Source organism: Okeania sp. SIO2F4 (assembly GCF_010672385.1).
Lineage (GTDB): Bacteria > Cyanobacteriota > Cyanobacteriia > Cyanobacteriales > Microcoleaceae > Trichodesmium.
Genome location: NZ_JAAHGT010000023.1, coordinates 1 through 56,015, shown reverse-complemented (window position 1 = coordinate 56,015; position 56,015 = coordinate 1). Strand labels below are relative to the sequence as shown.

Genomic DNA, 56,015 nt, shown 5'->3' with positions numbered 1-56,015 from the left:
TAGTTTTTCGTACCTCATGCGTAAGTCCTGATAAATTTTTTCACTCCTGCTTTTGGCGTCCTTATGAACTCTCAAGAACCTTTCAAATAGTCGATATTAGACATCTCCAATAATAAAAAAGAAAATCAATTATCGTACAGAAATCATCAATTATTTCTCCCTACTCCCTCTTTTATGGAGATGCGTTACATTTCATTAACACACCCTACTGGACTGACACTTTTGCACTGCAAACTAGATTTAATAGTTTAGCTTGAGCTGATTCTAATATAAAATCTCGCATATATGTGCTAGCATTAATAATTTATACTCCGATTAATTCTCCGGCAGCATTTAATTCAGCCGTGACGTTTGGACTAATTTCTACACTTCCTGCTTCTGCTTCTTCAGAGATTAGGAGGTGCAGAATATCTTGTTCTTTAAAATAGTTCATTTGTGGGAATTGCTGTTTGATATTAGACATTTGTGATAAACCGTCCAGTTTTTAAACGAAGAAGATAAGATGTCCAAATAATTTCCGGTATTGGTTCATCATTTGCGATCAACATTAAAATGGTAAGTTGGGTAGAACAAAAATGAAACCTAACATCAAATGAATTAATTTTCCCATAATTGAGTTGAACAGGCAGAGGGTAGTTTTTTTTTGTTGTTGGGTTGAAGAATGAAACCAAACCTACAAGATCGTGATCGCACTAATCACAAACCTTGGGCTTTTTACCTTCATAATACTCATCAATAGTAGGTTGTCCTACGCAATCAGTTTTCATCAATGAATATTGTTCTAAATTATCGATGTATTTTTTCCATGACTTTTTCCATTTTTGAATCTCTCGTTTGAAAGTCCTTACTTTCATCCCTGTATGTCCATGAAATTCAGGAATAGGATTATCTCTGAAATATTCAATATAATCTAAACCGTGGCTTCCTTCATGAAATCCTAAACTCCTGTTTTTTCCAGTAGTGCCTTTTCCATAACCGGATGGGGTAGCCTCAGTCAATAAGTTCCCTTGATTATCTTTTCCATATAGCGTTTGAATAGTGAATTTTGGAAGCTTAGGCTTGTCAAAAGAGACAATTTTTCCACCTCTATAATTGTATTTTTTTATACCGAATTTGCTCATATCTATTTTCGTGTGAGCACCTCTTCCACTTTTTCGACCATCGGGCAAAATGGTTATGCTGATGCCATTGACAACAAACTTAACTTTCCCGTTCAGAGGATCAGTATTTTCCCCAAGAGGGATTGGTGTTGAAATACCCATATTTTTAATCTGAGGCATCGCCCAAACTGGTATAAGATCCGAACAAGTTAAATACAAATCCTGTGCTGTTTCTTTCATAAATTTGCTGGCACGTTTAACAAACTTTCTTAGAGAACTTTTATACGCTTGATTCAATTCTTTCATCAAAGATGTATCTTGCGGAATTTCCTCTTGAATTATCTTTGTTCCCTCCATTAACCGTCTTCTCCACCATGAGAGAACATACTTTACTAACTTAAGATCAAACTTTTTAACAGATTCATAGTATTGGGAGCGACTTTTCAGATACTCAATTTTCTTCAAAACCTTATCTTGGCTAGTTGATTCTTTTACAGGTTGAAGGCGAATATCTGTACTTTGCTGAATCGTATGAGTCAACTCATGCGCCGTCAACGCATCTTTCCCAGGAGCTTTCCCCTTACTATAATAAATATCATTCCCATGAGTAAACGCCTGCGCCCCTAGCTGCTGATTCATTTGAACCGCAGCACTTCCCGTATGCACCCGCACATCAGAAAAATCTGCTCCAAACCGAGGTTCCATGAAGCCTCTCACCTCATCAGAGAGAGGATGACCACCGCCTTTTTCTCCTGCTAACTGACTTTCTAAACTTTGACTCCCGCCGTCTTGCTTTTGCGTTTCACTGATTTGACGTTGAACCACAGGAGTAATACCATCAACCAGCGACTTTTCCTGTAGGGTTTCTTCTTTTTCCCCTATTTCCTGCCGTTGAACGTTCTCAGCTGTAGGGTCAGGCATGGACATTACTTTAGTGGCCATATTGTCCGCTTCCTGCTCGTATTTATCCCCTGGTTGTCCAATAGTCAGTTTAGTCTGTATTCCTGCTTGCTCCTGCTCAGAGTCCTGAGATTTCAGTTGAACAGTTGCCTCTGATTGCATTTGCAGGGTTTTATCTTCTTCTTCCTCTGACAGCTCTTCCCTTTGTAGAGTAGGTTCAGACTGCATCTGAAGATTTTCTTCCTCCTCCTCTGGCATCATTTCCCGTTGAACAATCAGTTCAGACTTAGTTTGAAGCTTTTCATCTTCTTGCTGCTTGAACCTCTGAGCTTCAGCCATTTGAACTTTCATCATCCGTTGTAGCGGTGTATCGACTCGTGCAGCTCTTTGTCTAATCAATGTTTCGAGGTCAGGCTGTTCTGGCTTTCGTTGAACAGACTCATTGGCCTTCATCTGGAGGCTTTCTTCTTCTGTCTCTGAGGCTTGTCTTTGAACAGTTTGAGGTTGAGCTGAAGTGCCATACAGATGAGGATTTGCAGCTTGGTATCGTGCCGCCCGTTCTCGCATTGTTTGTATGTCTTGGGGCTGTGGCTGACTTCTAGGAGTTGCTAAAAAAGGACGGCTAGCAAATGGACTTCTTTGTCCAGCATTGGTGTTGGTATCAAGTCCACCTATTTTCTTAGGCTTGACAAAATCATGACTCATGGTTGTTTCAGTTATCAGTTAGCAGTTATCAGTTATCAGTACCTCTTGTAATAGGGAGGCTTGAAACCTTGGTGGATACGTTGCGATGAGGCTGCAATAATTACTGAAAATATACCATAATTCAACCCAATTGCCACATAATCTTTACAAAAGTTTGCTAAATTTACTGCTGAAGTTTGGGTTCTGTTGTCAACTTGATGGACTAAATGATGTAATATGTACCCATTATCGGATAGATAATTCCTTTCTCTAGGCATTGCTTGTAATGCCAAAAAACTCTAGTCAATAGTGTGGCCAAATATTGCCATACAAAAGTTCCATGATTTATTTTTCCCAGGATGGCAGAACAGAGGTAATTCAAAGAAAATTCTGCACTTCAAGCCTCCCTATTACAGGAGGGACAGATAACTTATAACTTAAATGACAGAACAATCTTTTCCTAAACCTTCACCTAATCCCTTAGATCGTCTTCATGTTACAGACGGTTTAATGATCAATGCTCAAAGGTGGCGTTTAGCTCATCACTATTCTCGCAGACGGCAAAATTTACATTATCAATCCCTAAATCAACCTGGAATTGTTTGTGGGTTAGGGGTACATCCAACTCAAGCACCTCCTGGCGTACAGTCAAAATTTCAAACGGGGTGGTTGATGATTAAACCAGGAATTGCAATTGATGGTGAGGGAAATCCAATTATTATCGATCGCCCGATGGAATTTAGGATTAACGATCCTAAACCTTCCAAACTTGAACCCATTTTTGTCTATTTAGTAGTTAGTTATGTCGATCCAGAAGAACTTAGCTTGAGAAATGATAATGATGTTGTTCGAGAAACATTTCGGATCGATCAGAAAACTGACCCCCCTAGTCATCTAGAAGTGGAAGTTTGTCGCATAAACTTGCAACCAGGGAATGTTCAAATTAAGCAACCCAACGATGTTTTATTTCCTCAAGTTAACGATATAGATTTACGCTATCGAATTCTAGCACGATCGCGTCCTCAAATTGCGATTGAAACAGCAATGTTATCCCCTAAAGCTTCTGGAGGAATGATGTCAGAAGCGGAAGGAAAATATTGTCAAGATAATCTGGCTTTTCTGATGCGTTCGGTAGAGTCACTTGACCCCAGAATGCAAGGGATTTCAGAAATTCAACAAATACGCCTTAATCCCAATGAAACTATTGATTTCGATCTACTATATTTAACTGAACAACAAACTTTTGAGTTGGGGAACGAGCAGATAGAAATATTAGAAAATTATCTAAAAAGTGGGGGAACTGTATTAATTGAAATTCCAATAGATAACGATATTAATCAAAATTATAAAGATTTGACAGATTGGGCAACAGAAGAATTTAATCTTAATTTTATTAATTGGGAACAACTCCTTCCCGAGCATTTACTAAAAATTCATCCATTTCTCTTTGCAATACCTCCTAATATTAACAATGAATCCATTCAACTTTTTGTAGGAGGCGGAATGATTATAATTATTGGCCATTTATCACAAGCCTGGGGAATCAACGAACATATACTACCCCGCAATGAAATTAGAACTGCGCAAGAATTTGGAATTAACTTACTTTATTTTGCTTGGTATAGACGACATCAAACTCAATTGTTAGAGAAATTATCCGGCGAATAACCTGTTAGTATATTCACCTAAAATTCCCTTACAATGTTTAATTCATAGGTGCAAAAAGCAGGTTTATATTCTTCAATAATTTCTCGCACTAATGACTCATCAATTTGATTGGGAAACTCAACTTTTAGACGAACAATAAAGTGATAAGCACGTCCTCCACCAAGCATTGAATCTTGATTAACACAAGCTTCTCCCAAAACAAATCCTTTCTGAAAATCTTCCCACAAACTAATATGTTTTTCCGCTTCAGGGAGGTCTTCATCAAGGGGTAAACCTGTAAGCAGATGTAGATAGAATCGTAAACCTTTACGAGTTCCATGCCAACGGTAAAGGGTGACTGCATTGCGAATCAAACGACGCTGAATTTGAATTGGCCAGTGAGAATCCATTTTCCAGCCTACCCACTGGGCCAGAAAGGGAAGCAGTGCTTCAGGTGTGGTTAGAGGGTCAAGATAAGCCCATAAATTATCAGTGGTTTGGACAGCCGGATCGTAAGTTTCTTCTAGGATTTTCAAGAAACGACTTAGGAAATCCGCTTCACGATAAATAACAGGTAAAAACTCAAGATATTCAATGCGGGGACGAATTTTTAAGTCAAAAACTTGATAGCCAATTAATTTTTCATTTGGATTGTTTTTGTAGGCTAAAATTTGAGCTGAATAATTAATTTCTAGTTTGTCATTTTCTGAGTTTATAGCTTGTTGATTTTCAAAGAAGTTTGGCGGAAAATTAAACTCTATTTCAATATCTTGTCGCTGTTGAGGGTTAATTGTTAATTGATGACTAAATCCTTGAACTACTTCTGATTGAGTTGAACCATTATTAATAGTTTCTTGATAAAATTGACACCAATCAGGAGAAATTGCTGGTTGAAATTCAAGTTGCAAATAAAGGGTTAGATGTTCTTCAGACTGATTTTCTAACCGCAGCAGAATTTCACTTGGTTCTCCTGGGGAAACTTGTAGTTCTATTTTGCTTGCATCTACACTTTTACCGCGAGATATAGCAAACTTTCCCATACTTCTATTATCGGTAAGCTGCATCGCAGTCAATTGCAGGTTAAGAGTTGGAGGAGAGTTTGCTTGAGTCATTTCAGTTATCAGTTATCAATTACCAGTACCTCCTGGAATAGGGAGACTTAAAATACTTAATTTTCTTTTTTTATCCCTTTTAAAGGCTATGCTTTATCAACATCTTTCTTAACATAAAACGTGACAAAATAGACAAGTTGTGTATTTGCGATTAAATGGATATTTCGAGAGAGTAAACGTATTTAATTAGAGGCTTTTCTCCTCCCCCCCATCTCCCTATCAGAAAAGGTTTCTAGAAGCTTTTTGTAAACTCATAAAAACCTCTCTCCAAACCTCTCTCCTACGAGGAGAGAGGCTTATTAACCCCCATTCCCTTGCAGGGAAGGGGGGCAGGGGGGTTAGGTTTTTAAGATTCATCGGTTCCATGCAGTACTTCTCAAACAGCTTCTTAGGAGTTCCCGATCAGGGATAGCTTTAAAAGGGAGGTTTGAGACCTGATTTTCTGGTCATCCAAATAAATCTATAGGACTTACGCAAAATATCAAATCACACACCATCTGTAGGGGCGATGTCCTACGGAATGCTCCGCAAACGCGAATCACCCCTACTAGATATGGCGGTTCTGCGTAAGTCCTGATCTATTTATTATCCTCTATTAATTCTATCTCATGAGCGGTTCTCCGTTCCTCATTTTCGTCTTGATTATCCCAAGAACAGACAACTCCAAATTCACTCGGATAAATCACTGGTTCAGGAATAGGTGCAACACTCCAGTTCTCTCGATCTTGTTGACGAATTCCCCTCAGCTCTACCGCTTTTAAATAAAGAACATGGGGAATTTGTTGATAAAATTTTTGACAATAGGCAATTACATCAGATGGATAAACCGGATGTCCTAATGGCCAGCCTTGACCTTCAGTTCCCCCTGTAATGGGGTTGAGAAACCGATACAGTCGTTTGAGAAATTGAGAGCTAACATATCCTCGATCCGCATCTTGACCCACAATAATAATTACTTTCACTTTAACCCCAATATATTTCGGTTCCCGTAGCAGAATTTGTACTCCTAAAGGTTTGCGCTCGTTCAAATAATCTTTAATTTTTGTAGCTACTTCATCATTCAGCTTTAATTCCTGGGGAGATAAACCCCGACTCAAATCCTGAATATCTGCCTGTGGTATTGTTAAAATACACACCTGACCAGGCTTAATGGCATCTGGTTCTGTCCACTGTTTATCCATTTCCATGTTCGCATCCAAACAATGAGCGCGAGCCACATCTACATCGGGAACTCGCATCGCATGGTATTCAAAATCATCGCGAGTAATGGCCCGTTGACTAGAGCGCAATAGTCCCGGAACTCGCAAAATTGCCTTTTCCAGAGACTCCGGTTCCGTACCTCCCGTCGCTGCTTCGTAATTGATTACCTGCTTAACGTAGGGAATTGCTGAACGCAATACTGTCAGCATTTCTGCCTCAACATTACCTTTAGTTCCTCCTCCAGTGCGGTAAGCTTTTAGATAAATTTCTGCTCCTGGTGGTGGTACTTGACCATATTGACGCTCTTGAGGATTGGTTTCCGTTTCAATATCCATTGGAGGAAGCGCATTCAAAGCAGTTTCTGTCCCTCTAAACTGAGTCTGGAGGCGATCGCTAGTTTGGAAACGAGTTCGTACCTCAGTTTGTCGCCGGAGTTGAGTTGGTTCGCGGATTAGGGGACCAAATTGAACAATACCTGTTTGAGAATCAATAATATAATGGCGATCGCTTGCTCTAGAATCTGCGAAATCTGATACTTCTGTCCAAGGTTCGCGGGGTTGGCGATCGCCGGGGGGCTGAATTTCGATATACTCTGTACTGGAGCGTTCGAGAACGGGCGTTCCTTGCAATTCAAAAACTTGACCTGGTTTACCGTTACTCACCCCTAGTAGTTCATCTTTAACCCAAACACATTGAGTAGCTGGAACTGCCCCACCAATAGCTCGGATCGACAAGCCAAAAATCAAAGGAGAACTACTGTAACCGTATTCTTGGGGGTCATTATCCTGCAATTGTCGATAAATACAACGAATCCAATGACCTTGATATGGGGTGCCTAAATTATCCTCTGGCCAATCGCTAGGAAGATGCAAAATCACATCTGCTCCTTGTTCTGGGTTAGGACCTTGTTGAGCAATTTCTGTAAAACTAAATCCATGGGTGCGATCGTCATTTTCCTGTCGCAAAACGGAAACCCATTCTTGACCATTCCAAGCTTCCCAACATCGGGGTGGATTTTTCGGATCGATGCCAGTAGCAGCAGCAGCTTGTCCTTTAAAGGTGATGGCGAGAATATTACCTTCAATGGAATTTTCTTCTCCTGTTGCTTTCGGTTTAATTACAAGATAAAAACAATTACCCCGTTGGGGTTGTTGCTCGAAAACTGGGGTGCGAATTGTACTTAGCCATTCTCCATCTTCTTGTTGGCTCCAAAGCGATCGTGTCCGAGGAAAAATTGCTTCTAAACTATCGTTACTGAGATTTCCATGATTATGATATTCTCTGGCTTTCAAAAAACATTCGATTCGAGGAATTCCGATTAATAAATTCCGATCTGTGCTAAAAATAATAGATTCTTCAGTTTCTGTGCGTTCTGTTGAAACTTCTGTACCAGCAGGAATGGAAAAGGGGATATTCTGTGCTTTTGTTAGTTCAAAGGTAATCAGCGTTCGTGCTGCTGCTGGAGGTTGTAAACGAATTCCCAACATTTCCAGAAATACAATATAATTGCGTAGCGGAACTTGATTAAACCGATACAACATCTGGTCTGTTAACCAGGAAAACAGTTCAATCATTGTAATGCCAGGATCGCTTGGATTATGGTTTGTCCACTCTGGACAATAGCGAGGAATGCGCAGCAAACATTCCTGTACTAAGTCCTCAAATTTGCGATCGTCAAGATTTGGTTTGGGTAAATTAGGTAAGAAATCGAAGTTCACCATAATTGTTAATATAAAATGTTAATGCCGAGTAGATTGAAAAAATCTGCAACTCAGAAAAAATCACTCTCTTGATTGCATTCATTTTAGGAGAAATAATTACTTTCATTAAACTGAAATTTATTTAAGTTTAAAAAAAATGCCAATCTTCAAATTGATTATGGCTTTTGATTGACTGTAAACATCACTTTTAAGTAAAATATATTATTTGTTAATTAAACGTAAATTAAATGAAAATTGTAATTATAGATATTTTTTTGATATACAAAACTAAATTTATTAGTAGTGCTATTCTGCACTTAATGTGTTGTACTTCATATTCAAATTACTCGAAATATTTCAAATTACTTCGGATTATTAACTACTTGATTCTAGGTAAAATGGATAAACAAAACTACGACTTTCAAAACTATTTTTAGGTTGATAGATAATTTCTAATTCCACCATTCCTCTGATCGGATCTGGGTTCGTTCGGACTTCTTTGAGGATAATACGCGGTTCCCACATTTCTAAAGCTTCTTCGACATAAAGACGCAGAATTAAAAGGGTTTCACGGTTCAGGGGTGCAAACACTAATTCTGACAGGCGAGAACCAAAATCAGGACGATAAACTCGTTCTCCAATATCGGTAGTGAGAATAATCCAAATAGACTCTTCAATATTGCGAGTGGATGAACTTAACAATAATCCTCCAGTAACACTGGTTTGACCGGGAAAGGCGATGCCCGATCCGATATAATCTTGGGGTTGATTGTTGTTTGCCAGGGGCATTTTGGTCTTTAATTGCTAATTTAATTACCAATGCTTACTATATTAATCTAAAGCCAGGTTGACATCCTCCCCGGCCTGAAGGCACGGGGATTCCTACCGAGCCTAAGCTCCTCGGCGGGTTGACGTTTCATTGGCTGCTGCTGCCTTGGCGGTAGTCTTACGCTTGCCTCCACGTCCGTTTAATGTCTCGGACTGCCCGCCCGCGACTAATATATTTATCGCTGCATTCTGGTCTCTATCATGTTTTGCACCACAGTTGAGACACTCCCATTCTCGCACCTGAAGGTCTAGCTTCCCACCTTTAAAGCCACAATTTGAGCAAACTTGGGATGTTGGCTCCCAACGACTAATTACTCTGAAATCGCGACCATATTTTTCTGCTTTTCCTTCTAAAAAAGTCCTGAATGTTCTCCAACCTAAATCATAAATTGCTCTAGATAATTTACGGTTTTTAACCATACCAGAAACGTTTAAATCTTCTAAAACAACTGTTTGGTTTTCACGAATTATTTCAGTAGATAATTTATGTAGAAAATCTGTCCTTGTATCTTTCAGCTTGCCATGGAATTTAGCTACTCTAACCCTGGCTTTTTCATACCTTTTAGAGCCTTTAGTTTTATGAGATAATGACTTACTTAACTTTTGATACTTCTTAATTCGTTTCTTTAGTGGCTTAGGAGCATCAACCTTTGTACCGTCACTAAATGTAGCAAAGGTAGAAATTCCTAAATCTATACCTACTGAATTATAAGTTTTAGGTAATACTTCTGGTTGTATTTCTACTACAAAACTCAAGAAATATCTATGAGCTGAATCTTTGATTAGTGTTACTGATGATGGAGCAGTAGGTAATTCTCTTGACCATACAATTTTCAGCTTTCCAATTTTAGCTAAATAGACTTTATCCTGACCAATTTTAAACCCTCCTTTTGTAAATCTCGCAGTTTGCTTTGACTTTCTACTTTTAAATTTAGGAGGTCTAACAGGTCTACCTTTTCTCTTGCCTTGAGTTGATTTAAAAAAGTTTTGATAAGCCTGGTTTAAATCATTCAATGATTGCTGCAATGGTATGTTAGAAACCTCTGACAACCATTCTCTTTCTTCAGTCTTTTTAGCTTGAGTAATAAAAAGCTTTTGTAGTTCTGAATTAGTAGATTTCTTTTCTCCTGATTTATACCTATGTTGGCAGTAAGCTAGACTATCATTCCAAACCACACGGACACAGCCAAAGAGCTTGGATAATCGGTATTTTTGTCCTGGTGTTGGATATATACGGTACTTAAATCTAGCTTTCATAACTTGACTTTCAAACTAACGAAATTATAACATATTTTTTATTGAAAAAAATCAATCCGTAAGTAAAAAGTCCTCCTAGAAGGGCGAGGCTTGAGACCCATTTTTTCGGTCAGCAAAAGTCTTTTTGTTAACTCAAGCTAAAAATTTGGGGAGTGGCCATGAATCCAATTGACAAATCACAGCACTTTCACGCAATTTATAAGCAAACCGAAGAACTAACTGAACTAGGTGATAGTCGTTTGTCCCAAGAGACAGTTGAGGCGATTTTATCAATTGCTCAAGTAATGACAGAAATTGGGCAAAACTGCAATGGTTTCCAAGTAGAAATTCAACAACAGTTAGAACCCCGTGCTACAGAAGTTAATCAAATTGATACATTAAAGAAAGTTCAAGAACAATTAAGCCGAATTATTGAAGTTACTCAAGGCAGTGCTAGACCGTCAAAAACGATTCAAGATTTAATCTCATCCTTGAATAAATGGCGAGAAAATTTTCTAGCTATGCTGCATAAAATTGAAATAGCCGAACAAGAAGTGCGAGTTAAACAAAAAAGATTAAATCTTGATTTAGAGTTAAAGGATATGCAAAATAAAGTTCTTAATAGCTCTTATAATAACACTCAAAAACTAGAACTATTAAAAGAGTTATTGAACTTTGAACAAAAATTACAATCTTTCCCAAATTCATTTCAGGGAGCTGTAAATTGGAAAGATTTAGAACAAGAGATTGACCAGTTAACAGAACAAGTACAGGCTGTAAAAATTGAATTAGAATAAATATATAGAAGCTCTGAGTGGTATCTTGCCAAAGGAGTCAGGAGAGCGAAAAATAGAATCGGAGAAAAAGGTAGAAAAATACCCCGTTTACTATCTTTCTATATAAATAGACAGATATCTCCAATAATCAAAAATCAAATCAATTTTGTATTCTGATTCATCAATTATTTCCCCCTACTCCCTACTCCCTACTCCCTACTCCCTAATTTATAAAAATTATAAATTTTAAACTGATTAATGAAACAGAATCTTGACAAAATTTGCAAAATAATGGCTGTGATTATAATAATTCCGTGGCTGGTATTTGGTTTAGCAATACCTGTCTCCTCCCAACTTCCTAAAGTAGTAAAGAAATTACAGCAAAAAAGAGAATGTCGTGGTTGTGATTTGAAAGACACGGATCTTCAGGGTCTATTTCTTCAGAATGTTGATTTAAGGAAAGCAAAACTCAGAGGAGCAAATCTTAGAGGGGCAAATTTGATGAATGCTGACCTCCGAAAAGCTGATTTACGAGATGTCGATCTGCGAGACACAAATTTACAAAATACTGACTTACGCCAAGCAAAATTAGCAGGAGCTAACCTGAGAAATACTCAATTAGATGAAGAATTAGTCGATCCAAAATGGTATCTAGTTTGGCAAATTGTCAATCATTCAAAAGCTTGGACACAGGAGTTGAGCGGTCAAGATTTAGCAGGTGCTAATTTAGAGAATGTTAACTTCAGCAAAACTCAACTGGTAAAAACCAATTTAGAAGGTGCAAACCTTAAAGGAGCAAAACTAGATAGTGCAAATTTGACCTATGCTAAACTGCGACGAGCCAATTTATTTGTTGCGAATTTAAGTCATGCAGAATTGAGTTATGCCGATTTAGGATATACTGACCTTGGTTATGCAAATTTAAGCCATGCGAATTTAAGTTATGTAGATTTGAGCCATGCAAATGTTAACTATGCCAACTTCAGTCATGCAAACCTAAAAGGAATTAACTTAAATAAAGTTGTTATAGAGAATGTTAATCTAACAGATGCTAAGGGACTTCCTAGAATTTACAATAGACATCTCCAAAAACGAAGGATTAGGGAGTAAGAGTAGGGGAAAATAATTGATGATTTCTTTGGGATAATTGATTTTATTTTTGATTATTGGATATGTCTATTATGGCGGTTTTCACAAAGGTAGACTACAAAATTTATTATTATTAATTTAGAATTTAGAATTCAGAATTATTAAATTAACGGATAGTATAAAAAATTTCTGCTTTCTCCCTTTAAGTAAAATATCTGTACTCTATATTAATGAAAACTGCTATAAATATCTCCAAAAATCAGTAAATACTTACAATAATTAGGACAGGTTAACTAGCTTTTCTTTTTGTCCAAAGCCTAAGATTTTTAGTTTTATTGAGGCTATTCATTTGACTAATATCAACTACAAATTTGGATTAATTTTTTTAATTTCTCTAACCCACTCTCGACGACTGGAATGTTCTAAATTCAAAATATGTTCTAAAGACCAATGAAAATGAAAGGCAATATAAGCTACCTCCTCACGGAGTTGTTCTGAGGGGTAGCTTATGACTCCCCCGACAGTGCTAAATCAACTCTAAAATCATGATTACATTGAGGACATTGAACTCCAAAATAGGCGTGATTTTGTTGATTAATCCGATTATAAAACTCCCGCAAGTAAGCCAGATCTACTGTAAATAAATTTTCTAATATTTCTGGTGTTACTGAGGATAAAGTCCCTAATATAGTAATTACTCTTGATAAGCGAACTAAAACACTATATATAGGTTCAGTTTGAGCGCGAGTATTTTTCTGAAGAACGATTTCGTCTTTTGCCGTAGCTAACCGCATTATGCCTTGACGATGAATATTTCCTTCCTCATCAATTAATCCTTTTGGAAGTGTAAAGTTGAATTCTGTTGGGGGTATGTTTGAAGATATCATTCTTCTTTTTCAGCACTTAAATTATTTTCTTCTAAATCGTTAATTTTACGATAAAAATTAATTAAATAGTCTAAATCACAAGCATATAAATTTTCAATAATAACAGGATTAATCTCATCTAATGCACCAAGACGAATCACAACCCTTGATAAAATTATTACTGTTGCATAAGCAGGGTTTAACTTCACACGGGGATCGCGCAGAGGCACAATTTCATCAATTGCTTTTGCTAAACGCATGATTCCAATCCGATGAACGTTGCCATCAGAATCTAAATATCCCTTGGGTAAAGTAAATTCAAACTCGGTTTGCCACATTAGAAATTATTGGGTTCGCCTCAAGATTTCAACTGCTAATTCTAGTTCTTCAATTTCAATCTCGCTACTGTTTGCACTAACATCCATTGCACTATAACGAGTTGGCCATGCACCTCTAAATTCAAACCGAGCTTGTTCATTACCTGCTTGATCGTATATGACGAGAGAACCATCCCGCAATTGTTGGCCCCAGTTCCCCTCTTCCACTGCATTAAACCACTTCCAAAGGGTTAGTGAATTAGTCATACCTCGTCGCAAAACAATGTTCTCCGTCTTGGCGTGACCGGGAATTTTTGTCCGAACAATACGGCCTACTTTAGCAGGTTTACTGCCCCATTGTTGGGGCGTAACCTCAGAAAATTCAACGACTTCCTGAGAACGTTTAAATCCTTTACATTCCAGAAATATCCCATCTACAGGTTCTTCACTGTCATCTAATTTGAGTTCTAAATAAAAACGGGAAGCTGTTAGCATTTCCGGAAGTTTACCCACAGCCCCGTTTAATCCTTGAGTGTTGTTTTTCGGCATTCTACTGAACTCGCTTGACTCCCTCGTGAACTATTTCCAAGCTTTCATTTGCCATGTTCGTATCTCCAGCAGAAAAACTGGGGCCTTCATATTTGCACGGATAGGCATTAACAATTTCCCAGCGGGCTTGAATATTCCCCCCCTGGTCATAAGCACTAACAGAAGCTGCTTTTCGATTGCTATCCCAGGATGAAGTTCCTCCATCATTTGTGTTGCAGTCTTTGTACCAGGTATAGAGGTCTTTGTCAGTGGTTGCCACTAACTTCACTGTGACATTGCTAAATTTTTCGTTAGTCGGTGTAGCTTGACGGGTTTTTTTACCTTGTTTGGTAGAACCCAACACACCCCCGTCTCCAGCGACAGGAGACTCAACCGACAAACCTGCAACTTCTAGAATTTGCTTTTCTGTAATGCCATCAGCTTCAAAGTAAAATTTACAGGCAGTTAGCAACTCAGCCATAATGCTTCAACTCCTTTTGACGTAGAAAAAATGATTGAATTATCTATATGAATCAATTTTTGCCTCACAAAAAAATCTGATTGAATCTTTGGAAATATATTTATTCCAGTTAAGATTGAGAGACTTAACCTTGATATAATAGTTTTAAATCAGGGATTTAGCCGTCTCATTTTTATTTGAAACGACTATAATTAGCAACCTGTTTGTTATTGGTTCGGAGCCCATTGACTAATGCGAATTACAACAAACTCTGCTGGACGCACTGGCCTTACACCCACCTCAATATAAAGCATACCCATACGCATGGTATCTTCTGAGTTCAGTTCGCCATCACACTTGACGTAAAATGCCTCTTCCGGTGAACCACCAAATAAGGCCCCTTCTCGCCAAATGCGTTCTAGGAAGTTGCTAACAGTACGCCGAACTCGTGCCCACAGGTCTTCATCGTTGGGTTCAAACACAACCCATTGGGTTCCCAGTTCAATTGACTTCTCAATATAGCTCATCAGTCGTCGTACACTGATGTAGCGCCAGAGAATATTATCGGGTTCTACCAATGTCCGTGCCCCCCATACCCGAATTCCACGGTTAGGCATGCGACGAATACAGTTAATTCCCAAGGGGTTCAACATTTCCTGTTCCCGGAAATTGGTGTCGTAGGCCATATCAATTACGCCTTTGGGAACCACGTTGGCCGGTGCTTTATAAACCCCACGACTTTCATCGGTTTGACACCAAATCCCCATCATGTGACCAGAGGGTGGCACATAAATGCCTTTTCCATTATCTCTAGGATTAGGAACCCGAATCCAAGGATAATAGAGAGCAGCAAATTGAGAATGACGGCCAAATTGATCTAACCAATCTTTCACATCTTGGGGCTTATTCTGTTCTGGCAAAACTGGATCGTCTCCCCGTCTGACCTTAACTGGAGGAGCATCTAATACTGCCATACGATAGGGTGGACTTGGAGCAGCATTTTCACAGCCTATGAGCATCATTTCCATGATACCGTGAACTTGTTCTAGGTTAAGCATCCCCCGTTGATAGGCTAACATCATATCTGGGCAGGCCACCATTGCCACTTCATCAATTTCATACAAGCCTTGAATTCCGGTTCGACCTTTACGCGCCCCATACGTCTTGCGGTAAAGCTGGTCAACAGGATAAACTTCTGGGGGAGGACTAACTTCGTAGGAACCATTAGCAGGGCGGCGAGACAAGGCCATACCTTCAGAAGAAAGCACTTCAACATTGATGTATTGTGATTCTTGTAAAGCCGTTTCTACAAAAACTCCTGCTTCTGGTTCGGCACTCATGGAGAGATGACGATAAACCGCATCAACTTCCTGTTCTTCTCCCTCAACAGTTCTCACTTCTTTTAATATATTGTCACCCTGCATCAGGGTCACCTTGAAGTATTCTCCCGTATCGAAGGGTTCCTCATCTGGGTCATCGTTTGGTAACGGCTCATCAGGTTGCACAAGAACGTTAATCCGGCCATTTTCCTGTTCCTCGGGCTTAATACTAAAGGATAATGACGGCTTCTGACTTACTGTTTTTACTTCAGTTAGAGCTGGCCTTTCCTCTGTTGCAGTTTTTTTACTAGCAGGTAAAGGCAACTGAGTGCCAAGACTCACCACCCAGCAACGACCCCCCCCATTTTCAAACCATCCCCTAACAGCAAATGGTAGATAAGCTCCAAAGTCAGTAAATCCATCTGAACCAGGCTTGGCAAAACACTCTAAATACTGACTCCAGTCGGTAATTAGTTGTGGTTCAAATAGTTGTGCATCCCCCCGTATATCTTCTGTAAACCCTACAAATCCAGCAACACTCAGGCTGACCCCTTGAATGGGGCGACTGCCACGCTCAATTTCTTCAACATATACACCAGGTGCAGAGTAGTCTAGGCGAGCCATATCTAATATTGTCCTTATCTAGTCTGACATTATTTTTGAACTAAGCTGTCTAGCATTCAGATTGAAATACCCAAAACAGCAAAGGAATAGCAGAAGACGGAAAATTCACAATTCAATTTATAATGTCGAACAGCTTATTCGACTCGAAATTATAACCTCCACCTAAAGCTATTTAAAATTGCTATAACTTGATTTAATATCGTCTAAAATTTTTAGAAAAAAATTAGTATCTCTAAGTTTATTTTAAAGTAAAACTTAATTGCAGCAAACTTTGTAAAAAATCTTAATATTATAAAGTTGTCAAGAGATTTATATCTTGATTGTTTACAAAATTTGATACATAAATTGGATACAAACTTCTTAAATACTCCCTAGAATTTATGAGCAACCATCTTGCTATTGCCACCGTTACCGCAGTTCTGCAACGAATGTTACAGACGGGAGTCGTGGATGATGTTCCAGGTGCTCAAGTTACAACCTTGCGACCAGATCACTCAGGGAGTGGAATGCCTGATGTAGGGGTTAATATCTTTCTTTATCAAGCTAGCCCTAGTCCAGCCTGGCGTAATACAGATCTACGCACCCGTCGTCCTAAAGAAAATTTAATAAAACACGCTCAAGCGGGACTTGATTTATTTTATTTATTAAGTTTTTATGGTAATGAACAGGAACTAGAACCGCAGCGTTTATTAGGAAGTGCCATCCAAACTGTTGTCGATCAACCTATATTAACGCCAGAAATGATTCGCAGTGTTACAGAGAGTTCATCCTTCCGATTTTTAGCAGACTCAACTTTAGATGAACAGGTACAAATGGTACAATTTGTGCCAATTCAGATGAATTCAGAAGAGCTTTCCCGCATCTGGTCTATTTTTTTTCAAATTCCCTATGTTCTTTCTTTTGCCTTCAAAGCTACTGCGGTTTTAATAGAAGGGGAAAAAATGGGTAAAGCATCCTTACCCGTCCGTTATCGTCAATTTTCTACAGTGCTTAATCGCCCCTCGATTGAAAAATTTGAAAGTTCAGATGGCAATAAGCAATCTATTATAATTACTAAAACTTTAACTATTCAAGGGAAACAACTTTTAGATGAAAATGTCAGAGTCCAAATTGGAAGAGCTAGAGTCACTCCTCAAATTATTAGTGATACGGAAGTAAAACTGGATTTTGCAACACTTTTACCTCAAGAAAGGGAGCAGCTTAAAGCTGGAGTACAAGGGCTACAAATTGTTCATTTACAATCAATTGATTCTACGTCAGAACCTCAACGTGTTATTGAATCTAATGCCTTACCTTTTATTATTTGCCCAGAGATAAAAATTGGTGATTTAGAAGATTTAGAAAATTTGGGAGACGATTTTTATTCAGGTAAATTAACCATTAATGTAGACCTGATAGTTGAACCGACTCAACGATTATTTTTGCTTTTAAATAGTCTATCAAGTGAAAATTTAGAGTCTTTGATTTTGCCAGGAAAAAAACGTCGTAAAGCTTCTCATTCTATTCAGTTTTTACTCCCCAAAATAAAAAATGGCGATTACCTAGTTCGAGTTCAAATTGACGGTGCAGAAAGTTCTTTAACTGTTGAGAATAACCGATATTCTGGACCGTTAATTCACATTCCATGACTTCTATTCCTTTTGACAATTGTATGAATATCTACTCAACTTTATTGGCACAGTTAGAACCAATTCGCCAAAAACTAAAAGAACGAGCTAATCAACTACAAGGTAAATCTAACATACAATTAGATACAACGGATAAATCCCAATCTAATTCAACTCAATTATCTGAATGCTCGACCCTTAATTATCTTTGTCATAGATTTAATCTATCTCAGTTTGAGCGAGAAATTATATTACTTTGTGTTGGTATGGAACTCGATCCCCTTTGGCCTTCTGAATGTGCAGATGCTCAATTTAATCAACAATATAATTTTCCCACTTTTAGTCTAGCTCAAAGTATTTTTGAAAGAGTTGATATGGGTGTGTTTGCTCCAGAATCTCCCTTACGATACTGGAAATTAATAGAAGTAGAACCTGGGTTAGCCTTAACCCTCAGTCCTTTGAAAATTGACGAACGAATTTTTCATTTTCTAGTTGGAACAAATCAGCTAGATGAAAGATTAATTAGCATTATTAAACCTATCGTAACTAATGAAACTTTGGTTAATTCTCATCAGGAAATTGTTAAACAAATTATTTCTGTTTGGAATTATACTTTGAACCCTACAGATAATCTATTAAAGTTACAAAGCCTGGATTATGCCTCCTCACTTTTTAGGAAAAAAGTAACTAAAAATTATCCAGAATTAAGTAATTTGGATAAGGAAGGAGAAGATTTAGATATACATATTAAACAGGCATCAGACTTACCAATAATTCAACTATATGGCAATGAAATAAGTGCAAAAATAGCTATCGCTGCTACAATTTGTAATCAGTTAGAACTCAAGTTATACAGAATTTCGTCACAGGTTATCCCCACTAATTTGAATGAACTAAATCAACTAATTAAACTCTGGCGAAGGGAGGCAAGATTGAATCAAGCAGCTCTATTATTAGAAGTTAATCAAGCAACTTCAATAGATATCAGCCAGGAAAATGCCATTACCTATTTTATTGATGAAATTGATAGTCCTTTAATTGTCAGTCGTCAAGATAGAAAACCTCAACAACATCGTCAAGTGATAATGTTTGAAGTGAATAAACCTACCACTCTAGAACAACGAAATATTTGGCATCAAACCTTCAGAGAACAGGAAATTAATCTGGATGCTTTCATTGAGCAACTGGTGGCTCAGTTTAATTTCAGTGTGACAGAAATTAAGTCTATAAGTCAACAAATCTCCGCATTAATATCTTCTGATTTATCATTAGAATCTGTTGAGAAAAATCAACCAATTACTCAGAAAATTTGGCAGATTTGTCGTACTCACGCTCAACCTCAAATCAATGAACTGGCTCAACCTATTCAAGCTGCAGCTAGTTGGGATGATTTGGTGCTTCCTGAACTCCAAAAGCAAACCTTACAAAATATTGCCACTCATGTAAAACAACGCATAACAGTTTATGAACATTGGGGATTTGTGCAAAAAGGGAAACGAGGGCTAGGAATTACTGCGTTATTTGCAGGAGCGAGTGGAACTGGGAAAACAATGGCAGCGGAAGTAATAGCGAGAGAATTGCGTCTAGATTTATATCGAATAGATTTGAGTTCTGTTGTCAGTAAATATATTGGAGAAACTGAAAAGAATTTGAGACAGGTTTTTGATAAGGCAGAAACGGGAGGCGCAATTTTACTCTTTGATGAGGCAGATGCTTTATTTGGAAAACGGAGCGATGTTAAAGATAGTCGCGATCGCTATGCTAATTTAGAAGTTAGCTATCTTTTGCAACGCATGGAAGCTTATCGCGGGCTGGCAATTTTAACCACAAATTTAAAGGAAGCAATTGATAATGCCTTTATGCGACGAATTAGATTTGTAGTGAAATTTCCGTTACCCGATGTAACTCAACGTACAGAAATTTGGCGACGAATTTTTCCCAAAGAGACACCCACAGCAGGGTTAGATTTCAGGAAACTTGCAAAGTTAAATCTTCCAGGGGGAAATATTCGTAATATTGCTTTAAATGCAGCATTCTTAGCAGCAGATGCGGGGGAACCTGTAACAATGGCACATCTTTTGCAAGCCACAGAAAGTGAGTATGTAAAACTTGAACGCCCTCTAACTGACACAGAAGTTAAGGGATGGGTATAGAATTAGATTCGTTCTGTTGCAATGCAAAGAACAAGGAGGGTGTCTAATGAATTGAAAATCTATTTTTGATGGCACGAACAGTTTTAGGGTTAGATTAAAGTGGCCAGAGTCTGGCTCGCCCAGAATTAGCTAGAGCTAGTGGTAAAGTGTGAATAATGACGGGGTCAGAAGTCAAACTCTTGCTAGACTTAGGTTTTAGAGAAAAGCTCTGTCCTAATTGCCCTAGCAACTACTATACTTCAATTTTACTTGCAACTGAGTGTGGAAAAAGCTATTATTGTACCATAATTAATTTATTCTCTAAGTCATGGGTAAACCAGCCGCGAGAGTTACAGATAATGTATCCCATCCAATTCCGCCCGTTTTAACAGGTGGCCCCGGTAGCCTCAATGTTTTGATAGGAAACTTACCTGCGTGGCGGGGTATGCCTTCTGGTTCTGGTGCAGGCTTACAGATGGCAAAAAAGGCATCTGATGCTGTGATTAAAGCAGCAGAAACCGCAACTAAGGCGGCAGCTGGAACCCTTGGATTACCAGCCGCAAAAGCCGCTGAAGAGGCTACAAAAACGACAGCATTAGCCACAATGAGTAGCACAATTATGAGCAGTTCTGGGGGTGCAGATATTCATGTCTGTTCGACTCCTTCACCCATTCCTCCCCATGGCCCTGGAATTGTCATAGATGGCAGCAAAACCGTTTTGATTAACGGTCTACCCGCTTGCCGTCAGGGCGACACATTGCAGGAAGCAATTGGCCCACCCAATAAAATCACACGCGGTTGCATGACCGTTCTGATTGGTGGCTAAATTTTGTCTATGTAGCACTGATGTGAAAATTACTCCTCTTGTGACATCAAGTCCAAAGGTTCTAACTGTTCATGTTCAATTGCGATCGCTCGCCCCAGGTTAGATTAATTAGCGATCGCATATTCTGTAATATCCTGACGAGTGTAGCCTGCGATCGCAATGATACCAATGATATCTTTAACTCCTCCGGCGGGAAGTCCCGCGCTCTCCCCTTGGGGAGCGTCGTATGGGAGATCCCGGCGTTGTCTCTGTGGTTTGCCCTCCTGTTTGATATACTACCTAATGTAGATATAAAGGTCGATTCTGCCATGCTCCTGAAATATAAGTACAAGCTCAAGCCACATAAAAGGCAAGGGGTAATTATAGCTAATTGGTTAGAATTAGCTCGACGACAATATAATTACCGTTTAGCTGAAAGGTTAAACTGGTTTGAAGCAACGCGCACACCAGTCAATGCTTGTCCACTTAATGTTTCAGTAGTGCCAGTAGAACGGATTTATCATGCATATCCCCGAATTTAGAGTACAAAGGCGCGACGGTAGGAAAAAAGACAGCAATGGTAATCCGATCACCAAGAAAGGGGATAAGCATCCGAATATAGTCAATGGTTATGTTTTGTGGGAGACTGTTCAACTAGCAGACTTAGCACAGACTAAAAAACTTTTCCCTGAGTATAAGTCTATGCACTCCCAGGTTTTACAAGATGTTGTCCAACGGGTGCAAACAACTATGGATAACTTTACCTTGCCTAATAAAAATGGCAAAACCAGTGGGAGACCTAAATTCAAAGGGAAGCATTATTATAACTCGTTCAGTTATCCTCAGTTATCAAATGCCATACCCGTCAAAAATGCTAACGGTCGTTTTTGTGTCAATTTACCAAAAATTGGTTTAGTACCTTTGGTTTACAATCGCCCAATACCAGCAGGATTCAAGGTTAAGACAGGTACAGTAATTCGTGAAGTTGACGGGTGGTACATTAACTTCACGATAGAAGATAAGACTGTACCTGTAGAGGTTGCAGAAATTCAACCCACTTTAAAAAACTCAAAAGGTATTGATTTAGGATTGCTTCACTATGCTGTTACATCTGATGGTGAGTTTATAGAAGTGCCTAAGTTTTTTAGGCTCTCTGAACATCGGCTGTCTAAACTTCAAGCAAGATTGGCTAAGAAACAAAAACATTTATCGCCTTGGAAGATTATCAAACGTAAAATAGCTAAACTACATCAATTAATAGCTAGACAAAGACTAGACTGGCAATTCAAACTTGCTTACCATCTGTTTAGTGATGTAAGTGTTATTTTCATCGAAGACTTGCTCCTAGACAATTTAGTTCGACGTTGCAAAGCTAAATTAGGTGAGAATGGTCAATTTTTACCGAATGGTCAATCAGCGAAGTCAGGATTAAATAAGTCTTTGCAAGATGCAGCTTTTGGTCAATTCATCCATGTTCTAGAGTATGTAGCCTGGAAGTTAGGCAAGAGAATTGTCAAGGTAGACCCAAAGGGAACATCTCAGCATTGTTGGGAGTGTCTAAATAGAGTTTCTAAAAGCTTATCTGAGCGCTGGCATTCATGTCCTAAGTGTGGACAAGAACTAGATAGGGACTATAACTCAGCACTCCTAATACAGAAAATTGGATTGCTATCAACACAGGGGGAGGACATCACCTGGTGTTAAAACTGCGGTCAGAGCTTTTCTGGCTGAAGAATCCCGCGCTCTCCCGTAGGGGAGCGTCGGGAGTATGTCAATTTAACTTAATCAATCCTCCTTTAACAGTAATTACCCCATCCGCTTTAATGTTAATATTGACTCCTTTGATATCAATATTGCTTCCTGAGTTCAGGCTAATTCCTGTATTATCCATCTTGATCGTATGACTAGGCGTTTTCAATTCAATATAGTTATTTTGATCATCTAATCGTAATTCGTGACCACCATTTGTTTGAACTTCTACAAACTTTTCGCTATCATTTAATCGGATTTTATGTCCGGCTGTTGTCTCAATATAAACTCCTGCTTTACTATTTCCTTTATCTTCTTCAATAAACTGAATTTGATGACCTGTTCTTGTTTTAAAGGTTCGCATCCGAACATTACTATCTTGAACACTTTCATTAACAGTTGTAGGAGGTGCATCTTGACCGTTCCAAACCCCACCTAAAATATAAGGGCGATGAATATTTCCATGTTCAAATGCAACTAATACTTCATCATTAATTTCTGGTAAACAGTCAAACCCTCGATCTTTTCCTGCGCCAATTGCTACCATTCTAGCCCAATGGCTAGCGTGAGCATTTTCTCCCGTTTGAGGTGTTAGAGTAGGAAACCAAACTTTGACTCGTCCTAAGCCTTCTGGATCTTGGTTGTCAGTGACAATTCCAACCAAAAAAGTTTGTCCTGGTTGCAGGCGAGTGGGGGGAGAAAGGGTTGTTAATAAATCACCACCGCGTAATCCTCGAACACTAAATTCAGTAGTATAAACCCGTTCAAAGTAGGTATGACGAGTCTCGGTTACATAGTACGAACCACTATGTTTTCCTAAATCTTCTAATCTTACATTTCGTCCAGGTCTAATTTCAGGATTTCCCTCTGCTTGAGCATCAGCATAAACAAATTGTCCACCTAATTCATCAAATAAAGCAGAGGCGATGGCGTCCGCTTCTTTAGGGGTAGAAATCGGTTGATCGATAACATGAACAGTTGGCTTTATTGGTTTTCCTTTGAATCCAGAAATTGCCCCACTTCCTTTCCCATTGCCAGTTTCTGTTAACACCTTTTCATAATTTTGAGTCGAAACAATTGGCTTTTTTTGTTTATAGTCCCAAGCTCTAACATTAACTTCTTTCACCTGTTCTGCGCTAGTAACTCGGACTCGAAAACTATGTATATCCTCCAGCCATTTTAGTTGAATGAGTTGAGTTGTTTTTGGGCGACGAAAATTCAATTTACCATCTTGAACAAAGAGTTCAAAACCAATGCGAGCTGCTCGTTCTCGCAGAAATTCCATATTGGTTTGATGATTTTGAAAAACATACTCATGAGGAATTCCACTTTCATCAATTTGACCCGGTTCAATTAAAACTTCAGCTAGAATCTTTTTGACAATATCGCTATCTGTCATTCCTTGAAATGAACGATTCCATTGTCCTCGATATAGACGATGCGAAATATCGTAACCCCGAATCACAATAGGTGCTTGTGATTGTTCCGTGAAATGGGTTTCAATAGCTGTAATTTCTCCTTCTATTAAATAGTCTTTTTTTTCTTCGCTAAACTCTTCAGATTCTGTTGTACTTGCGCTAAAGCCAATTTTTACTGTTTTACCAATTTCTAGCAAATCTTGATGTTTCCACTCTCTTTCATCTTTATCCCCTGAAAAGTAGTCATTTCTAATAACAATTGTGAACATTGCTGGCAGGTGCAAACTTTCTTCAACTATAATTTGCACAATATCTTCCATAACAGACTTCATCTTTACAGGTGATTGACCTTCAATATAAAGTAGGGGCAGTGCAACATAATTATCTGATTTTGGCGGAGAATTTTCAGATTTCATGGCAAATATTAAGGTTTTTTTGCAAAAGGATAAAAAGACAAAAATATGAGTAGGGTCAAATGTGGCGAAGCTGTTATGAGGGGTAATCTAGAAATGAAAGTCTTGCTGCGTAAGCATTACAGTGACTGCTCTTTTTGCGAACACGTCCAATAAAATATTGCACAACATGAGACATTTAAGTGAATTTCTGTGAATGGCTAAAAAGCAGATACGGTGGTTGTTTGACTAGCTTTTGCGGACCAAGTGCGCCACACTTTCCCAACCACTGAAAACTGCAATAATATCTAGATTGCCCCTCGTAGCAGCTTCGTCACATTTGACCCAATTAATTATTTCTGTTTTCGGCTGTCGCCGACATGAAACGCTGCGAAACGCTCCACCGAAATTACCATCAGTCTACCATATCGTAAAAAAATCCTGATTATAATTTTTCTACTTATTTAAAGGTATAAAATAGTAAATAATAGCACTCTCAACTGGCCAGGAAAAGAGTGCCATATCATCACTTTTAAACTTCCTATTCTAGCTGACCCCCCAACAAATTTTTCACAGACTGTAATGCCTTTAAGTAAGTATCACGTTGCTTCAAAGAACCATACTCTCGTAGCTGTTCCTTAGTAAAACCAAAACCATTACATAAATCTTTCAACTGTTGAATATTTCGTTCTTCAATAGGCAAATAATAAGCTCCTACAGACTTAGGTTTAGACTGATAATTATTCCCATCACCATTAGATTTAACTATACTATATTCATCAGATAAATTCTTTCCATTAGTAGGAATAGAACCCTGAGAATTACCTCCTTTTTTTGACCCATTACCATTAGATTTATTACTACTAGAAGAACCATTATTATCCGAATCTACTTCAACAGTAATCACATCAATTAAACCAGAATCATCACCACCATTAGAATCATCAGGACGGTAAGGAGTATCCGATAAATCATCAGCCTCTGGCAACTCCTTCAAATCAATCGAATCATAATCCCCTGATCGAATTTTTTCCACCTCTTGCCAAAAACCTAATTCGAGTTCTTCTTCCCCTGCAATCTTAGTAGCATTAACAGCCTTAATAATCTGAACTAAACCAGACTCTAAAGCACCCTTTAAAGTCTTCTGATTCTGATGCCGTTCCTCGTTAGCAGCGTGTTCATTTCTGAGCTGAACTAACTGACGTTCTAACTCTTCAATCCGAGCTTCTAAAGAATCTCTAGTAGAATTAGTAGTCGAATTAATAGCCTCTTCAAGTCCGATAAAAAGCATGATTAAGTCTCCATTAATTGAATTGTAAAAAAATTGTTCAGCAGCCTTGTACAAGGTCTTATTTATGTGCTGCTTATTTCTAGAAATTGAGTAGCGAAATTGTTGCTTTGATTCTTATTATAGAGTATTTTTTGGATTTGACAATACCTCTAGTATTTGACTCTTTAATGGGAATAATTATTGTTCTATAAGTAAACATTATTAGTCAATAAAAAGGAATAACATTTGTAGGTTATAAGGAATACTTACTTCAGATAGTCTTCAGAAAAACTATGCCAATTGTTAAAGCAAAAAAAGCTTGGCATACATCAAACAAAGTTCACCATTAATTGTTAATTATTCGTTGTTTCCAATAAAAGGTGAGACAAAATCTGCAACCAAATTGCTCAAACTATGCGAACGCCTTCTAAATTGTTAATTCTGTTGTTATTTGTGGGTAGAACTAAACTGACCAACGAGTCGCACTATAAATTTTCAGTCCACACTTGTCAATTAGTTAGTCCCAATTCTGGAAAAACTGGCCAAATAATTCATAAATATATTTCTAATTTGCATATTTATCTAGTAGATAGTAGATACTCTACTAGACAGTATATACTAGATAGTATAGTAGACATTTTACTATATATTAAAATATTAAACCATAAAATACTTTATAACTATTTTAGTAGACAGTATAGTAAACATACTACTATATATATTAGTAGACAGTAATTACTAGACACTAACAAACTACAGATGTCTAGTGGCTACTAGACAGTTAAAAAAAAGGCCACTATGAAAGTCACAGAATTATTAAACCGATACAAATTAAAAACTCGTCAGGCATTCTACGATCGCGTCAAGAGCTTAGGCATCGTCTTACCAAAAGATGCCAGAGGTCACAGTTATGCCACACCCGAACAAATTAGCTTGTTAGACCAACTACATGACTATCTCAGAACCCCAGGCACTATATTAAGTGGCTTTGTACCAGTATCTCCAACAGGTGTCGTCCAGGTAGTAGACACCCCACTAGACACCTCCAATGGGGCATCCATTACCCAAAGTAGTGAAAAAAATTTGGAATATCCAGATAAAGCTAATTCTCTTGAGTTATTAGAGCAACTTGTGGGAGCGATCGCTGCTAATATTCAAGTTCAAAGTCCACTGTGGTATCACGAAGAATTAGAGAAGGCAGCAGTTGGAGGATGGTTGCTTTCCACAGCAGAAGTCAAACAGTTGATAGGAGTCAAACCTTATTCAAAAAAAGGTTCTAATACTTATACTCGTGGTAGTTGGCAGTTCATCAAAGTTGGAAAAATAGGAGGCGCTACAGCTTGGCAAGTCCAGAAAATAAATTCGGGTTCTTTAACTACTTCAGATGAGTAGAAATAGGTAAGGCCGAAATAATAAACAATAAATTTTTAACTGCAAATTATCTATTTAGAGTTTGTTTTTATAATGTCTTGTGAGTAGTAGACACTACACTAGATAGTTCTATAAATTAGAGTAATTAATAATGCTTTGCTTATGCTATAACTGTTTTATCGATAGTATTTAAGTTTCAATAATTATAGAGGAATGTTGACAATGCCCAGAAAACCTAAAACTTTTGGAGATTTGCTAAAACAAAGTCGTAAGTCTCAGTCATCTAAATCATCAACATCTCAATTTATTGTTGAGAAAGCCCAATCTATTAAAGAAACTGAAATAGCGCCTACCTCTGATTTTGAAGCTCAAGAAAAAAGAATTGGAAAAATCGTAGGCTTAAATGAAGAAGGTGAGGTTAGAGAAGTTAAAATTGAAACTTTAACAATTTATTGGCATTATCTCCAAGAAAATATCAAACTTCCTTGTCTTTTAACAGGAATTGAAGACTTTTCTTGGGAAGAATATTATGTGATTGGAAATGGGTCAAAAAAAGAGCATGAACGTCTGAGAAAAACAAAACCATCATACCTGGATATTTATGAATTATCAGAATGGAAGAGTAGTGTACAAGAAGACCCTAGCTTAATAGTTTGTGTCAAAAGACAATCTGATCGGAAAAAATTATTCCTGATTTTAGACACTTTAAAAGCAGTAGATGAAAATTCATGCATATTATCAACTGCTCAATGATTATGCTGTTTGGGTAGCCAACTGGTATTAAAGCAATAGGAGGTGTCACAGCATGGAAAGTACAGAAAATAAATTCTGTTTTTTTTACTACTTCAGATGAGTAGAAATAGTTAAGACAGAAATAGTAAACAATAAATTTAAAACTATAAATCCTCTATTACTATTCTTTTATATAATGTCTTGTGAGTAGTAGACACTATAGTAGACAGTGCCTTCAAGAAGTCAGAATTCAGAAGTGTGAAGTCAGAAGTATCAATTAGTGAGAGATTGAAACTTGCCACTAATTGAAGACCACGCTTGATCAAATTTTTAACGAGGGTCTTAAACCCTATTTCTACGTCCAGAAGTAGAAAGTCTTAACTTAAGAATGATTAAAAAAACTTCTGACTTCCTACTTCTGACGCGCGAGCGAAGCGATAGACGAGAGTGATTAATAATGCTTTGCTTATAGCTATAACTGCTCTATCTATAGTATTTAATTTGCCAGAAAACTGAGATAATAAGTATTTAATTAAACCCGATCATTAGAGGACACTACCCATCTGAAAAATATATGACAAAACTAATCAACACTTCTCGCCCAAAAAAAAGTAGAATATCTTCCCAAAATTCTATCTCTAATGAAGAATTAGAACAACGAGCAAATAATAGAAAAGAACGTGGTCAACGTAGTTTCAAAATATTTGAAAAAATTCGACCACGGCTGATTAAAAACTATTACAATTGGTTCATCGCAATTGAACCAGAAAGCGGTTATTATTTACTTGATTCTGACCTGAAAAATTTGATGAAAAGAATAATGATTTATTGTCCTACAAGTCAGTTAGTAACTTATCGTATTAATGAAACCGGAGCTTGTGGGAAAATCTGATGATTTCAGGAATATTTGGAGAAGAAGGAGAGTTAATATTTGAAATTGAACTAATTGCAACAAATGGTGAAATTATTCCTATTGATGCTATTTTAGACACAGGATTTACTACAGGTTATTTGGCAATTCCCACTCAAGATATAGAAGCTTTAGGCTGGGAGAAAATTCGTTCAGATATAATGTTAAGTACAGCCCAAGGTATGGCATATTTTGATATTTATGAGGGTAGAATAATAATCGACCAACAAGAATTCACAATTCCAGTTCATGCAGGTGATAATTTACCAGAAATATTGATAGGTGGTTTTTGGTTAGATGTAGTACGAATAGTAATAGATAAACCTGTAGGAATTTTAACTATGGAAATCAAAAGTTAAGAATAATTGTTGTTATTATAGCAATTTCCCAAAAGTATGAGGTATGCGCATTCGTTTTAAAACACCCCTTTATTTCTCGTCCTCACCCGTTCATACAACTCCTCCATCACTGCCAAAAAAGAAGATTCCTTCTGCCAAAAAGCAGGAAAATCTCCACCCTTCTTAACCACAATAGCAGGAAGACTAGCATTCCCAACATCTTCCCCAACCTGTGGCAAGCGCTTTTGAGAAAGCCAAAAATCCTTATTCAAACAAACTTTTTCCACCGCCACCTTTTCCGGTTTAGTATAGTAAGAATTAACCAATTTAGGCACAAAATCTTCACTCTCCAAGGACGAAAATAAAGCCTTTCCTAAAGGTGACTTAGCCAACTCCTCTTGTAACTTTTCCCTAGAAATACCCCTCAGTTCAAACAACAAAAAAGGGTCTTCATCTAATTCAGCAGCAACCAAATAACAAACACCAGCAATATGTTTACAAGGATTTTCCCAATCAGGACAAGAACAATTCGTCTCAAAATCTTTACGACTATGGGGAAGTAAATGTAACTTCAGATCGGCAAAAGCTGATTCAATATTATCAGGCATTTCCCCAAGCAATAACTTAGAAACAAAACTAGCTTTAGAACCCAAATAAGCGATCGCCTTTGACCAGTCAGTTTCTTTTATTGGTTTAATTTCAATATTAGTATGATAAAGAGGTTCTTTATAAACACCAAAATAAGGATTAACCGAACCTCTTACCTTAGCAGTAATTTTACCATCGTTAATTTTATATTCTTTAATTTTACCATTACGAGCATAAGAACGTCCCCGCCCCAAACGATTTGAATCAGTGAAATTTTCTAATGCCTCTATAAAACGTTTTTTCCACCAAGTTTTGCTAAAGTTTGCCATATTAAATCCTAGTTTTAAATAAAATAAAAATTGTTTATTTCTGAATCAAAAAAAAAATGTAATTAATAATTATTAATTATTAATTATTAATTAATTAAACCACCATTTGTTTATTCAAAACAATCAACTCCTTAAAACTCTCATTATCCAACTCAGTCAACCAAGACTCATCAGAACCAACAATCGAAGAAGCCACCTTTTTCTTATCCTCAATCATCCTATCAATACGCTCCTCCAAAGTACCCAAAGCCACAAATTTATGCACAAAAACATTCTTTTTTTGACCTATCCTAAAAGCTCGATCGGTCGCTTGGTCTTCCACCGCCGGATTCCACCAACGGTCAAAATGAAAAACATGATTTGCCTTAGTCAAAGTAATCCCAACACCACCAGCTTTTAAAGACAAAACAAACACAGAAGGTTCAGTTTCTTGGTCTTGAAACTCCCTAATCATTTCCTCCCTTTTCTGTCGCGCCGTCCCCCCATGCAAATAATAACAATTATAATGAAAAGACTGTTTAAAATAAAATTGTAAAGCCTCACCAATTTCAGTAAACTGAGTAAAAATCAACAAACTATCACCCTCAGAAATAACCTCCTCACTCATCTCACCAAAACGTTCTAACTTCTGAGAACGTTCAGGAGTAAATTCACTCCTATCCTGTAAAAATTGCCGGGGATGATTACAAATTTGTTTCAATTTCATCAACGTAGATAACATCAATCCCTTACGTTCAATTCCCTCAACATTTTCCAACTGTTCCATCACATCTTTAACAATAGCCTCATACAAAGAAGCCTGTTCCTTAGTCAAATTACAATATTGTTTCTGCTCAACCTTATCAGGCAAATCCTTAATAATATCCTTGTCAGTTTTTACCCTTCTCAGAATAAAAGGCTGAACCAACTTCTTCAAAACAATTGACTGAAACTGACTATTCTCCTTCTGAATTGGCATCTCAAAATTCTTCCGAAATTGAGCCTCCTTTCCCAAATAACCAGGATTGAGAAAATTAAAAATAGACCACAAATCCAACAATCTATTTTCCACAGGAGTTCCCGTCAAAGCCAAACGATATTTAGCCGATAATTTCAAAATAGCCTTCGTCTGAGCCGCCTTCGGATTCTTAATATTCTGAGCTTCATCTAACACAATCCTCTGCCAATTTATTTCCTCCAAAAGTTTCCCATCTTTTCTCGCCAAAGAAAAAGAAGTAATCACAATATCATGCTTCAAACTAACATTTTTAAACTCCTTTTCATCTTGAATTCTATCACTACCATGATGCACAATAACCTTTAAATGAGGCGCAAACTTTTCTATCTCTTTTTGCCAATTACCAACCACAGAAGTAGGAGCAATTAATAAAGTCGGCAAAACCTTTTTTTTCAACTCCTTTTCCATCACCAACCAAGCAATTACCTCCACCGTTTTACCCAACCCCATATCATCCGCCAAACAACCATTTAATCCTAACTGTTCCAGAAATTGAATCCAAGAAACCCCTCGTTTTTGATACTCCCTCAAAGTACCCTTTAACTTCTTAGGATTATCAATTATTTCCAAACAATTAGGGTCTTGTAATTTAGCCATCATTGCCGCCAAACTTTCATCCGGTTCCACCTCAAATTCCGAACCAACTTCCGATGCTTTTTGTAACAACTCCGGCAAAGTTAACTCCGGCTTTTCCTTTTGATGAGTTTGCCAAAAATCCAACATTTGCTGCATTTGATTTTGGTCTAATTCCATCCACTGTCCCCGGAACTTCACCAAAGGACTTTTCGCATCAACTAACTGTTTCCATTCCTTAGCAGTAATAGGTTGGTCTCCAATAGCTAATTCATATTGATATTGAATCAAATTTTCTAACTGAAAATGACCTTTTCCAGCAGAAGTAGGAGCTGATTTTTTAGAAGAAGCTTTGAGACGAATTTTTGCCCGTTGACGACCTTGAGGAGTCCACCAAGCAGGAACAATTACTTTATAACCTGCATCTTCCAATACCCAAGCAGTTTCTTTGAGAAAATCAAATGCTGCTGTTAAAGTCAGAGAAAAACCAACAGGTTTATCAGTTTCTAATCCTTGCCAAATTAAAGGATAAATCCGAGCAGCATAACCTAAATTTAATAGTAAATCCTTTTCAAATTCTTTACCAAACTGTTTTTTTGTAGTTGTTTTTTTTCTCTGAGTTTGACTCCAATAATCCTCTAATTCCAATTTTAAAGAAGGGTCTTTTTTCAAGGAAACGATAAATTTTAAATACCAATCATCAGGAGATTTTTCTGATGCTTCTTCTAATTGAAAACAGAGATGAAAAGCAGAATTATCTTGTGCGCCAACAAGTTTTTCTTTCCAACTTTGCCATTGTTGATATTCTGTAAAAGCAGCATCATCTAACCAAGGTGTATTAGGAGACTGGATACCCAAACAACCAGTCAGTAGTCGAGAGTCAGTAATTTTTTTCTCAAAAGTAGCAGGAATAGGAGTTTCAGTAACAATTTTGTTGAGGAGACATTCGGAAAAATGACGTAGTAGAGTTTCTTTGTCGTAAAATTCAAAATTTTTAGTTGCTTCATCAAAACCAGAAGTGCAAACAAGAGGCATATATTCGAGATAATAATTAATATTATCCTCGTATAATGGAGAGATAATTTCCCAAGTTGGATAAATTTCAAAGGATGGTGTATTTTTTTTTCGTCTGCCTTTTTTCTGTTCTAATTCTCTATACTTTAAAGCAGGAATGTATTGGTCTTTAATAATAATTGATTTAAAAGATTGGGAATAATGATACCAGAAAAGTAAGTCTGCTCCTAGTTGTATTTCAGCGACATTATAAAGACAGAGAAAGTGAATTTCATTGAGTAGTTTAATAATAGGAGTAAGATGATAACAGTCAATTTCCCAAAATTGCCATTCTGTTGCTTCTGGAGGTTCCGTTTCTAGGTAACGACTTAATTCTGGTGAGGGTAAAGGTTGACTATCGCTGCTAGGAAGAAGGAAGTATTTTGTAGCTATACTTTGGTTGAGAGTGCCGTATTTTGGAGTTGGAAGTTTTAATTCATTACTGAGGAAAAGAGACAATTCATCTTTAGTTAGATGTCCGGGATGACGTTTATCAGACTTTTTTTTTCGTTTTTTGGGTAGAGAGTCTGTTTCTATCCAGAGGAAAAAAGCTCCTTGTTGGATAAATTCAGTTTTCTCTTGGGGTATCCAGGTTCCGTGGAGAATTTTCATTTCTCAAAAAGTAAAGCACTCTGAATTGTTATTGTGGATATGATACTACTAAATTGAAGTAAATAATCACCGAATAAATGTTTTGCTATAAATTTCTGAGAGGAAAGGCAAATGTCTAACAATGGCCAATCTGTTGAAAAGGGATTTGTCATATTAATTACCAAATAATTAATACAGCGTATTCCAGGTTTATGAGGTACAGTAGCAACAGTGCTGAAAATAGTGTTTGAAGTGGTTAGTATTTAATAGGAAGAATGCAGTGGCAAGTATTATATCAACCATCTTTGCCGTGGTAGGTTTAAACCTACGCAAAAAACTTTTGAGTTCTGACCACCATAATTCTATGGGATTAAAGTCCGGAGAATAGGGTGATAAATTCAGTACACTTGCCCCTACTGATTGAATTAATGGTTCAATTATTTTTAACTTATGAGCAGGCAAATTATCCATTACCACTACTGCTCCCTTCCATAAATTAGGAATTAAAAAATGTTCTATAAAAACTTTAAATGCAAATGCGATCCATTGAACCATTAAGTGTCATTAATCCTACAACTTTTGTGAGACTAATTGCTCCGAAAACTGTGACTTTTTGTCCTCGATAAAATAGTGAAAAATCATAGGCTATACTACCATAGTAGGAACGTGCGTGACTTCGTGTTAAACCCAATAAAACACCCATTTCATCCAAGAATACCAAGTTTTCAGCCTCTATATTTTTTACTTTCTCGTATGGATTCACACCTCAAAATTTGGACTCTTTAAGTACCTGACTGGCTGCTGCGTATAGTTTTTTTTTATAGTCAAATTGCATTTTTGGAGTTCACGACACATCATACTTGGACTCACAAATTAGTTATAGTTAGATAGCCAATATTCACAGTATTCATCCAAGGTATAATCTGGATATTTTTCTACCATCTCTATCAATTTAGTTTTGTGAGAATGTAATGTACTTTTGAGGTTACCACCTTGCTTTTTAGGGTGAATATTACCAGTTAATTGTTTTTGTTTCAATAGTTTTTGAACAAATGTTTTACTCACATCAAATCTGGCAGCTACTTTCCGGATAGAAGTATTACATTGTTCGCGGATATTTGACTATTTTTTCACGGAGGTCAATCGAATAAGCTTTCATCTTTCGGCATTCTACTACCAATAAAATTACTGTACCACATTTACATGGAATACGCTGTATCATATTAATTACCGAATAATTAATAATTTAAGAGTGTATGGCTAGATAGGCGTTGCTGAATCAAGATATGAAAAGCAAAATTGAACAATCTCAAATATAGCAATCCTAAATAGGTTGTGATAGATTAAAAAGTAAATAAAAAAGTTGAAACTCTTACCTGTTGCCTGTTGCCTGTTCCCTGTTGCCTAAAAAGCAGTAAGATTTTTGCCACGAATAAAATAGGATTGCTATATTTGTTATTCAATAGTTTAGCAACTACCAAAAAATACAAATCATACCCACGCATCAGCAACGCCCTAGATATAGCAATCAGGAATGATTTTGAAAGAATTTAAGAACAATTAAGATAAATCAAAATCATTTTATATTTTGACTCCTGACTCTTGAGTCCTAATTACCAGTAAAATCTTATAACTGAAATATGATTGCTATAGTTTATTATTATTAACTATGAATTATTAATTGTTAATTATTAATTGTTAAATATATGCCTATAGATTTAAGCTTATACCCAAAAAATTGGAACCAAATTGCTAATTCCATAAAAAACTCTGCCAATTGGACTTGTGAATGGTGTAATAAGCCTTGTAGACCTCCGGGTGTATCTCAAAAAGATACAGAGCAATGGCTTAAGGATAATCATCCGGAGTGGTTACCTCATCTTTACAAAATTGTAGAGGATTACGAGCAAGGTATCATAAAAATTGCCAAACCTCAGCGTTTTACATTGACAACTGCTCATTTAGACCATAATCCAGCTAATTGTGAAGCTGACAATCTCCGCGCTCTTTGCTCCGTCTGCCATCTCAAGCTAGACAGAGATGACTGGAATCGCACTCAAAAGGTTCGTAGGATGAAACTGTGGGAAAAACACGGACAGTTAACCCTTGATTTCGGATCGATTGGTGGCACTTAAATACTTCAAATCATTTAAACTAAAAAGTTGGCGCAAGTCTGTCTTGAAGCATTTGCCTTTGACTTCAGAAGCTCCAACTTTGGACTTTTGTAGTTAGCCCCAACAACTGATTACGTTTTTTATATAATCTTTGAATAGTTTCAAATAATTTCCTTTGACTTGAAGAGTCATTGTGCAAAAAAATGCACGTCCACCCATAGCAACAAGGGTTATTGTGACAACTTATTCACATTTTTACCATTCATCCAGGAAAACACTAATAATAAAAATATAGCAATTACCGAATAATTAATAATTAATAATTAATAATTAAATGATTCAGGTTGAAAGCCTCCCTTTGAAAAGGGAAAAAAAGAAATTTTTTTCTTTGACCCTCAATCCTCTCCCTAAAAGGGAGAGGTAATTATTAATTGTTAATTGTTAATTGTTAATTACTGAATGTACCTCTTAGAATCAACTTTATTCTAGCTCCTATAGACTTAGGAGTTATTTTTTTGTAAGCATTCAGCCGTCAGCTGAATCCATTCGGAGTAGATTGCATTTGGAGGAAGAATTAGGATTGAGGTAGAGCGAGAATTAAAAGTCTGGGTAAAAGCGGACATCATCAGCTAACCTTAATTCAGGTTGAAAGCCTCCCCCCTTTGTAATTAATAATGAATAATTAAAAAGCGTACATCTACTCAGAAACTCTCTGATTAATTATCAATGCGACCAAGAGTGATAATTATTAATTATTAATTGTATCGGCTGTCGCCGACATGAACATTGTTCATTGCTGAAGTTAATGCCATGAAAATGGCGTTCATTCTAATCGCTCTCCGACCTCTAATCCTAATTCACCTATGCGTCCGCCCTTCAACTCGATAACGCGATCGACGACGACAATAGAATCGTAAACCGGGCATTGGCCTAAATTACAGGGTGGTGCATTTTCAACCAAACTTTGCACTACTCCTTCTTTAATAAAAATAATATCAAGATAATAAGAGCAGTTTTTCATCCAAAACCTAACTCTTTCAGGAGGTTCAAATATAAATAGCATCCCGCGATCGCTTGGTAAAGATGACCTAAACATCAAACCCGTTTGCCTCTTTTTAGGTGTATCCGCAACTTCGAGACCTATTCTAGAACCATTAATATTAATTTCTGCTGTAATAGGCAAGTATTGAGGTTTTGTAATATCTTTACTGCTATTAGAGTTAGAGGTAAGGTAAATATTCAAGCCATATATTATTACAGCACAGAATATTATGGCAATTGCTATCAAATTTTTCTTCGTCATACATTTATATGATTGCTTAATAACTGAATATATAAGACTTTTGAGGAATGTGGGTTACTAAATATCAAACGTCTTTTTTTTCGCTGGCTCTACTTAATAGCTGAATGCTTACCAAATAATTAATAATTAATAATTAATAATTAGGATTTAATATTCAATAATTATTCATTCAACAATTCAGCTTACTCTGCCTCCCCCCTTTGTCATTAATAATTAATAATTTTAAAGGGCACATCTACTCATAAACTCTCTGATTAATTATCAATGCGACCACGAGTGATAATGATTAATTATTAATTGTTAATTATTTAGAAGGGGTAATGATTAATTATTAATTGTTAATTATGAATTGTTAATTGTCCTGTAAAAATACAAGTCTTGCTTAAGCAATATCAAACAGCTTTTTATAGCTTTTGTAGCCAAGCCTTAACAACTTGTTTGTAATTCTCTTGATTATCAGGGAAGCCACTTAATGTCATCCCTGTTTCTGGTGCCCAAACAATGGAGAAGTGTTCTTGTAGTCGTAAAGCTAATTGAATTAACGCGGTACTAGCTCGCTCTTTTTCTAGTATTAAGCAGATTTTCGGCAACTTTAATAGTCCTGTCATCCGGACTACTTCTTGTATTAGAGATTCTGTTGTTATTATAGGAGGGCAAGAATATTCAGAAAAAGCTTGTGTAAATATTTGATGACAAATTTCTTTAATCAAATACTCTTTGTTGTTGCTCTGTTCGAGGTGTATTTCAACTGGAAACATGGTGGAAATTCCTATCATAAATTCCTCCTTTTTTGCTATTTTATAGTGATCGTAAATAATTAAAAATTAATAGGCATGCTTTATTGAAATAAGGGGATTGATGAAAAGAAAAAAAATAGAGTTTTATTCCCCTTTAAAAAAGAGACTATCCACCTAAACTTTTAACTATTAATTATTAATTACAGCCTATTATATGTAAGTGTGGTACAGTGATTCTAGTAGATTGGTGCAAATTTTGAATAAAAACTTAATTCCATAGTTAAAAACTATTTAAAAAGCCAAGTGCTACTGTACTTCATAAACCTGGAATCCGCTATATTAACTATTAATTATTAACTATTAATTATTAACTATTAATTATTAATTAATTAGTAGTCCCCCGTTTTTGAGGAGGCTTGATCCAGAGAGTACAGAACCCATCTTTAGCAGGTCGGTTGTTGTAACTCATTTCTATCTTAAGTTTTCTGGCATCCTCCAAACATTGACCAGAATTGATATAATCCCGGTTCCATTCAAATATTTGCTTTGCTTTTTTTCCATCTGAACTCATAGCCCAGTCGAGAGCATTTGCCTGGGCGCGAGTTAGCTTCATCGGACTACCAGGGGCTATACCTCCCTGCATATAAGGAGGTACTGTCAAGCCACTTAAAAAGCCTACGGATAAGCTAGCTAGCATACAGCCTCCAATTGTAATACCTGCCCAGGGGACAGCGTGGAGAAAATTCTTGCTTGATTCATCTTTGGCAGTTTTAATGGAATTAGCAACAGCAGACGCGATCGCAGCTTGCTGCTCTAATACAGAAGTTTTCTGCGCCAATTCCATACTTACTTTTAATTTGTCGAGCCAAGTCGATAACTCTAAAGACCAAAGCTGAAAAATATCCCCTAAAGTTTGGGGAGCTTCATCCAATAATAATTCTAGTCTTCCTGAAGCTACTAAGATCAGAAATATAGGATCGTCTACAGTAACACCTGTTGTCCGCACTAACGCTTCTAGTTTTGCTTTGTAAGCATCAGGCTTTCCCTCAAGTAATTGGTCTAGCAGCTTTTTAGGTTGGAAATTATCGAATGAGTGAGGGTCGTGGATATTGGTGTCTATAGGTGTTTCTATATTCGCACTCTCGGCACCAGAAGAGCCTGGTATGTTTTCGACATCTTTCTCTACACTAGACTGTTCTGGTATGATGCCTGGTTTATTGTTATTTACGGGTTGTTTTAGATTTAGTGGTAGTTCTGGCATTAGTTTTTTCACTACCTACCTCCTTTTGGGATAAATTACTTTTGCTTGAGTCTGAAGCCTCTGCAGTTTCAGTGTGAAATTTATTACTGTTTTTAGAAGCCTCTACAACTTCAGTGTCAAATTTATTATTTTCATCGGGTTTTGTTTCAGCAACAGTATCAGGAAAGGCTCCTGAATATGCGGATAATATTGAGCCTTTGGTACAAAGAGATTTAAAAATAGTATCATCATCAAAATTCGGTAAGTGGGAAACCACCGTCTTTTAAGCGGTGGATGGAAACGACTCGACGGATTTTAATCCGTGGTCAAAAAAATGTGTTATAATTAACTAGAAACTTAAAAAGTAGCCTCAATGGCCTTTTGGCCGGAGAGAGTAGTGGCAATTGACACCGCCTAGTGGACTGCTGCTGTATACGTACTACGGTACGGTAATGGCAATGTGGTTGTTTCGAGCAATGTGGAAATCGTGGTTTTAACCCGATTTACAGCTCCTCTGAAGAATCCACGGGACTTTAGTCTGTGGAGTGTCAATGTACTTTGCAAAACCTTCTGAAACCTTTTTGGTGAATTTGAACACAGCATGACGAGCTATTACTTTATTTCGGAAAAAGCCTTGACCTGAAATAGCATCATCATAATCTAATTTCTCATCCCGAATATGAATAGAATACATCTCATCTAAAGCCGGAAATTCCATAGTGAAGTCTTTAGTTATAACTTCGGAATAATCTTGATTATCTAGTAATTTCCAATCATCACAAAAGAAATTATTTTTAACAAGAATATGGGTCATCTTACCAGGATTTTCCCGAGAATATTTATTAACAGAATCTTTGTAAAGCTCCAAGCTATCCTTGAGTCCGTTACTCACAAACCACTTAACAAATTTAATAGGTTCTTCTTGAAGTTCGGCTAATTCAAATAAATCATTAACCGAAAACCACGAATCTATAGCACGTTTAGCAGCAGAAGGTACGTTGACAACCACCGTTTTACCAATAGCAGCTTCAAAAATTGCGTGAGCTGCAATTTTTTCCTCTTCGCTTTTAGCATTCTCCGAAAAAAAGCCTTTTGTAATTAAACTCCTGAATTTTTTTTCGTAAACTTTTTCTACGTCAGCATTAGTGCGGTCAGCATCTATTAAAACTAATGGAATATGTGGGTATTTCCCTACTTCCGTTTCATCATCCGAGCTAGGGTTAGGTATTTGACTTTCACTCTGCAATATATTGTTAACCTCTTCTAATGTTAAAGGTTGTGGTTCTGATTTTATTCCTGCTAATCTCAAGATTTTTAGGCAATAGTAAAATATAGATTGAGCAACAACAGATTTTCCAACTCCACCTTTCTCTCCATCAATCAAATGTATATAATTCATAGCAATTTACCGAATAATGAATAATGAATAATTAATGATGAATAATTAAGAGGTGATAGTTAATAATTATTTATTCAAAAAATCACCCTTAAAATCCTCCCTTTTTAAGGAGATACAATCAAAAAAAAATACTTTTAGTCAATCCTCTTTTTTTAAGAAGAAGTAATTATTAATTGTTTCTGCTGTCGCAGACGTGAAAATTATTAATTTCTGAAACTCCTTATTGGTTAAAATTCTATATTGTCAGTCTTGTCAAAAATCCTAACTTCAAACTCTGAATTATCCTCTTCCTCCTCAATACTCGTTGCGTTATTACTGACTACTTGTGTTTGGTTAGTAACTAAAATTGGCTCTTCTCGCCTCATGTTATGATTGAGTTCTAAGCACATCAAATTAAAATGTTGTCTGACTTTTTCATAAGACACTTCAATCTCTTTCCCGATAGCTTTTTCTGGAGAGCCGATAGAAGCTAAAACATAAGGCAACCAAAGCAGTTTTAGAGAATCTAGTACAAGCTTATTGAACGGTGTATCTTGCTCTTTTAAGTAACTAAATATTTTTTTATTTACACCTATATTTCTACATTTTATGTAGATACAGAAATACTTGTCGTTATTACTATTCATACAGTTTTCTAGTCTATAAAAATGTAAGCATTCAGCTATTAGCTGTCAGCTCGAGCGCAATAAAAGCACACCTTTGTACCAAGCATGAAAAAAGAATGCTATAAATTTATCTTGTGATTAGAGATGCTTAAAAAGAGCTGCTATAATTCATTTAATACAGCTATATCTAGCATTATCATTTTTCCCTTTTTTTCAATATTTCCTCCTTTTATTACTTCTTTTTTTTCTTTAGCTGTTAACGTAGTTACGACCCAGGAGGCTAGCTGTTTCGCTTTCCTACGGAATGCTAACGCAAACGCGACATGAAAAGCGTTAGCTCCTCTGTAAGAGGCAAGCTGACGGCTGAATGCCTACATAAAAATCAACTTTTAAAAGTATCTATCATAAATTTGAAGTAACAATAGAGGTCGTATATCCGCTCTTTTAGCGAGTGTATATCTAAGCTCAAAGGAACTTTTATGGAGTCAAAAAAACATACATTTATATTAGGTGTACTCTTGAGATTACTTAAATCTCCCCTTAAATATTCAGCTGTACCTCCACAATATACTATTAGATCGGTATCTAATGGCAAATGCTCTAAGAGCCAAATTTTTAACACTTGAAGATATTCGTTTCTAGAATTAGTAATGCCTTGCTTGAGTCGAGAAAATTGGTAATCTTTATTATTGATAAAAGTGGTGTTAATTAGTCTGCATAAATAAGAGTCGTCTGACTCTGAATTATGTTGAAAATTTACAACTATTGGCACTAATTCTGATGAAGGATTGTTCTTACCAGTAAACTCCGCAAATCTTTGAATCATATAGTGCATTCCTAATTGAGAAGATATTTTTTTAACAATTTGCCCTCGCTTCAAACAGATCAAGCTAGCATTTCTGTAACCGATCATAACTACAGATATATTTCGCTCTTCAAACTGATATTTGGAATTTTTTTTAAGGTAGAGTATAATTCCACCACTTTCCGGTTTGCAGTCAAAATCTAAAATATTTACAGACATTTTCCCAGAGGGAGTATCGAAGCTTTTGCCAGCCTCTATTAATAAATTTTGTAACTCAAATCGATCGTTATATTCACCAGGAGGAATCAGTAATCCTAACTTGATATCAAAATGAGTAGGCAAATTTAATTTCTCTTTAATTACCCACAAAAGAGCCAAGGTTTTAAAAACTGCTAATTCATATTTAGCAGGTTGCAGTAAAGTAAAACCATGAAATTTTTCAGCTAAACTACCGATGACTTTATAGCTTGAGTTCTGAACGCTACACCATGCCCTATGTTCAGGTTCAGAAAGACTTAAGCCATTCTCTTTTTGCAATAATTCTATTGAGTCGCGATTAACCACTGCAACCTCAGAACCCATAAATAAAGGTAAAGTTATGGTGTGCTCTTTTTCGATATAGGAAGCAAAAGCCTTGGTACCTATACCACCAAAGTCGGCAGCGACTACGACTGGATTTAATTGTTGGGATTTTGGGTTTTGTACGCTGCCTGGATTTTTGACCTGAGATTCTTGGCTATCTTGATTTGTAGTCATTATTGCTAGCATACTTTTGTATAGTACAAGAGTATGCTAGCTAAAAATATAGACAAAAGATTGGGTTTCCATGACAGTATCGTGACAGTATCGTGACAGTTCGATGACAACCTAAGAGTGAAAATCTTTTTTTGGGTACAAGTCATATATCTTTCGTCTATAGCAATCATCCCCTGTATATTTGTGTATAAAAATCTAACCGCTTTTAGGCAACAGGCACTATTGCGGGAGTTTCAGTTTTTTTATCTACTTTTTGATTACCCGCAACATAAGCGCGGATTGCTATATTAGAAGTATTTATAACGAATATATTGAATTTATATAGGACGCGATTTAGTACAATGTCCCATCTTGCTCTTGACAATTGTATACAACAACCTTATGATCTCGAATTAATTCTAAAAAAAAAGTTAATCCCACACCAACTTAGAAATAAATATGTATAAATATTATAAGGATATTCGTCTGTAAATTTCTATAAAGTAATTAGCCTGATTATTTTATCGCAATTACAGGATCGAAAATAATACATTTGAAGAGCGAGTAGGTGGACAAAGACCAACCGTGTTAATTGGTGTAAACCAGCCAAATTTTGGTTCAGATTAACTAGAAAGTTGGCACACATCATGTTACAGGCTAATTAGGTTTTGGCCTTGCTGAAGCAAGGGATTAATTTTTTCAGGAAAGGTAAATTCCATCTTTAACTTTTTGTGTCTCTAAAACTATAATTCATCTCACACTGGTTGTCCTGCAGCCGTAATTGTGAGAATATATATTTTTTCCTACACTTTTCCCCTCTTCCCACACTCCCCACACTCCCTATTTCTCCCACACTCCCTACACCTCCCTCTCCTTCCAACACTTATAACACTCCCGACACTAATTCATCCCACACTCTATGCAACGCCAGGTTTTTGCTGGTTCTACTTAGGGCTTGCTGATTAAATCTAAAAGGATTGACAGATGAAGGTAAGTGCCTGTAATGGTCTTTAAAAAGTACAAGATTCTTGCTCCTGATTCCTGACTCCTACCCTTACCCATAATACTTTTGAGCGCAAACCATACTTAAGTAGTTGAGTTTTGTGTATATATTTGTCAGTAATAATTGGCAAAGTTAACCATAGATTTAACAGGAAAGTACGACCGAAAAATTGTGGGTATGCGCCTCCCCTAACTGATAACTGATAACTGATAACTGAAATGACAGTCCGTAGAGTTTTGATTATTGAAGATAATCCTCGTTTGTTGGCTATTTTAAAAAGCATATTGGAAACTAAAACTAATTGGAAAGTTGACACAGTTTCACAAGGTGAGGAGGCTATCTTATTAATAAACCGATGTAAGCCCGATCTAATTTTGCTGGATCGATCGTTGCCAGACATACATGGTGATACTATCTGCCAATACGTCCGCACCGTTTTAGAAAAAAAACATCTATACGATCCTTATATTTGTATGATTACAGGGGAAACTTCTACTTCAAGCAAGATTCAAGCCTACTACATGGGAATAGATGACTATATCTGTAAACCTATTGATTATGAGGAGTTACCAGTTCGGCTAAAATTAATGTCTACCAGAAGAGAGAATCATACAGATGCGTTGCCTCTCAAACAAAATGATTTAGTAGAGATAGAAACTAAATACTTGTGTATATATTTTACTGGTAAAGTAATTGTGAGATTGAGCGATCGTAGAACAAAAGAACTGTGTTTAACTGAAACAGAACTGCGATTACTAAAGTTTTTAGTTAAAAATCCTGGTCAGTATGTCAGCAAAGAAACGTTGATTTCACTGTGGGGTTCCAGTTGTGTTTCACCGGGAATAATTAACACGAATATATACAGGATTAGGAAAAAATTATCCGAAGCCAGCAATCTAATCAGAGGCAGTCGTCAACATGGTTACTGTTATAATGATAGTTTGATGACAGAAGAACAAGACTATGCAGAACAAATTGCGTGACTGGGTTGTAATAGGTATATTATTACTACCTTTGCTAACTTCTCTCCACCACGAAAAAAAAGCCTATGCAGAGCAAGAATCTTCTAAAGAATCCTTATATTACCCTATTCGCAATAATATGATATCCATGTTGCTTGGGTATAAGGTAGCAAAAATATTTTACGGAAAGTTCAAAAAAAATGAATACAAACAGAAATACCGAATTTTAAAGCACGAGTTACTTACACCTATATCAGTCATAAAAGGTATTTGTTTTTTATGTGAAAGTGAAAAAGTGAATCGGCAACCAATTGCCGATTCGATACAGCGAATTGAAGAAATGGTAGTTGATTTTGATATTGAGCGTCCGTACCATATAAAAAAAACACCAATCAATTACTCGTTTTCTCTGCTCGAATTGATAAATAAAGTAGTCGAGCAACTCAGTTATATTAATAGTAACTCAATAAGTATAAAAGTTAATGTTGATGAATCTGTACCTCTTCTAAGCTTAGATAAAGAGGCTTTGCATAAAATTCTAACTAATCTGTTAACCAACTCTTTAAAATATACAAGTATAGGTTTTGTCATAATATCAGTAACGCGAGCGCACGGTTGTATCAAAATAGTAGTTGAAGATACAGGCATAGGCATGAACAGCGAGGAAATCAAAAATATATTTGACTGCTGTTGGCGGTCTCAGAGGGTCGAGCATATAGCAGGAAATGGCTTGGGGATGACTATAGTACAGAAATTAGTTGATGATTTAAAAGGTAGTATTGAGGTACAATCACAAGTTAATAAGGGAACAACCGTGAGTATGTATTTGCCAGTTAATTAACAATTAACAATTAATAATTAATAATTCCTGAAGATAAACCATTTAGAAGATAGAGAAAAGCCTCTGCCTATGAGCGGCGCGTGAATTGTAAGCATTCAGCTATTAGCAGCCAGCTTGCCTCCTGGGTCGTAACTGCGAAATTCAGCAACAATACCCTGTATTTAAGGACAGGGTTTAAATGAATATAGACTTTGGACCTGACTTTTGTAGTAAGATTTTTCTACCTCAATTAAATATTGCTTTTATCACTCACTAAAAGCAATAGCTGATTGCTGTTAGCTGACGGCTGAATGCTTACTTTGAATTTAATAAACTCCTGTTTTTTTTGATGTCCACAGTCACAGAGTAAGAGTTTATTGTTTTGTCGGAAGCTTAAACAATGTGCGCCAATGAATTAATTCTTTTTCTAGTTTGCTATTTTCTATACCCAATTCTATAAGATGATTTTTATATGCAGATAATTCTTGACTGTAATGTATATTTTTATGCAGTTGAATTAACATATCCGACAAGATATCCAAGCATATTGACGCTAACTGACTAGATTTTAATCGCATTCCCCATAACTTTAAAGCTTCTTCTAAGGGGAGTAGTTGTAAATCATTGAATTTAAGTATTGTAGCTACATTGAACATAACTGTATCAATGCCTGTATATTTTGTTAGTATTTTGGATGTGTCATCTATAGATATATATTTATTTTCTTCTAAACAATCATCAAAACAGTAGGAAGTATCAGAATAAAATATCGTTACATCTATACTAGCAATATATATATTTAATAACTCTTTAGATTGCTTCATAATTCCATTTCTTTTGTATTAAGGCGATTTTTATTTGACTGGCATTTTTGGAAATAGCCCTGTATTTCCAAATCCAATTGTTGAAAAATTAACAACTCTTTCTGGCGACTATTGTTATGTTCAATCAACCATCTATCCTCAGCAAAACTAGCTGAGATTAGTGGCATGGCAGAGCTTGTATCATAGATATCAATATTACTATTATTGTTTAGTTGTAAGCGATATTTCCCTACTAGAAAATCATTCACCCCTAGATTTTGAAGTAGGGAACGATACTTGTTAAAGCGATCGTTATATTCTTTTTCTGGGGATGAGGTGTGTAGCCAATAATTGTTTTCCCAAGTATGCTCTAGACCAAATTCTTGTTCTACTTCTTTTAAAGCCGCTTGATTTTTGTAGTAGTTATGGTGTAAGTGAGTCCTTCGGGAATTGCGATCTATCAGACTAAAAACCAGGTGCAGATGAGGGCGACCTGTATCCTCATGTACAACGCAGACTCTGGGGTTTTTTTCAAGCCCTATTTTTTGAGTAAATGATTCGGATATATCTATCCACTGTCTATCAGAAATCCCTAATTCTAAGTCGCGGTCTGTTGGCGATATGGAAATATGGTAGCAATTTTTACTCGTTTTGTGACCTTTGCTTCGTAAAATCATTGTTTGAATGATTTCCTTAGTCTTATCCTTCATTTCTACAGATGTAACAGGGATATTAGTAGTGATAAGTCGGGCTCGTTGTTTTCCCATGACGTAGGACAAAGTAGCTCTAAATGACCCGGAACAACTACATTTTGTACGCATATCTACCCAACGAAAGCTATTTGATAATTAATAATGAATAATGAACAATTAATAATTGAAAAACGTATAAAAGAGCAAGATAGCGTCTTATAAATATTAATGCTCCGAATAGCGATAATTGTTAACTAGCCATCAGTTTGAGCGCTCTTCAATTCGAGGGTAACGGTTCCCCACAACAGGAGCGAAAAAGCGTGTGGTGCGATTTGCGTGGGGGTTATAAGACGCGGAGCAGCAACTCTAGAGTATCCCCCCATTATACACCTTGAATAAGCTGACTGCTGAAGGCCGCAGTTACGACCTAGTGCAGAATGGCGGAAATAACTGACCAGTTACAAAATCCTAAAAGTCTTACTAATCAATACTTCTGACTTCTGACTTCCGCGTAGCGGCACTAGGAGGCTGGCTGAGTGCTGAGTGCTACTTCAATTATTAATTGTTAATTATTCGGAAGGAGTAATTATTAATTATTAATTATTAATTGCCGACATGAACATTGTTAATTGCTAAACCCATTCTCCCCATATAGATAACAACCTAATTTATTTAACTTGTGAGCTAAATCTTGAAGCTCAGACAATAAGCTATTAGTCGCATCTGCTGAAAGTAATTCTTTGGCACTGGCCATAATTTTATAGGTCTCAATAGTTAACTCTTCGATCGCTTGTTTCACTTCTGGGGTGATTAGAGGTGAATTAGGCAATGGTTTGTTAAGAGCAGCGCGGATCAGGAATTCTGAAGCTGAGATTCTATAGTGTTTAGCCAGTTCAAAGATGCGCTTCTTGTCGTCTTTATAAAGACGGATTGACAAGATGTGATTTTTTTTCGGTTTCTGTGCGGTTGCGGTTGTTGAAATTACCATTTTTTCTATGTATATACTCCAAAAAATTACAAAACGGTGACCAAATAATTAATAATTAATAGTTAATAATTAATAATTAAGAGTTGATAGTCAATAATTATTCATTCAACAATTCAGCTTACTCTGCCTCCCCCCCTTTGTCATTAATAATTCATAATTCATAATGAATAATTAAAAAGCGCACATCTACTCAGAAACTCTCTGATTAATTATCAATGCGACCACGAGTGATAATTATTAATTATTAATTGTTCATTGTGTTTTTTGCTGAAAGATATACTCCAAGAAATTACAAAAAAGTGACAAACGTACTCCACAAAATTACAAAAAGGTGACAGCTTATGTCTAATTGATATTGCCAACTGAAATGTATGACAAATTCATATCTTGGTGTGGTGAAATTTCTAACCAATGGTTAGAAATCTGTTCATAATCCTTTCATATTCCTTTTTTTTAACCATTGGTTAAAGCACAAAAAAACACTACATTTTGTCGCATAAATCCTACAAGTTTATACGACTGAAATACTACAAAAACTCTACATAAGTTACGACGAAAATAATACAGATGTCATACATATTACAATATTTGTCTCACATAAAACTACATTGTCTGCATAGTATTTCAGAAATTAACAATTAATAATGACCCCCTCTGAATAATTAATAATTTTCATGTCTGCCACAACAGAAACAATTAATAATTAACAATTATCGCTCTTCGGAGCATTAATATTTATAAGACGTTATCTTCCTCTTTTATACGTTTTTCAATTATTAATTGTTCATTATTAAGGGGAGGCTTTTGACCAAGGTGTTGAATTAATAATTATTAACTCTTAATTATTAATTATTAATTATTTGGTCTCAATATGAAGTTAGTTTGATAGGAACAAAATCTACTTACTCAAAAATGTAGTGGAAACGTTTGAAAAAATCAACTCCTACACAATTATCACTAAACACAGGAAAAAATATTGAGATGTACTTTTATATCTATATAAAAATAAGAAGAACAGATTTTTACTCTTAGGCTGTCATCGAACTGTCAGGATACTGTCACGATACTGTCACGGAACTCCGATCTTTTAATAAAAAAAATCGTTAATGTAATCTCAAAGGCACAATAAACCACTCATAAAAACGAGAAGAAAATGAATACAACAACTGTTAATGCAGTTGCGATTTCCAGAAGACGGAAGCGCGACAAATCTCCTATGGGAATTTTTTTTACAGTATTAAAATGTGTAGGAGTCGTTAGTGTAATTGGTACTGCAATATCGATGTCTTCCCCCGGATTAGCATTATCAATGTTGGCCTATATTGGCGTAAAATCTACCATTTCGTTATTTACGCGAAAAGCTTTCAAAGCATTACATCGCAAGCTAAAAAAAATATACCCTGAAGTAGGTTCCGCGTTGATCGGGCTTGAGCCGGAGTTGGATAAGCTTCGTAAGATACCTTTACTACCTTTCTTTATGGGTGCTGGCGTTTCCACCTCAATCATGGCCCCTGCAAATGCTCAGTTCTTCTCAGCAGCAGAGACTTTTTTCGGTGACACATTTGGCGAGTCTATCCCAGAAGAAATTATCTCTGTTATTTTTGGTGTTTTGCGGGCTCTAATTTTGCTGTATTTGGCGATCGCTTTAATTCAAATTATCAACGCAGCTCGGCAAGATCAAGACTGGCAGCAAGTAGCAAGAACACCTTTAATCGTAGCGGTGACAGTAGGTATAGGTGAGGTTTTATCTGGAATGATTATTGGTGACGGTGGTGGTGGTGGTGGTGGTGAACCTTAATTCATCAATTATTCTACACAACCATAGTATACAAATTAGTAGGATTTTACTTAAGTTTTGCCTACGTTAATCAATATTAGGTGTAGGTGGTAAAAAAAATCCTACTAACACCTGAATACATCTACTAAAAAATGGCATCAGAAAATAATGTAGAAAAATATATCTATGTGTCCCCGATACTGGACAGCAAACCTTCGTTGGGGCCTATTCCTAGCGAACAAATATTACCTTGGGGCTTTATTTCTGTAGTGAGTTTAGTCTTAACTCAAGGAGTATTAGGTTTGGGCTTGATGCCTACAGGTTTAGTTACAATCTGGGGTTGCGGTAGTTGGTGGGCGTTGACAGGTAGCGAAACTTGGAAATTTTTAGGCAAATTTTATCCTACTCCTAAATGGGTTTCCGGAAATTTTAATTATAAGTCGATTTTAGAAGATGACTAAGACAAAAACTCAACCAAAAACTAAAGTTAAGGTCAATTTTATTGAAGAAAACAAAACTACTTCTCAAGTATTTAAAGCCTTTGAAAGTGAGTTTCACTTGGTAGGATTTGTTGAGTTTGAATTGAAAGGTAGAAAAGTAGGCGCTGCTCTCTTAAACAAAGGAAAATCAGACTATAAATTAGTCTTTGGATTTAAAACAGTAGGCATCCATCCTACCTTGAGAACTGACCAACTTATGCCGACAAAGCTAGCTCTAGAATCAGGGCTAAAGGAGATTCCGCAAAAAGAAAGAATAACTTTCCACCTCAAAAGTTTTGCCGAAGATTCAGACAGGTTTACAGAATTAACCTCTTTAATGAACAAAGCACCTCTAATACAGCTAAAACTATTATTAGCGGGAGAGAAAAAACGCGGACAAGAATTGAAAAAAATTGGTTTAAGACAACCTAAATCTCTGTATATTTTTACTACATATACTGTGGATAGTGTCGCCGAAGAAACTGGGGATAGTAAAAGTTTAATTGACGAACTAGTAATTTGGCTCTCCAATCAAACAGATAACTTTTGGGCAGGATTACAGGGAAAAAAGGGGGAAGGAGCGGAATTTAACAAAAAGAAAAGACATAAGTTTTTTCTCACAGCTTTTAATGAGGGATATTTGAGGTGGGAGCAATTATTAGATATAAAGATGGGACTAACTATTGAACCTTTATCCTCCTCAGAATATTGGGATTATATCTGGCATCAATTTAACAACCAAAAAACCCCATCAGTACCTCAAATTATAAAAATAACTAAGGAAGACATAGAGGAAGAAATCAATATTAATAAACATCCTATTTCTAAACTTATTGAAGGAGAAAAAGGGCTACCTAATTGCCCCGACGGTCATCCTAGTTATATAAAAATGCGTCGAGGAGGCAACGAAAGTTACATAGGAGTTGCAGTTTTAACTAGCAAACCTGTTGGCTTTGATGGTGTAGCTAATCAGTTAAGATTTTTGTGGGATATATTGTGCAAACCTCAAGTAAAAGATATAGAAATAATTACCCAATTTAGTGCTGCTAATCCTACAGTAGTAAAAAGTAATATGCAGCGTGTGACTAAACAAAATAATTTGGCAGTTTCAATGGCAGCAAACCACCAAAATATAGATGTAGGCGCTAATTTGAATACTCGAAAATCAGTCCAAACCCAAGAAAAGATATATGAAGGGGCCATACCATTAAATGTCGCAGTAACTATGCTAGTACATCGCCCTAGTTTGCCCCAATTGAATGATGCTATGTCAACGCTTTCGGATTGCTTCCAACTACCAGCTAAATTAATCAGAGAGGTAGATTATGCTTGGAAAATCTGGCTGCAAACTTTCTCTATCTGTTGGGAAAATATACTGTCTTCCCCATTCAATCGGCGATCGCTACTACTTACGGATGAATCGCTAGGTTTCACTCCAATAACTATGACTAAACCAGGCTCAAAAACAGGCTTTGAGTTAATTGCTGATGAAGGTGGTGCCCCTGTAAAAATAGATTTTATTAAATCTCACCGAAACATTGCGGTGTTTGGTACCACCCGTTCGGGTAAGTCAGTAATAGTATCGGGAATGTTGACTCAAGCTTTAGCTGCTAATATTCCAGTGGTAGCCTTGGATTACCCTAAGCCCGATGGCACATCTACTTTTACGGACTACACGAAATTTTTAGGGCAAGCTTATTTTGATATCCTCAAAGAAAGTAACAATCTCTTTGAAATCCCCGACTTGCGGGGTGTAGAACCGGAGGAACAACAAGAGAGGTTTCAGGATTACCGAGCATTTCTTGAGTCCGCTTTAGTAACAATGGTATTGCCAGAATCGGAAGGGAAAGTTGTTTTGGAGCAAACAGTCCGTTCTCTTGTCGGTAAGGCCCTCACAGAATTTTTTGAGAATGACTCGATAGTCGATCGCTATAACAAAGCATTGGAGGGAGGGTTTGGTAGTCCTGCTTGGAAGGAAACTCCTACCCTCACAGACTATATAAAATTTTGTGAAAATGTGGATTTAGAAGCTTTGGGCGGTGGCGGGACTTTACAAGAAGCTCAGGCACAAATATTGCTGCAGTTGAAGTATTGGCAAGGTTCTAGGGTAGGCCAGGCGATTGGAAATCCTTCTAGTTTCCCTACTGACGTATCTCTATTGGTATTTGCTTTACGCAATCTTAGCAATCAAAGTGAAGCTGCAATATTGGCTTTAAGTGCATATTCAGCAGCACTGCGACGGGCACTTTCTTCTCCTGCATCGATATTCTTTGTAGATGAAAGCCCGATTTTATTCAAATTTAAGGAAATTGCAACGCTCATTGCTAGGTTGTGCGCGAATGGTGCAAAAGCAGGTATTCGAGTTTTTCTTTCTGGGCAAGATCCTAACACAATTGTTGAGTCTCATGTGGGTAGTCAAATTATGCAGAATATGAATACTCGGTTGATTGGCCGAATTCAGGTAAATGCGATTGAATCCTTTACCCGTCTTTTATACTATGAGCGCAATATTATTGCCAAGAATGCCAGTGAAAGCTTCTTTCCTAAGAGATCGGAATTATATTCTAATTGGCTCCTGGACATCGATGGTACTTATACTTATTGCAGATATTATCCAGGGGCTTTGCAGATAGCTGCCGTTGCGAACAATCCCGACGAACAGGAAGCTAGGGATAGAGTTTTATCGAGATATCCTCCTGAAAAAAAATTAGAAGCTTTGGTAGATTTTGCCAATCAATATACGGCTGCTATTAAGAATGGAGTTTCCCTAGAGAATGTAGGTTAACAATTAATAATTAATAATTAATAATTAATAATTATTAATTGCCCCTAATTTTAATCAGGGGATTGACACTCAATAAAAGTTAGGGATAGAGTTTTATCGAGATATCCTCCTGAAAAAAAAATTAGAAACTTTGGTAGATTTTGCTAATCAATATACGGCTGCTATTAAGAATGAAGTTTCCCTAGAGAATGTACGTTAGCAATTAATAATTAATAATTAATTGTTGACAGTTAAAAATCAATAATTACCCCTTATGAATAATTAATAATTTTCATGTCTGCGACAGCATAAACAATTAATAATTAACAATTATCGCTCTTTAGATAATTAACATTTAGTAAGCATTCATATCATGTCCGGTAGCATCGGAGCGTGTATAGAATTAAATCACAATTGCAAGAAAACCTTCTGCCTCCAGCATAAGTGCCCTCTGCCTTTCTTCTACCAAAGTATAAGTATTTAAGCGGACATGATATCAGCTATCAGCAACAAGACTCTCTTATATAGGATAGTGTTGAAATTAACAACTGACCCTCTTATTTAGGATTTTGGATTGCCGATTTTGGATTAAAAGAACACAAGCCCCTGGCTTTCAAGCAGGGGATAATCTAAAATCATAAATCAAAAATCTGCAAGCCCCTTCTTTTAAGGAGGAGAAAATCTAAAATCCACAATTTAAAATCCAAAATCGAAGTGACTTTAAGAGTAAGGAAGGCAACTTTTGTAGGAAGACAATTAATAAAGATTTTCTATTAAACGCGCAAGCATTAGCTGATAACTGACGGCTGTTAGCTCCGCATTCCCGAAGAGATGCTTACCTCTTAATTAATAATTAAAAATTAAATTAAGAGGTGATATTTAATAATTATTGATTCAATAATTAAGGTTTACCCCCCCCTTTTAAGGTGATAAAATAAAACAAATTGTTTTAGTCAATACTCTTATTTTAAGAAGAGCCAATTATTAATTGGTAATTGTGAATTGCTGAAAATATTTATAAGACGCTATCTTGCTCTTTTCTACGTTTTTCAATTATTAATTATTAATTGTTAATTATTAATTATTCTGTGAGAAAAAGGAACTCAGAAAAATTATGAACAAACTATATTTAAAAATTACTAAATTAGGTATCTGTATCTGCACGGCATCTTATTTGTGTGTCTGCTATATACCCGGATCAACTAATGCTGCTGTAGCTTCTTTGTTACCAGGTATTCCGGACTTGGAACTGCCAGAACTTCCCGATATTCCGTCCTTGGAAGATATTATCCCTAATATTCCTGACTTAGATGATTTTCTACCCGATATAGGAGATATTGGCGACCTCATCCCTGATGGGGGTAGTTTTGAAGATTTAATTTCTTTTCCCAATCCTCTAGAAGATTTACAGGAGATGATTCAAGAGCAAATAGCAGAAATCGGCAATATTCTAGAAGGTTCCTTGCCTGATATTGGCGGTGATATTGGTGGCATCTTAGAAGAAACTCAAGGAGAATTAGGTATCCCCGACCTAAATAAAGCTAAAAAAACCATTGAAGATAAAATTACAGAAGCAGAAGGGGATGAAGACGCAAAATTAGCAATGCAGCAAAACGATAGCTTCAATACTAATGCAGTCGCCTTGGAGCAGTCCATCGAGCACGAAGTAAATCGGACAATTGGAAGGGCTGTAGCAGCAGCAGCGATTGGAGAAGAGAGCCAAGAACAAACTAAAAACAACTTGATTCAACTAGCTACCTCCTTAGAATTAATCAAGTCTCTGAATGAACAAGTAGGGGCAATTAATGAGCAAGCACAGACCCTAGATGTTACCCAAGACGTAATGAAAAACCAAATTTTCGTCACCAAAAATCAGACGAATATCCTCGCCGAGATGGCGAAATTGCACTATTTTACTTATATGGAATTGAATAATTTGCGCCAAGTATTAGCAGCCGATTTACAAATTAGTGCCGATTTGTCTGAAGCTTTAGATGAAAAAAATAGGGGAGAACGGGCTAAAACTTTATCTAATGCCAGCAGCAATTTATTCCAAGCAACCCAATTACAGTTTTAAATTCATGTATGAAATCAATCACATTTTGGTGGGCTTTACCGCCACCAATATCTTAGAGAAAGGATTAGAAACATCACAAACTATCGCAGAATCGTGGGATCTACAGTGGACTCAAATTTTTCAATCTAATGTATATTTAGCTATCAATAACGTAGCTGCTGCTTTTGCAGCATTTTCCATTACGGTATATATGGTCAAATTTGCTAAAGAGATGATTGTGGAGGGGGAGTTCTCCAAGCCTATAGAATCTCTAATCTGGCCGATATTGGTAGGGGCTTTATTAGCCAACAATGGTAACTTACTGGTGATGCAAACTCACGCAATGCGTTCGGTGATTCACACACTGTCAGATGAAATATTGGAAGTTACAGTAGGGGAGGTAAAATTACTTGATGCTATAAAGGCTGCATCAATATTTGGTCCGGCAAAATCAGAGTTTAGTGCCCAACTCCAGCAATGTTACGGAATGGTAGGAGAAAATCAAATTAAATGCTTCGAGAGTGCGTCTACCCATGTAGAGGAAACTATGGGTTGGTTTAAAGATGCTTATTCTGTGATTCCCAACCCGTTAAAAGATGTCTTTAACGCTATTAAGGCTGTGTCGGCGGGAGCAGAATTAGCAGGAGGGGAGGAGGGTATAAACAAAGGGTTGATGTTTGGTGGTGGTTTTTTAGGCAGCATAGTGGGTTCGAGCGTAGAAAGTATGCTACAGCCAATTCTCCTGGCTTTCCAATGGGCTTTTTCTAATTGCCTGGAAATTGCGTTGTTGTTGGTAGGTTTAATCGGCCCTTTTCCTGTAGCTTTATCCCTACTGCCTTTTGGAGGAAAGCCTTATTTTGGGTGGATATTGGGTTTCTTTTCGGTGGGGATGGCCAAGATTTGCTACAACATCATCTGTGGTGTTTGTGCGGTAGTAGTAGTAAATTCAGAAAGCTGGAATACTATGGGATTCTTGATGGTTATAGGTGTATTTGCACCTGCATTGTCTATGGCTTTAGCTGCGGGTTCGGGTAGGTCAATGTTCAATATTCTAATCACATCTCCCCCTGGTGTTTTGCGTTTATTAGTAGCAAAGTTGAAATAAAAAATGCTGAACAACAATCATCTAGATATTAAATCAACTAAAGAAAGCAAATTTGACCGCAGTAATCTACAGCCGATTTTTATACTATATTCTACGGCTGTATCTACTGTAGCTTTATTGGTAACTTTGTTGATTTTTGGTAATATTCTGAGGCTGACTAAAATATCCCAAAATCAGCTAGCTTTGGTGCAGTTAGAGGGCGGTAAAAGTATCGTCGCTTACAAGACAGACCCCTACGACCGTACTCCTGCATCTATCAAACATTATGTTAAAGAGGTTTTTGGATTATTATTCACATGGAATCAAAACTTAGCAACGGGGGATACTAGAAAAGGGGTGAAACTCAGTGATGGTAGTCAGGTAACTGTAAGTAGTTGGGAGGGTTCA

Annotated in this window: 51 protein-coding genes; 21 read left to right on the top strand and 30 right to left on the bottom strand. The window is 36.7% G+C overall.

What is annotated here, in order from left to right; translation table 11 throughout:
• Nucleotides 1-304: 304 nt before the first annotated feature.
• Nucleotides 305-463 (bottom strand): DUF2283 domain-containing protein, encoded by a 159-nt coding sequence (locus F6K22_RS02725; protein ID WP_293092982.1) that lies wholly within the window; start codon nt 461-463, stop codon nt 305-307.
• Between the two features lie 229 nt (nt 464-692).
• Nucleotides 693-2,705, bottom strand: a complete 2,013-nt coding sequence (locus F6K22_RS02720) for an eCIS core domain-containing protein (protein ID WP_293092981.1) — start codon at nt 2,703-2,705, stop codon at nt 693-695.
• A 420-nt stretch (nt 2,706-3,125) separates the two neighbouring features.
• Between F6K22_RS02720 and F6K22_RS02715 the strand changes: the two genes are divergently transcribed.
• On the top strand, nt 3,126-4,352 hold the full coding sequence (locus tag F6K22_RS02715) for a DUF4159 domain-containing protein (protein ID WP_293092980.1): 1,227 nt from the start codon (nt 3,126-3,128) through the stop codon (nt 4,350-4,352).
• Nucleotides 4,353-4,369: 17 nt separating this feature from the next.
• Here the strand turns inward: F6K22_RS02715 and F6K22_RS02710 are convergent, their stop codons facing one another.
• The 4 genes from F6K22_RS02710 to F6K22_RS02695 form a co-directional block, all read right to left on the bottom strand.
• Nucleotides 4,370-5,443, bottom strand: coding sequence for a phage tail protein (locus F6K22_RS02710; protein ID WP_293092979.1), 1,074 nt, complete (start codon nt 5,441-5,443; stop codon nt 4,370-4,372).
• 578 nt (nt 5,444-6,021) lie between these two features.
• Complete coding sequence (locus tag F6K22_RS02705; RefSeq protein WP_293092978.1) at nt 6,022-8,364, bottom strand: putative baseplate assembly protein; 2,343 nt, start codon at nt 8,362-8,364, stop codon at nt 6,022-6,024.
• Nucleotides 8,365-8,718: 354 nt separating this feature from the next.
• Nucleotides 8,719-9,132: a GPW/gp25 family protein gene (locus F6K22_RS02700; RefSeq protein ID WP_293092976.1), complete on the bottom strand. Its 414-nt coding sequence runs from the start codon at nt 9,130-9,132 to the stop codon at nt 8,719-8,721.
• Nucleotides 9,133-9,234: 102 nt separating this feature from the next.
• Entirely contained in the window at nt 9,235-10,428 is a 1,194-nt protein-coding gene (locus F6K22_RS02695; RefSeq protein ID WP_293092974.1) for an RNA-guided endonuclease InsQ/TnpB family protein, read from the bottom strand.
• Between the two features lie 158 nt (nt 10,429-10,586).
• On the opposite strand from F6K22_RS02695, the gene F6K22_RS02690 reads away from it, so the two are divergent.
• A complete protein-coding gene (locus tag F6K22_RS02690; protein WP_293092972.1) occupies nt 10,587-11,204 on the top strand; it encodes a hypothetical protein in 618 nt (205 codons plus the stop codon).
• A 270-nt stretch (nt 11,205-11,474) separates the two neighbouring features.
• Nucleotides 11,475-12,293: a pentapeptide repeat-containing protein gene (locus F6K22_RS02685; RefSeq protein ID WP_293092970.1), complete on the top strand. Its 819-nt coding sequence runs from the start codon at nt 11,475-11,477 to the stop codon at nt 12,291-12,293.
• A gap of 342 nt (nt 12,294-12,635) precedes the next feature.
• On the opposite strand, the gene F6K22_RS41675 is transcribed toward F6K22_RS02685, so the two are convergent.
• The 6 genes from F6K22_RS41675 to F6K22_RS02660 all read right to left on the bottom strand — a co-directional run bounded on the left by F6K22_RS41675 (nt 12,636) and on the right by F6K22_RS02660 (nt 16,386).
• Nucleotides 12,636-12,782 (bottom strand): DUF6760 family protein, encoded by a 147-nt coding sequence (locus F6K22_RS41675; RefSeq protein ID WP_363272713.1) that lies wholly within the window; start codon nt 12,780-12,782, stop codon nt 12,636-12,638.
• On the bottom strand, nt 12,779-13,159 hold the full coding sequence (locus F6K22_RS02680; RefSeq protein WP_293092968.1) for a phage tail assembly protein: 381 nt from the start codon (nt 13,157-13,159) through the stop codon (nt 12,779-12,781). The genes F6K22_RS41675 and F6K22_RS02680 overlap by 4 nt, the downstream gene beginning before the upstream one ends.
• Nucleotides 13,156-13,476: a hypothetical protein gene (locus tag F6K22_RS02675; protein ID WP_293092966.1), complete on the bottom strand. Its 321-nt coding sequence runs from the start codon at nt 13,474-13,476 to the stop codon at nt 13,156-13,158. Before F6K22_RS02675 ends, F6K22_RS02680 begins: the two co-directional genes overlap by 4 nt.
• A gap of 6 nt (nt 13,477-13,482) precedes the next feature.
• Entirely contained in the window at nt 13,483-14,004 is a 522-nt protein-coding gene (locus tag F6K22_RS02670; RefSeq protein WP_293092964.1) for a phage tail protein, read from the bottom strand.
• Between the two features lies 1 nt (nt 14,005).
• A complete protein-coding gene (locus F6K22_RS02665) occupies nt 14,006-14,464 on the bottom strand; it encodes a phage tail protein (RefSeq protein WP_293092962.1) in 459 nt (152 codons plus the stop codon).
• 206 nt (nt 14,465-14,670) lie between these two features.
• Nucleotides 14,671-16,386, bottom strand: coding sequence for a phage tail sheath family protein (locus tag F6K22_RS02660; RefSeq protein WP_293092960.1), 1,716 nt, complete (start codon nt 16,384-16,386; stop codon nt 14,671-14,673).
• Between the two features lie 380 nt (nt 16,387-16,766).
• Here F6K22_RS02660 and F6K22_RS02655 point away from each other — a divergent pair, with 380 nt between their 5' ends.
• From F6K22_RS02655 to F6K22_RS02635, 5 genes are all read left to right on the top strand, one after another.
• A complete protein-coding gene (locus F6K22_RS02655; RefSeq protein ID WP_293092958.1) occupies nt 16,767-18,014 on the top strand; it encodes a Pvc16 family protein in 1,248 nt (415 codons plus the stop codon).
• Between the two features lie 23 nt (nt 18,015-18,037).
• On the top strand, nt 18,038-20,146 hold the full coding sequence (locus F6K22_RS02650; protein WP_293092956.1) for an ATP-binding protein: 2,109 nt from the start codon (nt 18,038-18,040) through the stop codon (nt 20,144-20,146).
• Nucleotides 20,147-20,729: 583 nt separating this feature from the next.
• Nucleotides 20,730-20,951, top strand: coding sequence for a PAAR domain-containing protein (locus F6K22_RS02645; protein WP_293092954.1), 222 nt, complete (start codon nt 20,730-20,732; stop codon nt 20,949-20,951).
• Nucleotides 20,952-21,022: 71 nt separating this feature from the next.
• A complete protein-coding gene (locus F6K22_RS02640) occupies nt 21,023-21,472 on the top strand; it encodes a helix-turn-helix domain-containing protein (protein ID WP_293092952.1) in 450 nt (149 codons plus the stop codon).
• Nucleotides 21,453-22,634, top strand: a complete 1,182-nt coding sequence (locus F6K22_RS02635; RefSeq protein ID WP_293092950.1) for an RNA-guided endonuclease InsQ/TnpB family protein — start codon at nt 21,453-21,455, stop codon at nt 22,632-22,634. The genes F6K22_RS02640 and F6K22_RS02635 overlap by 20 nt, the downstream gene beginning before the upstream one ends.
• A gap of 67 nt (nt 22,635-22,701) precedes the next feature.
• Here F6K22_RS02635 and F6K22_RS02630 read toward each other — a convergent pair whose 3' ends face one another.
• The gene (locus F6K22_RS02630) at nt 22,702-24,513 is read right to left on the bottom strand and encodes a VgrG-related protein (RefSeq protein WP_293092948.1); all 1,812 of its coding nucleotides are present in this window, start codon (nt 24,511-24,513) and stop codon (nt 22,702-22,704) included.
• Nucleotides 24,514-25,030: 517 nt separating this feature from the next.
• On the bottom strand, nt 25,031-25,780 hold the full coding sequence (locus F6K22_RS02625) for a hypothetical protein (RefSeq protein WP_293092946.1): 750 nt from the start codon (nt 25,778-25,780) through the stop codon (nt 25,031-25,033).
• Between the two features lie 777 nt (nt 25,781-26,557).
• Between F6K22_RS02625 and F6K22_RS02620 the strand changes: the two genes are divergently transcribed.
• The 4 genes from F6K22_RS02620 to F6K22_RS02605 all read left to right on the top strand — a co-directional run bounded on the left by F6K22_RS02620 (nt 26,558) and on the right by F6K22_RS02605 (nt 29,131).
• A complete protein-coding gene (locus F6K22_RS02620) occupies nt 26,558-27,151 on the top strand; it encodes a hypothetical protein (protein WP_293092944.1) in 594 nt (197 codons plus the stop codon).
• Nucleotides 27,152-27,352: 201 nt separating this feature from the next.
• Nucleotides 27,353-27,883 carry a hypothetical protein gene (locus F6K22_RS02615; RefSeq protein WP_293092942.1) on the top strand — a complete coding sequence of 177 codons (531 nt, stop codon included), beginning with the start codon at nt 27,353-27,355 and terminating at the stop codon, nt 27,881-27,883.
• 553 nt (nt 27,884-28,436) lie between these two features.
• Nucleotides 28,437-28,754, top strand: coding sequence for a hypothetical protein (locus F6K22_RS02610; RefSeq protein WP_293092940.1), 318 nt, complete (start codon nt 28,437-28,439; stop codon nt 28,752-28,754).
• A complete protein-coding gene (locus F6K22_RS02605; protein ID WP_293092938.1) occupies nt 28,754-29,131 on the top strand; it encodes an aspartyl protease in 378 nt (125 codons plus the stop codon). Before F6K22_RS02610 ends, F6K22_RS02605 begins: the two co-directional genes overlap by 1 nt.
• A 56-nt stretch (nt 29,132-29,187) precedes the next feature.
• On the opposite strand, the gene F6K22_RS02600 is transcribed toward F6K22_RS02605, so the two are convergent.
• The 5 genes from F6K22_RS02600 to F6K22_RS02580 all read right to left on the bottom strand — a co-directional run bounded on the left by F6K22_RS02600 (nt 29,188) and on the right by F6K22_RS02580 (nt 34,279).
• Nucleotides 29,188-30,027, bottom strand: a complete 840-nt coding sequence (locus F6K22_RS02600) for an SWIM zinc finger family protein (RefSeq protein ID WP_293092936.1) — start codon at nt 30,025-30,027, stop codon at nt 29,188-29,190.
• A gap of 94 nt (nt 30,028-30,121) precedes the next feature.
• On the bottom strand, nt 30,122-33,262 hold the full coding sequence (locus F6K22_RS02595; RefSeq protein WP_293092934.1) for a DEAD/DEAH box helicase: 3,141 nt from the start codon (nt 33,260-33,262) through the stop codon (nt 30,122-30,124).
• Nucleotides 33,263-33,451: 189 nt separating this feature from the next.
• On the bottom strand, nt 33,452-33,796 hold the full coding sequence (locus F6K22_RS02590) for a transposase (RefSeq protein ID WP_293092932.1): 345 nt from the start codon (nt 33,794-33,796) through the stop codon (nt 33,452-33,454).
• Entirely contained in the window at nt 33,768-34,004 is a 237-nt protein-coding gene (locus F6K22_RS02585) for a hypothetical protein (RefSeq protein WP_293092930.1), read from the bottom strand. Before F6K22_RS02585 ends, F6K22_RS02590 begins: the two co-directional genes overlap by 29 nt.
• A 110-nt stretch (nt 34,005-34,114) precedes the next feature.
• Nucleotides 34,115-34,279: a hypothetical protein gene (locus F6K22_RS02580; RefSeq protein WP_293092928.1), complete on the bottom strand. Its 165-nt coding sequence runs from the start codon at nt 34,277-34,279 to the stop codon at nt 34,115-34,117.
• Between the two features lie 668 nt (nt 34,280-34,947).
• On the opposite strand from F6K22_RS02580, the gene F6K22_RS02575 reads away from it, so the two are divergent.
• A complete protein-coding gene (locus F6K22_RS02575) occupies nt 34,948-35,376 on the top strand; it encodes a hypothetical protein (RefSeq protein WP_293092926.1) in 429 nt (142 codons plus the stop codon).
• Nucleotides 35,377-36,178: 802 nt separating this feature from the next.
• Here F6K22_RS02575 and F6K22_RS02570 read toward each other — a convergent pair.
• From F6K22_RS02570 to F6K22_RS02535, 8 genes are all read right to left on the bottom strand, one after another.
• On the bottom strand, nt 36,179-36,658 hold the full coding sequence (locus tag F6K22_RS02570) for a DUF192 domain-containing protein (RefSeq protein ID WP_293092924.1): 480 nt from the start codon (nt 36,656-36,658) through the stop codon (nt 36,179-36,181).
• A 404-nt stretch (nt 36,659-37,062) separates the two neighbouring features.
• Nucleotides 37,063-37,434: an NACHT C-terminal alpha/beta 1 domain-containing protein gene (locus F6K22_RS02565; protein ID WP_293092922.1), complete on the bottom strand. Its 372-nt coding sequence runs from the start codon at nt 37,432-37,434 to the stop codon at nt 37,063-37,065.
• Nucleotides 37,435-37,780: 346 nt separating this feature from the next.
• Nucleotides 37,781-38,656, bottom strand: a complete 876-nt coding sequence (locus F6K22_RS02560; protein WP_293092920.1) for a DUF6753 family protein — start codon at nt 38,654-38,656, stop codon at nt 37,781-37,783.
• On the bottom strand, nt 38,616-38,912 hold the full coding sequence (locus F6K22_RS02555) for a hypothetical protein (protein WP_293092918.1): 297 nt from the start codon (nt 38,910-38,912) through the stop codon (nt 38,616-38,618). The genes F6K22_RS02560 and F6K22_RS02555 overlap by 41 nt, the downstream gene beginning before the upstream one ends.
• 216 nt (nt 38,913-39,128) lie before the next feature.
• A complete protein-coding gene (locus F6K22_RS02550; RefSeq protein WP_293092916.1) occupies nt 39,129-40,034 on the bottom strand; it encodes a hypothetical protein in 906 nt (301 codons plus the stop codon).
• Between the two features lie 227 nt (nt 40,035-40,261).
• Complete coding sequence (locus tag F6K22_RS02545; RefSeq protein WP_293092914.1) at nt 40,262-40,660, bottom strand: hypothetical protein; 399 nt, start codon at nt 40,658-40,660, stop codon at nt 40,262-40,264.
• Between the two features lie 361 nt (nt 40,661-41,021).
• Nucleotides 41,022-42,200: a ParM/StbA family protein gene (locus F6K22_RS02540; RefSeq protein WP_293092912.1), complete on the bottom strand. Its 1,179-nt coding sequence runs from the start codon at nt 42,198-42,200 to the stop codon at nt 41,022-41,024.
• Between the two features lie 989 nt (nt 42,201-43,189).
• The gene (locus F6K22_RS02535) at nt 43,190-43,312 is read right to left on the bottom strand and encodes a hypothetical protein (protein WP_293092910.1); all 123 of its coding nucleotides are present in this window, start codon (nt 43,310-43,312) and stop codon (nt 43,190-43,192) included.
• A gap of 88 nt (nt 43,313-43,400) precedes the next feature.
• On the opposite strand from F6K22_RS02535, the gene F6K22_RS02530 reads away from it, so the two are divergent.
• A complete protein-coding gene (locus F6K22_RS02530) occupies nt 43,401-44,165 on the top strand; it encodes a response regulator transcription factor (protein WP_293092908.1) in 765 nt (254 codons plus the stop codon).
• A complete protein-coding gene (locus F6K22_RS02525; RefSeq protein WP_293092906.1) occupies nt 44,158-44,985 on the top strand; it encodes a sensor histidine kinase in 828 nt (275 codons plus the stop codon). Before F6K22_RS02530 ends, F6K22_RS02525 begins: the two co-directional genes overlap by 8 nt.
• Nucleotides 44,986-45,338: 353 nt before the next feature.
• Here the strand turns inward: F6K22_RS02525 and F6K22_RS02520 are convergent, their stop codons facing one another.
• From F6K22_RS02520 to F6K22_RS02510, 3 genes are all read right to left on the bottom strand, one after another.
• Nucleotides 45,339-45,788 carry a hypothetical protein gene (locus F6K22_RS02520; RefSeq protein ID WP_293092904.1) on the bottom strand — a complete coding sequence of 150 codons (450 nt, stop codon included), beginning with the start codon at nt 45,786-45,788 and terminating at the stop codon, nt 45,339-45,341.
• A complete protein-coding gene (locus F6K22_RS02515) occupies nt 45,785-46,534 on the bottom strand; it encodes a relaxase/mobilization nuclease domain-containing protein (RefSeq protein WP_363272698.1) in 750 nt (249 codons plus the stop codon). The genes F6K22_RS02520 and F6K22_RS02515 overlap by 4 nt, the downstream gene beginning before the upstream one ends.
• Before the next feature lie 550 nt (nt 46,535-47,084).
• The gene (locus F6K22_RS02510) at nt 47,085-47,447 is read right to left on the bottom strand and encodes a plasmid mobilization protein (RefSeq protein WP_293092900.1); all 363 of its coding nucleotides are present in this window, start codon (nt 47,445-47,447) and stop codon (nt 47,085-47,087) included.
• Nucleotides 47,448-48,600: 1,153 nt separating this feature from the next.
• Between F6K22_RS02510 and F6K22_RS02505 the strand changes: the two genes are divergently transcribed.
• From F6K22_RS02505 to F6K22_RS02480, 6 genes are all read left to right on the top strand, one after another.
• A complete protein-coding gene (locus tag F6K22_RS02505; RefSeq protein WP_293092898.1) occupies nt 48,601-49,245 on the top strand; it encodes a hypothetical protein in 645 nt (214 codons plus the stop codon).
• A 131-nt stretch (nt 49,246-49,376) separates the two neighbouring features.
• The gene (locus F6K22_RS02500) at nt 49,377-49,685 is read left to right on the top strand and encodes a hypothetical protein (RefSeq protein ID WP_293092896.1); all 309 of its coding nucleotides are present in this window, start codon (nt 49,377-49,379) and stop codon (nt 49,683-49,685) included.
• The gene (locus tag F6K22_RS02495) at nt 49,678-52,488 is read left to right on the top strand and encodes a hypothetical protein (protein WP_293092894.1); all 2,811 of its coding nucleotides are present in this window, start codon (nt 49,678-49,680) and stop codon (nt 52,486-52,488) included. Before F6K22_RS02500 ends, F6K22_RS02495 begins: the two co-directional genes overlap by 8 nt.
• A 1,093-nt stretch (nt 52,489-53,581) precedes the next feature.
• Complete coding sequence (locus F6K22_RS02490; protein WP_293092892.1) at nt 53,582-54,544, top strand: hypothetical protein; 963 nt, start codon at nt 53,582-53,584, stop codon at nt 54,542-54,544.
• Between the two features lie 4 nt (nt 54,545-54,548).
• On the top strand, nt 54,549-55,628 hold the full coding sequence (locus F6K22_RS02485; RefSeq protein WP_293092890.1) for a hypothetical protein: 1,080 nt from the start codon (nt 54,549-54,551) through the stop codon (nt 55,626-55,628).
• Nucleotides 55,629-55,631: 3 nt separating this feature from the next.
• A partial coding sequence (locus F6K22_RS02480; RefSeq protein ID WP_293092888.1) for a hypothetical protein occupies nt 55,632-56,015 on the top strand: 384 nt, incomplete at its 3' end.

Bases quoted from the DNA above. Each gene is read 5' to 3' on its own strand.
- F6K22_RS02725 (WP_293092982.1), bottom strand. From the start codon at position 463: ATGTCTAATATCAAACAGCAATTCCCACAAATGAACTATTTTAAAGAA.
- F6K22_RS02720 (WP_293092981.1), bottom strand. From the start codon at position 2,705: ATGAGTCATGATTTTGTCAAGCCTAAGAAAATAGGTGGACTTGATACC.
- F6K22_RS02715 (WP_293092980.1), top strand. From the start codon at position 3,126: ATGACAGAACAATCTTTTCCTAAACCTTCACCTAATCCCTTAGATCGT.
- F6K22_RS02710 (WP_293092979.1), bottom strand. From the start codon at position 5,443: ATGACTCAAGCAAACTCTCCTCCAACTCTTAACCTGCAATTGACTGCG.
- F6K22_RS02705 (WP_293092978.1), bottom strand. From the start codon at position 8,364: ATGGTGAACTTCGATTTCTTACCTAATTTACCCAAACCAAATCTTGAC.
- F6K22_RS02700 (WP_293092976.1), bottom strand. From the start codon at position 9,132: ATGCCCCTGGCAAACAACAATCAACCCCAAGATTATATCGGATCGGGC.
- F6K22_RS02695 (WP_293092974.1), bottom strand. From the start codon at position 10,428: ATGAAAGCTAGATTTAAGTACCGTATATATCCAACACCAGGACAAAAA.
- F6K22_RS02690 (WP_293092972.1), top strand. From the start codon at position 10,587: ATGAATCCAATTGACAAATCACAGCACTTTCACGCAATTTATAAGCAA.
- F6K22_RS02685 (WP_293092970.1), top strand. From the start codon at position 11,475: ATGGCTGTGATTATAATAATTCCGTGGCTGGTATTTGGTTTAGCAATA.
- F6K22_RS02680 (WP_293092968.1), bottom strand. From the start codon at position 13,159: ATGATATCTTCAAACATACCCCCAACAGAATTCAACTTTACACTTCCA.
- F6K22_RS02675 (WP_293092966.1), bottom strand. From the start codon at position 13,476: ATGTGGCAAACCGAGTTTGAATTTACTTTACCCAAGGGATATTTAGAT.
- F6K22_RS02670 (WP_293092964.1), bottom strand. From the start codon at position 14,004: ATGCCGAAAAACAACACTCAAGGATTAAACGGGGCTGTGGGTAAACTT.
- F6K22_RS02665 (WP_293092962.1), bottom strand. From the start codon at position 14,464: ATGGCTGAGTTGCTAACTGCCTGTAAATTTTACTTTGAAGCTGATGGC.
- F6K22_RS02660 (WP_293092960.1), bottom strand. From the start codon at position 16,386: ATGGCTCGCCTAGACTACTCTGCACCTGGTGTATATGTTGAAGAAATT.
- F6K22_RS02655 (WP_293092958.1), top strand. From the start codon at position 16,767: ATGAGCAACCATCTTGCTATTGCCACCGTTACCGCAGTTCTGCAACGA.
- F6K22_RS02650 (WP_293092956.1), top strand. From the start codon at position 18,038: ATGAATATCTACTCAACTTTATTGGCACAGTTAGAACCAATTCGCCAA.
- F6K22_RS02645 (WP_293092954.1), top strand. From the start codon at position 20,730: ATGAGTAGCACAATTATGAGCAGTTCTGGGGGTGCAGATATTCATGTC.
- F6K22_RS02640 (WP_293092952.1), top strand. From the start codon at position 21,023: ATGTTCAATTGCGATCGCTCGCCCCAGGTTAGATTAATTAGCGATCGC.
- F6K22_RS02635 (WP_293092950.1), top strand. From the start codon at position 21,453: ATGCATATCCCCGAATTTAGAGTACAAAGGCGCGACGGTAGGAAAAAA.
- F6K22_RS02630 (WP_293092948.1), bottom strand. From the start codon at position 24,513: ATGAAATCTGAAAATTCTCCGCCAAAATCAGATAATTATGTTGCACTG.
- F6K22_RS02625 (WP_293092946.1), bottom strand. From the start codon at position 25,780: ATGCTTTTTATCGGACTTGAAGAGGCTATTAATTCGACTACTAATTCT.
- F6K22_RS02620 (WP_293092944.1), top strand. From the start codon at position 26,558: ATGAAAGTCACAGAATTATTAAACCGATACAAATTAAAAACTCGTCAG.
- F6K22_RS02615 (WP_293092942.1), top strand. From the start codon at position 27,353: ATGCCCAGAAAACCTAAAACTTTTGGAGATTTGCTAAAACAAAGTCGT.
- F6K22_RS02610 (WP_293092940.1), top strand. From the start codon at position 28,437: ATGACAAAACTAATCAACACTTCTCGCCCAAAAAAAAGTAGAATATCT.
- F6K22_RS02605 (WP_293092938.1), top strand. From the start codon at position 28,754: ATGATTTCAGGAATATTTGGAGAAGAAGGAGAGTTAATATTTGAAATT.
- F6K22_RS02600 (WP_293092936.1), bottom strand. From the start codon at position 30,027: ATGGCAAACTTTAGCAAAACTTGGTGGAAAAAACGTTTTATAGAGGCA.
- F6K22_RS02595 (WP_293092934.1), bottom strand. From the start codon at position 33,262: ATGAAAATTCTCCACGGAACCTGGATACCCCAAGAGAAAACTGAATTT.
- F6K22_RS02590 (WP_293092932.1), bottom strand. From the start codon at position 33,796: ATGGTTCAATGGATCGCATTTGCATTTAAAGTTTTTATAGAACATTTT.
- F6K22_RS02575 (WP_293092926.1), top strand. From the start codon at position 34,948: ATGCCTATAGATTTAAGCTTATACCCAAAAAATTGGAACCAAATTGCT.
- F6K22_RS02570 (WP_293092924.1), bottom strand. From the start codon at position 36,658: ATGACGAAGAAAAATTTGATAGCAATTGCCATAATATTCTGTGCTGTA.
- F6K22_RS02565 (WP_293092922.1), bottom strand. From the start codon at position 37,434: ATGATAGGAATTTCCACCATGTTTCCAGTTGAAATACACCTCGAACAG.
- F6K22_RS02560 (WP_293092920.1), bottom strand. From the start codon at position 38,656: ATGCCAGAACTACCACTAAATCTAAAACAACCCGTAAATAACAATAAA.
- F6K22_RS02550 (WP_293092916.1), bottom strand. From the start codon at position 40,034: ATGAATTATATACATTTGATTGATGGAGAGAAAGGTGGAGTTGGAAAA.
- F6K22_RS02545 (WP_293092914.1), bottom strand. From the start codon at position 40,660: ATGAATAGTAATAACGACAAGTATTTCTGTATCTACATAAAATGTAGA.
- F6K22_RS02540 (WP_293092912.1), bottom strand. From the start codon at position 42,200: ATGACTACAAATCAAGATAGCCAAGAATCTCAGGTCAAAAATCCAGGC.
- F6K22_RS02530 (WP_293092908.1), top strand. From the start codon at position 43,401: ATGACAGTCCGTAGAGTTTTGATTATTGAAGATAATCCTCGTTTGTTG.
- F6K22_RS02520 (WP_293092904.1), bottom strand. From the start codon at position 45,788: ATGAAGCAATCTAAAGAGTTATTAAATATATATATTGCTAGTATAGAT.
- F6K22_RS02515 (WP_363272698.1), bottom strand. From the start codon at position 46,534: ATGGGAAAACAACGAGCCCGACTTATCACTACTAATATCCCTGTTACA.
- F6K22_RS02510 (WP_293092900.1), bottom strand. From the start codon at position 47,447: ATGGTAATTTCAACAACCGCAACCGCACAGAAACCGAAAAAAAATCAC.
- F6K22_RS02505 (WP_293092898.1), top strand. From the start codon at position 48,601: ATGAATACAACAACTGTTAATGCAGTTGCGATTTCCAGAAGACGGAAG.
- F6K22_RS02500 (WP_293092896.1), top strand. From the start codon at position 49,377: ATGGCATCAGAAAATAATGTAGAAAAATATATCTATGTGTCCCCGATA.
- F6K22_RS02495 (WP_293092894.1), top strand. From the start codon at position 49,678: ATGACTAAGACAAAAACTCAACCAAAAACTAAAGTTAAGGTCAATTTT.
- F6K22_RS02490 (WP_293092892.1), top strand. From the start codon at position 53,582: ATGAACAAACTATATTTAAAAATTACTAAATTAGGTATCTGTATCTGC.
- F6K22_RS02485 (WP_293092890.1), top strand. From the start codon at position 54,549: ATGTATGAAATCAATCACATTTTGGTGGGCTTTACCGCCACCAATATC.